The organism is Brevundimonas sp., assembly GCF_035999125.1.
Lineage (GTDB): Bacteria > Pseudomonadota > Alphaproteobacteria > Caulobacterales > Caulobacteraceae > Brevundimonas.
The window spans coordinates 57672-112054 of the sequence record NZ_DASYGX010000010.1 but is presented as its reverse complement, the minus strand read 5'-3'; the positions used below and the strand labels follow the sequence as shown (position 1 = coordinate 112054).

Genomic DNA, 54383 nt, shown 5'->3' with positions numbered 1-54383 from the left:
GAAGCGTCGCCTCGGCGCCGACAGCCTGATCCCGCACCGGATCAAGTTCCAGAAGTTCGCGCGGTAAGCCTTCGACTTGCAGACGCAAAGGGCGGCAGGTGATCCTGCCGCCCTTTTGTTTTGGAGCGCGGACGTCCACGTCCGCGTCTTGCGCGATCGCCGCTTTCGCGGACCTGGAGGTCCGCGCTCCTTCTGACCCTAGTGCCTGACCCGCACATAGTCGCCGGGCGCCGCCGTCAAGGCCTTCAGCATGCCCGAGCCGGGCTTGCGCGCCTTGACCTGCTCGTCGGCGGCCATCTCCTGCAGCCAGCCCTGCCATTCCGGCCACCAGGAGCCGTCGTGCTTGGTCGCGCCGGCCAGCCAGGCCTCGGGGTCGGCGGGGGCTTCCGCGTTGGTCCAGTAGCCGTGCTTGTTGGCGGCCGGCGGATTGATCATGCCGGCGTTGTGGCCCGAGCCGCCCATCAGGAAGCGGGTCGGGCCGCCGAAGTGCGCGCGCTGGGCATAGGTCGATTTCCACGCCGAAACGTGGTCGTCCTTCAGCGCGATCAACATCACGGGCGTCTCGATCTTCGACAGGTCCAGCGCGACGCCGTCGATCGTCACGCCGCCGGCCTCTTTCAGCCGGTTGCCGGCCAGGATCTCACGCCCGTACTCTTTCAGGAACCGCGCGGGGATGCGGGCGCCGTCGTCGAACCACCACAGCAGGTCCGAGGCCCGCGCCTCGTCGCCCAGCAGATAGTGGGTCACCACCGACGACCATATCAGGTCGTTGGCGCGCACGGTGGCGAACAGCTTGGTCAGGTCGTGGGCCTCGACGAAGCCCTTCCTGTCCAGATAACGGTCGAAGGCGTTCAGGTCGCCCTGGCCGGTGAACACCGACCATTCGCCCATGTCGCGGAAGTCGACCAGCGCCGCGATCAGGGTGGCCGAAGCCACGCGGTCGCCCTGCCCCGTCTGCGCCAGATACGCCAGCGTCATGGCCGACAGGGTGCCGCCCAGGCAGTAGGACACGAGGTCCACGTCGGCCTCGCCCGTCGCCTTGGCCACCGCGTCCATGGCCGCGATCACGCCGTCCTTGACGTAGGCGGTCAGCCCCTTGTCGGCCTGGCTCGCGTCGGGGTTGGCCCAGGACACGACGAACACGGTGTGCCCCTGATCCACCAGCCATTTCAGATAGCTGGCCTTGGGCGTCAGGTCGAAGAGGTAGTATTTGTTGACCAGCGGCGGGATGAACAGCAGCGGGCGACGGAACACCTGCTCCGTCGTCGGCGCGTACTGGATCAGCTCCAGCAGCTCATTGCGGAAGATCACGGCGCCCGGAGTGGCGGCGATGTTCGTGCCCAGTTCGAAGTCGTTCGGCGCGCGGCGCGCGATCAGGCCGTCGCCGCGGGTCACGTCGTCCAGAAGGTTGGTCAGGCCCGTCAGCAGGCTGAGGCCGCCGCTCTCGATCGTGCGGCGGGAGACCTGAGGGTTGGTATGGGCGAAGTTGGCCGGCGACAGGGCGTTCATCAGCTGACGCCCGGCGAAGTCGACCTGGGCGCGGGTGGCCTCGTCGACCGGGGCGGCGGCGACGAAGTCCTGCATCCGCTTCGCCGACAGCAGATAGGCCTGCTTCAGCCAGTCGTAGACCGGCTCTTCGGTCCAGGCCGGATCGGAGAAGCGGCGGTCGCCGCGTTCGGGCGCCGCGACCGGCTCCGGGGTTCCGCCCATCATGCGCTCGCCGAAGCCGCGCCACAGGGCGGTCCAGTCCTGCCAACCCTGCATCTGGGCCTGCATCAGGGCCGCCGGGCTGGTCATCACCGCGGTGTTGAAGTCGATCCAGGCGCGGGCGATCGTGGTCGGATCATAGGGCAGGGGTTCGGCCGACAGCGCCTTGTGCGTCGTGGCGCGCACGGCGGCGGCGGCGCTGAACATCAGGCCGGTCAGGGCCTCCGCCACGACCTCCGGGTCCGGCGGGATCATCAGCGGCGGCTCACGGCGCGCGTCGGTCACGGATCAGGCCTCCAGCGCGGTCAGAACGTCGACGGCGTCGCAGTCCTGCGGCGCCACGAACAGGAACGCCAGCGCCCGGTCGGGGTTCGCGGCGGTCCAGACGGGGCAAGGCGCCGCGCCGGGGGCGACGATCGGGGCGGCGGGGCGGAAGTCGGCGGCGTCGAAGGCCATGGCGGCAGTCCCGGTTGGGTGAACTCTGTTGGCCCGGCTTATGTCATGGCTTTTTCGCCGATACGATGCCATGATCCGCGCTTTCATTGTGCGTTTTTGCACAGGTGAGCGCCGTGGCCGACGACTTCAATTGGAACGATCTGCGCCCCTTCCTCGCCGTCGCCCGCACGGGCCGGCTCACGGCCGCCGCCGCCCGGCTGGGCGCGGACCACACGACGGTGGCGCGACGGATCGCGGCGCTGGAGGCGGCTCTGAGCGCCCGACTGTTCGACCGCAGCCCCCAGGGATACGCCCTGACCGTCCATGGCGAGCGCCTCCTGCCTCACGCCGAACAGATCGAAAGCCTGACGCTGCGCGCCGCCGGACAAGTGGGCGAGGCGGATCAGGCCCTGACCGGCGCGGTCCGCATCGGCGCACCCGAGGGCTTCGGCAGCTACTTCCTCGCCCCCCTGATGGTGAAGCTGGCCGAGCGGCACCCGGAGCTGGAGATCCAGCTGGTCGCCATCCCCGGCGTCGTCAGCCTGTCCAAGCGCGAGGCCGACGTGGCGATCACCCTCAGTCCCCCGCGCGAGGGCCGGCTGGTGTCGCGGAAACTGACCGACTACGGCCTGGGCCTCTACGCCGCCCCGTCCTATCTCGACGCGCGGCCGCCGGTCCGCACGCGCGCGGACATGGCCGGGCACCGGTTCGTCGGCTACATCGGCGACCTGCTGTACGCGCCCGAGCTGGACTACATGCAGGCGCCGGACGTGGACATCCATGTGGTGCTGCAGAGCTCCAACCTGATCGCCCAGATGCAGGCGACGCTGGCCGGCGCGGGCCTGTGCGTCCTGCCCGACTTCATCGCCCGACGCGAGCCGGGTCTGCGCCGCGTGCTGCCGCGCGACGTCGGGCTGGAGCGCAGCCTGTGGCTGGTGGTCCATGCCGATCTGAAGGCGCTGGCCCGCATCCGCGCCGTCATGTCGATCATCGTCGAAGCGGTGCGCGCCGACCGCCCCGCCTTCCTCGGCAAGCCTGAGGGCTGACGCCGCGCGCACGACCGGCCTATCATTCGGCCATGTCCAGCCGCCCCGCCGTCCTGATCGTCCAGCCGCATCTGGGGCCGATCGCGCCGTTCCTCGAAAGCGCCTACGACGTCCATCGCCTGTGGGAGGGGCCGCCGGTCGAGGCCGAGGCGCTGATCGAGGCCGTCGTGGTCGCCGGCGAGTTTCCACTGGATCCCGGCCTGATCGAGCGATTGCCGAAGCTGCGCCACGTCGCCTGCTTCACCGCCGGCTATGACGGCATCGATCCGGCGTGGTGCCGGGCGCGCGGGTTGGAGGTCACGCATGCGCCGGGAGTGAACCACGAGGACGTGGCGGATCACGCGATCGGCTTGATCCTGGCCGCCCACCGCAGGATCGCCTCGGGCGACGCCGACGTTCGCGCCGGGCGCTGGACGCCGCAGTCGAAGACGATCACGCGGTCGTTGGGCGGGTTGAGGCTGGGGATCGTCGGCCTGGGCGCCATCGGCGAGGCCGTCGCCCGGCGCGGCGAGGCGTTGCGCATGGTCCCGCAATGGTGGGGGCCCCGGCCGAAAGACGCGCCCTGGCAGCGCGCCGAAAGCCTGATCGATCTGGCCAAGGCCAGCGAGGTCCTGGTCGTCGCCTGCCGGGCCGACGAGACGAACCGCGGCCTGATCTCGGTTGAGGTGATGCAGGCGCTGGGCGCCGACGGCCTGCTGGTCAACGTCTCACGCGGTCAGGTGGTGGACGAAAACGCCCTGATCGCGGCGCTGAAGTCAGGCCGACTGGGCGGGGCCGCGCTGGACGTGTTCGAGACCGAGCCGACCGACGCCGCGCGCTGGGCCGACGTGCCCAACACCGTGCTGACGCCGCACACGGGCGGGGCCACCACGCAGGCGGTGCAGGCCATGCTGGGCCTGCTGCTTCAAAACCTCGACGCCGTGCTGAACGGCCTCCCGCCGGTGACGCCGGCCCCTTGAACGTCAACGCTGCGGGCGTTCGTCCTCGGTGACCCGGCCGTCGCGGTTCTGATCCATCTGACGGAACATGAAGCCGGCCCCGGCGCGGATTTCGGCCGGCGTCACGCGGCCGTCGCGGTCGGAATCCGCCATGCCGATCATCCGCGCGCCGTCGCCGCCCGCTGCGACCTCCTCTCGGCTCAGCGCGCCGTCGCCGTCGGCGTCCAGGCGCATCACGCGCTCCACCATCGAGTCCTGAAACTCAGCCAGCGTCAGACCGCCCTTCGGCGTCTCGGTGACGACGGGGCCCACGGGCCGGTCGGGATCGGCGGGGATGCCCTGAGGCCTGGGAGCGGGATCCTGGGCCGGCTCCGGCGGGGTGGCGCCGGGTGCGTTCGGTGCAGATCCGCCCGCGACGACGACGCCCTCAGGCTCAGGAGGAGCGGCGCCGGGCGTAGCCGCGGTCGCCTGATCTTCCGTGCCTCCGGCATCGCTCGCCGTCGGGGAAGAACAGGCGGCGAGCGCGAAGATCAGGACGAGGACAAGGGGACGGGACATGGTGGCTCCACATGGCGACGCTCGACCGTCGCCCCGGCGCGCGTCCGGATCAAGGCCACCTCTCCGATTTGCGCTTGCATAATCATATAAGGATATCCTTATATGTATGCCATGACCTATCGGGCCGACCAGCTTGTGGAAGCCTTGCGCGGCGCGGGCGAGCCGACTCGCCTGCGCATCCTCGCGCTTCTGGCCACGGAGGAGCTGTCGGTCATGGAACTGTCCGGCGTGCTGGAGCAGAGCCAGCCTCGCGTCAGCCGACATCTGAAGCTGCTGACCGACGCCGGCCTGATCGAGCGCTTCCCGGACGGCGCCCGCGTCTATTATCGCCTGTCCTCGGAGACGTCCGCGCGTCGGCTGATGGACGCCGTGCTGGACCTGCTGGACGACGCCGACGGCGAGGCCGATCAACGTCGCCTGGACGCCGTGCGCCGCGAACGCGCGGCCGACGCCGAAGCCTATTTCGAGCAGATCGCGCCCAGTTGGGACCGCATACGGTCGCTCTACGTGCGTGAAAGCGCAGTAGAGGACGCCATCCTGGCGGCGGCCGGAGAGGGTCCGTTCGAGCGGCTGGTGGACCTCGGCACCGGCTCTGGGCGCATGCTGACCCTGCTCGGCAGGAAGGCGAAGACGGCGATCGGGCTGGATCTCAGCCAGAACATGCTGAACATCGCCCGCGCCAACGTCGCGAAGGCGGGCATCGACAAGGTCGAGCTGAGGCACGGCGACGTCTTCGCCACGCGCCTGCCCGACCTGACCGCCGACCTGGTCGTCGTCCACCAGGTGCTTCACTACCTGACCGATCCCTCCGCCGCCGTGGCCGAGGCGGCACGGCTGGTGCGGCCGGGCGGTCGGCTGCTGATCGTCGATTTCGCCCCGCACGCGCTGGAGCATCTTCGCGACGAACACCAACACCGACGCCTGGGCTTCGACGACGCCGAAATCCGTCGCTGGCTGGCCGAGGCGGGGCTGGAGTGCGACGCGCACACGGTTCTGCCGCCGGACCGCGAAGGGCTGACCGTCTGCATCTGGACCGGCCGTCGCGCGGCCGTGCGGGAGGTCAAGGCGGCATGAGCGCCCCGGCGCTCAGCCTTGCGGACGCGCGCGCCCTTCTGCTGTCGCCGCTGGGTCCGGTCGCGCGTGCCGGCCGCGACGCCAGCCGCCCCCGCGTGTCGTTCGAGTTCTTCCCGCCCAAGTCGGACGAGGCCGAAGCCGGTCTGTGGAAGGCCGTCTCCCGCCTCGCGCCGCTGAAGCCCGACTTCGTGTCCGTGACCTATGGCGCCGGCGGCTCCACGCGCGAGCGGACGCACCGCACCGTCGCGCGGATCCTGGCGGAGACGGACCTCAAGCCCGCCGCCCATCTGACGTGCGTCGAGGCGACCCGGGCCGAAATCGACGCGGTGCTTCTCGACTACAAGGCCGCCGGCGTGCGCCACATCGTGGCCCTGCGCGGCGATCCCCCCGGCGCGACCGGCATCGGCGGCGCCTACGTCCCGCGCGCCGACGGCCATGCCAACGCGACCGAACTGACCGCCGCGATCGCGCGGATCGGCGGCTTCGAGATCACCGTCGGCGCCTATCCGGAGAAGCATCCGGAAAGCCCCTCGATCGACCACGACATCGACGTGCTGAAGGCCAAGGTCGACGCGGGTGCGACCCGCGCGATCACCCAGTTCTTCTTCGACATCGACGCCTTTCTGCGCTTCCGCGACCGGGTGCGAACGGCGGGGATCGGCATCCCCCTGATCCCCGGCATAATGCCGGTCACCAATTTCGCCGGGCTGAAGCGCATGAGCGCGACCTGCGGCGCCAGCGTGCCCGACTGGCTTCAGGCGCATTTCGACGGCCTGGACGGCGATCCGGAGACGCGCAAGCTGCTGGCCGCCTCCGTCGCCGCCGAGACCTGCGCGCGCCTGCAGGAAGAAGGATTCCAGGACTTCCACTTCTACACCCTGAACCGCGCCGACTTGGTCTACGCCATCTGCCGCGTGCTGGGCGTGCGCGAGGCGCGGGCGTGACGCGGGCTGACCGGATCACCGCCCTCCACGCCGCCGCCCGCGAACGGATCCTGGTGCTGGACGGCGGCTGGGGCACGATGATCCAGCGGCTAGGCCTGTCGGAGGCCCAGTTCCGCGGCCAGCGCTTCCGCGATCACCCCCTGCCCCAGCAGGGCAACAACGACCTGCTGATCCTGACCCGGCCCGACGACGTCGCGGACATTCACGACCTCTATCTGGCCGCCGGCGCGGACGTCACCGAGACCAACACCTTCTCCTCCACCACCATCGCCCAGGCCGACTATGGGCTGGAAGACGCGGTCCACGACCTCAATCTCGAGGGAGCCCGCCTCGCCCGCCGGGTCGCGGACGCCTGGACCGCGAAGGAGCCGCACAAACCCCGCTTCGTCGCCGGCGCGATCGGCCCGACCAATCGCACCTTGTCCCTCAGCCCCGACGTGAACGACCCCGGCTATCGCGCCGTCACCTTCGACCAGGTCTACGACGCCTACAAACAACAAGCTCGGGCCCTGCATGAAGGCGGCGTGGACCTGTTCCTGATCGAGACCATCTTCGACACCCTGAACGGCAAGGCGGCGATCAAGGCGATCAAGGACCTGGAGGACGAAGGTCTGGAGCCCCTGCCCATCTGGATCTCGGGCACCATCACCGACCGGTCGGGGCGGACGCTTTCGGGTCAGACGGCCGAGGCCTTCTGGAACAGCGTGCGGCATGCCAAGCCGTTCGCAGTGGGCTTCAACTGCGCGCTGGGGGCCGACCTGATGCGGCCGTTCATCGCCGAGCTCAGCCGCGTCGCCGACACCCTGGTCGCGGCCTATCCCAACGCCGGCCTGCCCAACGCCATGGGCCAGTACGACGAGCAGCCGCACGAGACGGCCCACTTCATCGAGGAATGGGCGCGCAGTGGCCTGGTCAACATCGTCGGCGGCTGCTGCGGCACGACGCCGGAGCACATCCGGCATGTGGCCGAGGACGTGGCGGGGGTGACGCCGCGCGTGATCCCGGAGCGGCCGGTGGCGCTCAGGCTGTCGGGGCTCGAGCCGTTCGAGATGGTGGCGTGATGGCCCGGACCTTTGATTTCTCCAATCCGGACGACGTCGCGAGCTATCGTCAGGGCCCCGGCCGCTTCTGCCCCGGTTATGAGGCGATGCAGCGTCTCACGGCCGCCCTGCTGGCCCTTCGCTGTAGGGATAATGCGCGCGTTCTCGTCCTCGGAGCGGGCGGCGGCCTTGAGCTGAAGGCTTTCGCCCAGGACCGCCCCGCGTGGACCTTCGTCGGCGTCGATCCGTCCGAGTCGATGCTGGACCTGGCGCGAGCGGAGGTCGTCGCAAGCGGCATCGACCATCGCGTAGAGCTCCATCAGGGTTACATTCCCGAGGCCCCAGAAGGCCCCTTCGACGCCGCCACCTGCCTGCTGACCCTTCACTTCGTGCCCGATGACGGCTCCAAACTGGCGGCCTTGCGGGCCATTCGGTCGCGATTGAAGCCCGGCGCGCCTTTTGCCGTAGTGGATCTGTGCATCGACCTGACCGCCGAAGACGCCGAGGCGCGGCTGGACGACTACGCCGCCTTCCCGCGCGCCGCAGGGGCCGATGAGGACCAGATCCGGTTGGCGCGCGACACCGTCCGAACCACGGTCAATGTGATCTCGCCTGAACGCGAAGCGGAGCTCCTGGCCGAAGCTGGTTTCCGGGATTTGCGGCTTTACTGGGCCGCCCATGCCTGGCGCGGCTGGATGGGGACCGCCTGATGCGTCCCACCTTCATCAACGTCGGCGAGCGGACCAACGTCACCGGCTCGGCCAAGTTCCGGAAGCTGATCGTCGAGGGCGACTATGCCGCCGCGCTCGACGTCGCGCGCCAGCAGGTCGAGGCGGGCGCCCAGATCATCGACGTCAACATGGACGAGGGGCTGCTGGACGGCGCCGTCGCCATGCGGACCTTCCTGAACCTGATCGCGGCCGAGCCCGACATCGCCCGCGTGCCGGTGATGATCGACAGCTCGAAATGGGAGGTGATCGAGGCGGGGTTGAAGTGCGTCCAGGGCAAGCCGATCGTCAACTCGATCAGCATGAAGGCGGGCGAAGCCGAGTTCCGCGAACAGGCCGTCAAATGCCTGCGCTATGGCGCCGCCGTCGTGGTCATGGCCTTCGACGAGGTGGGCCAGGCCGACACGGCCGCGCGCAAGATCGAGATCTGCACCCGCGCCTATCGCATCCTGGTCGACGAGGTCGGGTTTCCGCCCGAGGACATCATCTTCGACCCCAACATCTTCGCCGTGGCGACGGGGATCGAGGAGCACGACAACTATGCCGTCGACTTCATCGAGGCGACGCGGGCGATCAAGACCACCCTGCCCTACGCCCGCGTGTCCGGTGGTGTGTCGAACGTGTCGTTCAGCTTCCGCGGCAACGAGCCGGTGCGGCGCGCGATCCACTCGGTCTTCCTGTACCACGCCATCCAGGCGGGGATGGACATGGGCATCGTCAACGCGGGCGACCTGCCGGTCTATGACGACGTCGATGCGGAGCTGAGAGAGGCGGTCGAGGACGTCATCCTCAACCGGCCGCAGCGGACCAACGTCTCCAACACCGAACGGCTGGTCGACCTGGCGCCCCGCTACAAGGGCGAGAAGGGCGCGGCGCGCGTCGTCGACCTGACCTGGCGCCAGGCGCCGGTGGCCAGGCGCATCGAGCACGCCCTGGTCCACGGCATCACCGAATATATCGAGGCCGACACCGAGGAGGCGCGGCTGGCCTCGGAACGCCCGCTGCACGTCATCGAGGGGCCCTTGATGGACGGCATGAACGTGGTCGGCGACCTGTTCGGCTCGGGCAAGATGTTCCTGCCCCAGGTGGTGAAGTCCGCCCGGGTGATGAAACAGGCCGTGGCCTGGCTGGAACCCTTCATGGAGGCGGAGAAGGCCGGCCAGCCGCGGCGCACCGCCGGCAAGATCCTGATGGCCACCGTCAAGGGCGACGTCCACGACATCGGCAAGAACATCGTCGGCGTCGTCCTGCAGTGCAACAATTACGAGGTCATCGACCTGGGCGTCATGGTGCCGGCCGACCGCATCCTGGACGAGGCCAAGGCGCACAACGTCGACATCATCGGCCTGTCCGGCCTGATCACGCCCAGCCTGGACGAGATGGTGTTCGTGGCCCGCGAAATGGAACGGCGGGGTTTCGACATTCCCCTCTTGATCGGCGGGGCGACCACCAGCCGGACCCATACCGCGGTCAAGATCGAGCCGGCCTATCGCCGGGGGTCGACGACCTATGTGGTCGACGCCAGCCGCGCCGTCGGCGTGGTCTCGGGGCTCTTGTCCAAGACCGAGAGGGCCAAGAACGAGGCCGCCACGCGCGACGAATACATCCGCATCCGCGAGCAATACGCCCGGGGCCAGGAGGTCAAGGCGCGGACCTCGATCGCCGATGCGAGGAAGAACCCCGTCGCCATCGACTGGGCCGCGCCGCGACCCGCAGCGCCCAGCTTCACCGGCGTTCGCGCGTTCGAGGCCTGGGACCTCGCCGATCTGGCCGACCACATCGACTGGACGCCCTTCTTCGCCAGCTGGGAGCTGATCGGGCGGTATCCCCACATTCTGGAAGACGAGATCGTCGGCGAGGCGGCCCAGGACCTGTTCCGCGACGCCCAGACGATGCTTAAGCGCATCGTCGAGGAGCGGTGGTTCACGGCCAAGGGCGTCGTCGGCTTCTGGCCCGCCAACGCCGACGGCGACGACATCGTGGTCTTCCAGGACGAAACGCGCACAGCCGAGATCGCCCGGTTCCACACCCTGCGCCAGCAGATCGCCAAGTCGAACGGCAAGCCGAACTCGGCTCTGTCAGACTTCGTCTCGCCCACCGGCGACGACTGGATCGGCGCCTTCGCCGTCACGGCCGGCCATGGCGAGCTGGAGAAGGCGGCCGAGTTCAAGGCGGCGGGCGACGACTACTCCGCCATCATGGCGACGGCCCTAGCCGACCGCCTGGCCGAGGCCTTCGCCGAGCGGCTGCACAAGGAGGTGCGCACCACGCTGTGGGGCTATGCGCCCGACGAGGCGGCGACGGTCCAGGACCTGATCGAGGAGAAGTATCAGGGCATCCGCCCCGCCCCCGGCTATCCGGCCCAGCCGGACCATACCGAAAAGGCGCCCCTGTTCCGCCTGCTGGACGCGGGCAGGAACGCCGGCATGGCCCTGACCGAGAGCTATGCGATGATACCGCCCGCCTCGGTCAGCGGCCTCTATTTCGGCCACCCGCAGAGCCACTACTTCGGCGTTGGCAAGATCGACCGCGACCAGGTCGAGGACTATGCCCGCCGCAAGGGCTGGGACCTGGAGACGGCGGAGCGGTGGCTGGCTCCGATCCTGAACTATGAGCCGGGAGCGGAGACGCGGGACGTGGCGGCGTGACCCTTCCCCGCTCGCCGGGGTGCTTGGCCGATCGTATACGATCGGCCTGCGAGGGCGCCGAAGGCGCTCGGATGGGGTGGCTGGCGACGACGAGATCGGTGCTCGATGGTCATTGGACAGGCCAGTGTCTCACCCCCCATCCGTCTCCCTCCGCGAGCCACCTTCCCCCGCAAGGGGGGAAGGACGCTACTCCAGCCCCACGTCCTTGAGCGTCGGCGGCGCGTCCGTGATCCCCAGCGACACCCGGCGGGCGGCGTGCTCGCAGCGGCCGGGCAGGCCGAAGAACAGGCCGAACGTCTGATCCCGCACCGCCTGATCGCCCGCCAGAATGGGCGCCCACTGACGGCGCGCGCCGTCGGCGGCGGCCTCGGCCTCGGCGACGGCGTCGGGCGACTGGACGGCCCGGCCGATCTCCAGGGCGGAGCGGAACGTCACCGCTTCCGCACGCCCGAGCGCGATCAGGCGCAGATCCAACTCGTCCGTCGTGCCGAGGCTTTCGCCGACGGCCACATGTCCGGACACCAGGGCCTCGCACCAGGCCACCAGAGAATAATCCGCCTCGGGCGCGCCCGGCGGCAGGGCGGTCGCATAGGCCATGGCCTCACGCATGCGACGCGACCGCTCGGCGTCGTCGGCGGTGAACCGGGTTCCGCCGGTGCGGATCACCTCGTCCTGCGCCACGGCCGGCGCGGCGAGGGCGAGCAGGACGACGCCCGTCAGGGCGGCGAAGAAAGGACGCATGGACGACTCCGACATCACCCGGGCCGGATAGAGCCCCCCGACCCACCGGGCAAGAAAAAGGCGGCGGGTCCGAAGACCCGCCGCCCCATTCTTTCGGCTTTCCCGCTCTTTAGAAGCGGTAGGCCAGGCTGAAGCGAACGGTGCGCGGAGCCTGGTAGGCCGTCACCTTGCCGTAGTCCGGGTCAGGCACGCCGAGAGCGAGGTCACCGAACTCGTTGAAATCCTGCTCTGAATCCGCGTCGAACAGGTTGAACACGTCGGCACGGAGAACCAGCGATTCACCCGGGATGGTGAACACCTGGGCCAAGTCATACGCGAAGGTCATGTCGATGTTCGTCAGCCAGTCGCTCTCGAACGACTCGCCGCGCGGCGTCGCCACGCCGTTGCAGAACCATGACGCCGGGCCATACAGCGAGGCGAAGAAGTCGGTCGGGTGGACGCCCTGACAGCCGAACTTGCGCGGCGACTGGATCAGCAGGTTGGCGCCGACGTTGAACGCCGGGGTCACCTGCCAGTTGCCGAACGCCTTGAACGTGTGTTCGCGGTGGTTCGGCAGGAAGCCGAAGGAGTTGTCGGTCAGGCCGGGCTGGTCGAAGTCCTGCGACAGACCGGGATCGGTCTGGCCGTTGTCGGACTTCAGGGCGCCTTCGTAGTTGCCCTCGTTCTCCGACCAGACGTAGCTGAAGCGGCCGGCCCAGATGCCGTCGAAGGATTTCTCCATCGACACTTCGACCGCCTTGTATGTGCGATCGGGGCTCGGATAGTTCAGCTGGGCGGCCGTGAGGACGATCTCACGATCAGCCGTGACGCGCCCGCCGGTGGCGCGCGACAGGTCGGCGCCGGACAGGGTGATTCGCATGTCCTCACCCGGGTTGGTCAGGACGTACTGGTGGAAGCCGTACCACACCGAATAGCACTCGGCGTAGGTCAGGTTGTCCGGATCGGCTCCTGAGCAATAATCCAGAACGGCGGCGTCGATGGCGACGTCGTCGATGGCCGTGCCCAGTTCGCGATAGGTGCCCTTCAGACCGAAGGTCCAATCGCCGAAAACTTCCGCCTCATAGCCCAGGATGAACTCGTCGACGTACATCGGGTCGATCTCGGCATCCACGGTCGAGTTCGTGGACTTGACGTCGCCGCCGCCGAAGTTCGTGCCGGACACGAAGCCGGAGTTGGTCGTGCCGTAGCCGCGCAGGATCGGCTCGTCGGTGTTGTCGTCGATGCCGTCGCGGTTGGCGTCCGGACGCCCGGCGACCGTTCCGGTGAAGTCCAGATCCCAGACGTCCTGCGTGAACAGTTCGGCGCCGGCCAGTCGCTGGTTGGTGTTCACGGCCACCGGAAGGAAGTAGCGGCCGTAGAAGCCGAACAGCTTCGACGTCTGATCGCCGGTCACGTCATAGGTGAAGCCCAGACGCGGAGCCCACTGATCCTGCAGGTCGATGAAGGTGACGCCGTTGATGTTGGCGTTCTCGAAGCCTTCGTTGCGCACACCCAGGTTCAAGGTCAGGCGGTCGGTGACCTCCCAGCTATCCTGGATGTAGTAGGCGTTCTGTTCCGAGGTCCAGCCGCCGTCGTTGTCGTAGGCCCGGATCCGGACGCGACGCGGCGCGCCCACGAGGTCGGTGCGACCCAGAAGTTGGGGGTCGGTGTTCGTGCCGGCTGTGACGTTGGCCGTGGTGATCAGCGTCTGATAGCGGTAGAAGATGCCGCCGGTGCGATCGCCGGTGCAGTTCACCACGGTGCTGATAGGACGGAAGCCCGGCACGTTGCGGCCGTTGGGGCGGCAGTAGTTGTAGCCCGCGCCGGAGAAGTCGAGCTGCTGGGTGGCGGTCAGCTTCTCATTGTCGATGCCGAACCGGAAGTGATGTGCGCCGAAGAAATCGACGTAGACGTCGACGTCCGCACGCAGGACTTCGCGCTCGTCTTCGTTGACCGCAGGCTGACCAACGCCCCAGATGCCGCGCCGCGGGAAGCCCGGGTTCTGATCGGTGATCAGCGCGCCGGCGTCGCCCGGAGAAGAGAAGTACTCGTTGTACTCATTCACACCGTAGGCGATCGAGGTCGTCAGCCAGTCGGTCCAGATGCCCGTATAGCGCGCAATGTAGTTGGTGCCGCCGAACTCGAATGACGACGGCGTGAACTCCCCGATCAGTTCGCCGTTGCCGTTGACGAAGATGTTGCGCGTTTCTTGGGTCTGCTCGTCGGAGAAGTAGGTGAACTCCAAGCGATGATCGTCGGTGACCAGGAAGTCCACCTTGGCGCCGAAGAACGGATCGTCCGACGTCACGATGTTGCCGTTCGCGCCTGCGCCGAAATCTGGATCGACAGTCGTGCGACCGATATTGGTGGCCTCACGATCGCGGAAGTTATAGAGGCCGAAGATGAACAGGCGATCCCGGATGATCGGGCCGCCGAAGTCGAAGATGATGTCCGAAGACTCGACTTCATCGAAGCGGTTCTGGGCCAGATAGGTGTCCGGCGAGTCAGATCGCAGACTGTCCGGCGACCAATAGCCGGTGATGCCGAACTCCCACTCATTGCCGCCCGACTTGGTCGTGCCGTTCAGCACGCCGCCGGTGCCGCGGCCGAACTCCGAGGAGTAGCCGCCGGTCTTGGTTTCCAGCGTCTGGTAGAATTCGAACGGAACGATCGACGAGCCGGTGAAGTCACGGAATTTCGTGATGTTCAGGCCGTTGACGAAGTAGGTGTTCTCACCGGCCGAGGCGCCGCCGATGGTCGGGATGTTGCCGAAGGCGCCGTCCGAGGCGGTCACGCCCGGGGCCAGCAGGGCCACGGCGTTGGCGTCTCGGGCGATCGGGATGTTGCGCGACAGCTCTTCGACGTTGACCGTCAGGCCGGTGGTGGTGGCGTCGAATTCCGACACCGCGCGGCGCACGCCGACGACCACGATGTCGTCCACGGCGGTGGCGCCCGAGGTGTCGATGGCGCCCGAAGCCGAACCGACGGTGAAGATCAGAGAGGTGGTGCCGCCCGCGCCGACCGAGACGGTCTCGGTCAGGACGGCGTTGCCCGACGACGTGACGGTGGCGACGTACTGACCCTGGGGCAGGGCGACGGCGCGGAATTCGCCGTTAGCGCCTGTGGTGTAGGTGCGGGTGAAGCCCTGGGAAACCGACTGCAGCGTCACGGTGGCCCCGGAGACGGGCTGGCCCGTCTGGGTTTCCACGGTGCCGGCCACGGCGCCTTGGACCAGGTTCTGGGCGGCGGCCTGAGTGGGGGCCAGCAGGACGGCGGCCGCGGGGACGGCCACCAGGGCCATCAGCGCCGTTCCGCCGATCATGGTCGATTGCAGCAGACGCTGCCGGATCGTGTGGGTCTTCAAGAGACAGTCCTCCTAGGGCCGGCGCCGAGCTTCCCGTTTCCGGGCCCCTCGCGGCGTCGACGTTGAGCATCCGCGAGCCCCAATGCACGCAGATTGCCGTCACCCTATCCGATGGCGGGTCATGACGACATGACAATTACAGGCTCGTAACCTGTTCGTCGCCCCATTGTCGCAATCCGGCCACACCGCTTCAAGCTAATGTTCTAAAACTATTTTTTTGAACAAGTGTTATGCATTAACGCCGTTCAGGATGGGGGGTGCGGCGCCGTTTCGCCCAACGAACGCCGGTTTTCACCGACCGGTTGAGCGGCCTCGGCCGCGGCCCGACTCAACGTTGGATCATGGCCCGGGCGGCATAGGACGCAGGCTCCGGCGTGCAGGACGCCGTGACCAGTTGCGCCGCCATGATACACAGCAAGGCGGCGGCGACCGTCAGGAGCCGATTTGAGACGTTGAGGGCGATCGTGGCGGCCATTTTGCGGGCTCCGAAGGGCGTTTACGCCTCGTTAAGGCAAGGCCCGGGCCAGCGGAGGCGTTCGTGATCCCGTTCGTCCGCGACTTCGTCCCCGATCATGGTCGCCACATCCGGCATACGCCGCTGATCTCCCGCGTGACCGCCGACAATCCCGGCCCGTTCACCTTCACCGGCACGAACACCTTCATAGTGGGGCGGGAGACGCCCGGCGCGGGCGTCGCCGTGATCGACCCGGGCCCCGAGGATCCGGCGCATCAGGACGCGTTGCTGAGCGCCGTCTCCGGGCGGCGGGTCAGCCATGTGCTGGTGACCCACACCCATCGCGACCACGCTCCCCTCGCCCGTCCTTTCGCCGAGGCCGTCGGCGCGCCCGTGCTGGCGGCGCTCCCTCCCGTTGTCGTGACGCACGCCTCGGGACGCCTCGACGCGGATGAAGACGTGGACTTCCGGCCGGATCGGCTTCTCGTCGACGGCGAGGTGATCGAGGGCGACGGCTGGACCCTGCGGACGCTGGCCACGCCCGGCCATGCCTCGAACCATCTGGCCTTCGCGCTGGAGGAGGAGAACGCCCTGTTCTGCGGCGACCACGTCATGGGCTGGTCGACCACGGTCGTCGCCCCGCCGGACGGGGACATGGCGGCCTACATGGCCAGTCTGGACCGGGTCGTCGCCGCCGGTTTCGACCGCCTGTGGCCCACCCACGGCGCCGCGATCGACGATCCGTCGCCCTTCCTGGCGGCGTACCGCGCGCACAGGCTGGACCGCGACGCGCAGATCCTGGCGCGTTTGCACGCGGGCGACGCGCGCATCTCTGAGATCGTGCCGCACCTTTATGCGGCCGTGGACCGCCGCCTGTGGCCGGCCGCCGCGCTGTCGGTCTGGGCGCACCTGATCGCCATGGTCGCCGACGGCCGCGCCGTCGCGGCGCCCGCCGCCGTCCTCGACGCGGACTACGCCCCCGGCTGAGACTCGACGCGCGCCGCCAGCGCGCGGGAAAGCGCCGAGGCGAGCCGGCAGGTCTCCTCGCCCTGGGCCCGTGCGGCACGGGCCGTGACGCGCAGGTCCGTCCGCCCCGGACGGATGCGCACCACCGCGTCATGGGCCAGGTCGAACCAGAAGCCGCGCCTCTCGCCTTCGACCCGGAAGGGGGCCGAGCCGATGACGGTGAAGCCGGCGTCCTCCAGCGCTGCGGAGGCCGCCTCCGGCGTCAGCTGGCTGGCCACGGAAACGGCTCCGGGGCAGGCCTGCGGTCCCGCGGGGGACGGAGCCCGCGCCGCGCCCTCGGCCGCTCTCCGCCGCGCCAGGACGTCGGAAAAACCCGGCGGTTCGTCACGGTCGCTGGACACGTCCCAGGCCTGCAGCCCGTTGAACGTCGACCACCGCAGGCCGAGCCCCGACGCCGTCGCGCCGACGGCCAGCACGGCGATCGCCGCCGCCAGACCCACGGCGCGGGGGCGCCGCATCGACTGAACGGCCAGGACCAGGGCGCACACCGCGCCGAGCGCAGTCAGGGCGGCGGCGACCCGAAAGGTCAGGACGTCCAGCGCGAAGTCGGGGCTCCAGAAGCCTCCCCGCGTGCCCATGGAAGCCGTGAACACGCACAGCGGTCCCGCCAGGGCGCCCGCGACCAGCCACGCCGTCCGTGTCAGCCGCGATCCGCCCCCCGCCACCGGATCAGGCCTGCGCCGTCGGCAGGCGATAGTCCTTCAGCCGCTCGCGCACGACCTTCTTGTCGATCTTGCCGGTGGCGCCCAGCGGGATGTCGTCCACGAAGACGACGTCGTCGGGCATCCACCACTTGGCGATCTTGCCTTGCAGGAAGTCGAGGTGCTCCTGCTTGTTCTGGCTCTCGCCGGGCTTCAGCTTCAGCACCAGCACAGGCCGCTCGTCCCACTTGGGATGGGCCGCGCCGATCACGGCGGCCAGTTCGACTTTCGGATGGCCCACGGCGATGTTCTCGATCTCGATCGAGCTGATCCACTCGCCGCCGGACTTGATCACGTCCTTGGCGCGGTCGGTGATCTGCATGAAGCCGTGCTCGTCGATGGTCGAGACGTCGCCGGTGTCGAAGAAACCTTCGTTGTCCAGGATCTCGCCGCCCTCGCCCTTGAAATAACCGCCGGCGATCGTCGGCCCGCGCACCATCAGCCGGCCGTACGTTTGCCCGTCGTGCGGCATCTCCTGACCGGCGTAGTTCTTGAGCTTCAGCTCGACGCCCAGCGGCGGCATGCCCTGCTTGGTGCGCCACTTCAGCTGCTCGTCATAGGGCAAGGCCAGCAGTTCGGGCGGCAGGTTGGACAGCGTGCCGATCGGCGACGTCTCCGTCATCCCCCAGCCCTGCAGCACCTCGATGCCGAAATCGTCGTTGAAGGCCCGGATCAGGCTTTCCGGCACCGCCGAGCCGCCGATCAGAACCCGCTTGACCGTCGACAGCTTCAGCCCCTTCTCGCGCATGTGCGCCAGCAGGCCCTGCCACACGGTCGGAACGGCGGCCGAGAAGGTCACCCGCTCGCTTTCCAGCAGCTCATAGATGGCCTCGCCGTCCATCTTGGCCCCCGGCATCACCAGCTTGGCGCCCGACGCCGGCGCGGCGAAGGCGATGCCCCAGGCGTTGGCGTGGAACATCGGCACCACCGGCAGGATCGTCTCCTTCGGCGACGGCCCCAGCACGGTCGACTGCATGCCCAGCAGCGTGTGGATGAAGTTCGACCGGTGCGAATACAGCACCCCCTTCGGGTTCCCGGTCGTCCCCGAGGTGTAGCACAGGCCGCAGGCCGTCAGTTCGTCGAAGCCGCCCCAGGCGACCTCGCCCGACGCGCCGGCCACGATCTGCTCATAGCACTCCGCCTGCGGCAGCTTGGTCGCCGGCATGGTGTATTCGTCGGTCATCACCACCACCCGCTCCACCGACGGGCAGTGCGGCAGGATCGCCTCCAGCAGGGGGATGAAGGTCAGGTCGACGAAGATGATTTTGTCTTCGGCGTGATTGATGATGTAGCCGAGCTGCTCGGGGAACAGGCGCGGGTTCAGGGTGTGGCACACCGCGCCGATGCCCATGATGCCGTACCAGGCCTCGATGTGGCGCGCGGTGTTCCAGGCCAGGGTGGCGACCCGATCGCCCGGCTTCACGCCCCAGTCCAGCAGGGCCTTCGACACCTTCTTGGCCCGGCCGTGGATCTCCGAATAGGTCGTGCGGACGATCGGCCCCTCGACCGAACGGGTCACCACCTCGCGATGCGGATGCCAGTTCTTGGCGTGGTCCAGGATCTTGTCGACCGTCAGAGGCCAGTCCTGCATCAATCCCAGCATCGTCGTCCCCGTGTCGTTCCGTCTGATCGCGGCGTCTGCGCCACGCTATCGGCGCGGGCGGCGCGAGGCAACGTGACGCGACGGAAGCGGGCCGGGACTTCCGGTCGCGGCCGGCCCCGCCTAAAGGCCCGAACATGACCTTGCTGATCGCGATCACCGGCGGCTCCGGCTCCGGCAAGACCACCTTGGCGCAGGCGCTGGTCGCGGCCATGCGGCCCGGCGCCGCCGTCCTGCTCAGCGAGGACGACTGGTACGTCGACGCCGCCGCCCTCCCCGGCTTCGACCCCGCCGCCTTCGACTTCGACGACGTCGCCGCGCGCGATCACGACCTGCTGATCCGGCACCTCTCCGAGTTGAAGGCCGGGCGGGCGGTCGAGGCGCCGATTTACTCGATGACCACACACGGCCGTGAAGCGGTTACGCGCCGCGTCGATCCGGCGTCCGCCGTCGTCGTGGAGGGGGTGCACGTGCTCTCCACCCCCGCCCTGGCCGCGCTGTTCGATCTCAAGGTCTTCGTCGACACTCCGGCCGACATCCGCTTCATCCGCCGCCTGCTGCGCGACCAGGAGACGCGCGGGAGATCGGCCGCTTCGGTCATCGCCCAGTATCTGAAGACCGTGCGGCCCGGCCATGAACGCCATACCGAGCCCGCGCGTGCGGTCGCCGACGTCGTGGTGGCGGATGTGACGGCGGCGGTCAGGCTGGAAGATCGCCAGGCGGTCGACCGGCTGGCGGCGCCGCTTCTGGTCGATCCGCGCATACGCCCCCTTCTCGCGGACGCGGCCACGCCGTAACGTCGTTCGACGCAGTCCGACTCACGCGCGGGTCGCCACGCGCCAGAATTGACGAAAAGACTCCATGCACGGCGCCCTGACCGAACCCGACCTCAAGCGTCAGACCATCCTGCGCCAGGCCCGAAGGCGCTTCACTTCGGAGGGCTTCGCCGGCGCGAAGATGGAGGCCGTGGCGCGTGACGCGGGCATTTCCACGGCCACGCTCTACGCCATGTTCGCGGGCAAGTCGGACCTGTTCGCCGCCGTCATCGACGACGCCGCCTGCGAGTTCACGGCCCAGATGCTGCGGGTCTTTTCCGAAGAGCGGCCGGCACGCGACCAACTGACGGATTTCGCCGCCGGCTACGCCCGCTTCATGGCCGATCCTTTCGTTCGCTCCGTGTTTCGCCTGGTCATGGCCGAGCGTCCGCGCTTCCGCGACGTGGCCGTCAAGTTCTTCGAAAAGGGCAAGAGCGAGTTCGGCGCCTACGTCATCAACGTCATCCGCGACATGTGCGACCGCGGCGAACTGAGGGTCGAGCATCCGTCATGGGCGGCGGGCCAGTTGTTCGGCATGATCGAGCATCCGGTCTTCTTCATGCCCCTGGTCACCGGCGACGAGGTCATGCCCGTCCGCGCCGCCGACCAGATCGCCGCCGACGCGGTCGAAACCTTCATGGCCCGCTACGGCGTCGTCCGCCGCTGATCCGTCAGGGCTGAAGCCGGGTCTTCGCCCACCCGTCGCCGGTGCGGTCGAAGCGCAGCCGGTCATGCAGCCTGAAGGGCCGGTCGCGCCAGAACTCCACCGAGTCCGGAACCACCCGCCATCCCATCCAGTGCGGCGGGCGCGGAACTTCGCCGTCGCCGAACCGCGCGGTCTCGCGGGCGACCGCCGCCTCCAGATCCGCGCGCGACGCCAGGGGCCGCGACTGGTCGGAGGCCCAGGCGCCGATCCGGCTCTCGCGGGCCCGGCCGACGAAATAGGCGTCCGCCTCCGCCGCCGTCACCGGCTCGACGGCGCCGCGCACCCGAACCTGCCGGCGCAACGACTTCCAATGAAACAGCAGCGCCGCGACCGGCCGCGCGCCCAGCTGGCCGCCCTTGGCGCTCTCGGCGTTCGAATAGAAGGCGAAGCCCCGCGCATCGACGTCCTTCAGCAGCACCATCCGGCTGTCCGGCGCGCCGCCGCCGTCCACGGTCGACAGGCACATGGCGTTGGGATCGTTCACCTCGTGCGCCCGCGCGTCGGCCAGCCAGTCGACGACCAGGCCGATCGGCTCCGTCCGGTCGAAGATCGTCTCGTCCCCGTTGGCCGCCAACGCGGCGGCATAGTCGCGGGCGTACTCCTCGCGCGACGGGCTGGGCGGGATCACGGAGGCGGTCATGGCTTTTGCGATACAGCGCGCGGGGCGCGTCCGGAAGGGCGGCACGGTTAACCCGGCATTGACCCTGATCGGGGCCTTTGTGGGAGATGCATGGCCGAGCCCCTTTCCTGACCGTCGCCGAGGCCCGGGCCCTGCTGGGTCTGGACGCCGCCGCGCACGGGCCGGCGCTGACCGCGGCCTTCCGCCGCGCGGTCAAGGCGGCGCGACCGGACCTGCCGGGCGGCGACGAACACGCCTTTCGTCGCGTCATCGCCGCCCATGATCTGCTGAAGCGGCTGGACGCGCCGCTCGCCCTCCCCGCCCCGGAGGTGCGTCAACCGGCCCCTGCGACGTTGGCCGTCACGCCGCTGCAGGCCCTTTCGGGTGGAGAAACCGTCGTGCGAAGCGGCGGCAAGCGCCTGCGCGCCACCTATGCGCCCGGCCTGCGCACCGGCGACCGGCTGCGGCTCAAGGGCGCCGGGCGCGACGGCGCGGACCTGTACCTGGCCGTGGTCATCCGCGGCTGCGGGGCCTTGTCCGCCGTCGGAGATGACCTGCACATGACCGCCCCAGTGACGCGCCAGCAGTTGCGCGACGGCGGCCGGATCGAGATCGCCACCCACGCCGGGCCGCGCTCTGCCTGGCTGGCGCCGGACCATCCGACGATGCGGCTGCGTCTGCGCGATCTGGGCCTGCCGGCGCGCGGAGGCCGCCGCCGGGGGCATCTGTTCGTCACCCTGGAGCCGGTCGAGGACGTCCCGTCCCTTTCGATCGACCTGCGCGCCCGCTTCGTCCGCGACTGGACGCCGGAGCGCCGCGCGGCCTAAGCCTTGGGCCGACATGTCCCACAACACCTTCGGCCATCTGTTCCGCGTCACCACCTGGGGCGAAAGCCACGGGCCGGCGATCGGCTGCGTCGTGGACGGCTGCCCGCCCGGCATTCCCCTGACCGAGGCCGACTTTCAGCCGTGGCTGGACCGTCGCAAGCCTGGGGGCAGTCGCTTCGTCACCCAGCGCAAGGAGAGCGACGCGGTCCGCATCCTGTCGGGGACGTTCGACGACGGCGCCGGTCCGGTGACCACGGGCACGCCGATCTCGCTGATGATCCGGAACGAGGACGCGCGGTCCAAGGACTATGGCGAGATCGCCCGGTCGTACCGTCCCGGGCACGCCGACTTCACCTATGACGCCAAGTACGGCGTGCGCGATCCGCGCGGCGGCGGTCGGTCCTCCGCCCGCGAGACGGCCATGCGGGTCGCCGCGGGCGCCGTGGCGCGCAAGGTGCTGGGCGACGGGGTCGTGATCCGCGCGGGCGTGACGCAGCTGGGTCCTCACCGCATCGCCGATGACGCGATCGACTTCGGCGCGACCTATGAGAACCCTCTGTTCGCCGCCTCGGCCGACGTCGTGGCGGATTGGTCGATCTATCTGGACGGGGTGCGCAAGGCCGGCTCGTCCATCGGCGCGGCGGTCTCGCTGGAGGTCACGGGCGTCCCCGCCGGCTGGGGCGCGCCGGTCTACGGCAAGCTGGACGCCGAACTGGCCGGCGCGCTGATGTCGATCAACGCGGTCAAGGGCGTGGAGATCGGCGCGGGCTTCGCCGCCGCCGAGCTGTCGGGCGAGGACAACGCCGACGAGATGCGGATCGGGCCGGACGGCGCTCCGGTCTTTCTGTCGAACAAGGCGGGCGGCATTCTGGGCGGCATCTCGACCGGTCAGCCGGTCACCGCGCGCGTCGCCTTCAAGCCGACCTCCTCGATCCTGACGCCCCGTCGCAGCGTGACGCGCGACGGTCGGGAAACCGACCTGCGCACCGTCGGCCGACATGACCCGTGCGTCGCCCTTCGCGGCGTTCCGGTGGTCGAGGCCATGGCGGCCTGCGTGCTGGCGGACGCATGGCTGCGGCATCGTGGCCAGAGGGGTCGCTGAGCCGGGTTCGGCGCGTCCTCCCGCTTCTCGACCACGGCCCGTGACGTCCAAGCTCCGCCGTGAAGTCCCGGATCGCGCCTCCATGTCTGAAGTCCCTCCTTCGCTTCGAGCCGCGTCGAAGCCTATGGAACTCAGCCGGAGGTCGTGTTAAGGGTTCGTTTACCAGTTAACGAAGGGTAAACGATCATGGACAGAGCACAGGTCATTTCGGGTCTGGCGGCCGATCTTCACGCCACTGAAAAGGCGGTCGACGCCGCCATCAGTCAGGCCACCACCCTGGTTCAGACCATGATCGGCGCCCGTGTCGCCCTGTCCGTGTCGCCGGTCGCCGGCGCCGGCTCCCAGGCCAAGGCCATGGAAACCATCGCCGCCCTCGGCACGGCGCGTGAGGCGATCGTCGCCTGCCACGCCGAGCTGCAGCGCGACCACCGCAAGATGGGCTGGGGCGTCTACGCCGTGGGCCCGGTCGACAAGCCGGACGATTGGGAAACCCCGGTGGGCGGCACCCCCCCGACCAAGGGTCACCTCCGCGTCGCCTCCTAAATTCGACGTCATGTACGGGACCGGGCATTCCGGTTCCGTCGGACTCGATGCATCATCGCCCCCGGGCTTCGGCTCGGGGGCGTTTTGATGTTCGACACACTCTACTCCCAGGTCGGAGCGGTCTTCACGGGACTGGTGATTCTGTTCGCCTTCTGGAAGGGCGATGAGCCGGAGAAGATCGCCGCCGCCGCCTATGGCCTCGGCTGGTTCGCCGCCGCCGCCTATGGCCTCGGCTGGTTCGCCTCCATGCTGGTCCAGGACGACGGCAACATCTACGGCGCGCAGTGGAGCATGATGGCCATCGACCTGGTCATGCTCGGCGTGCTCGGCGCGCTGGTCTGGAAGGCCCGCCGGGCCTGGGCGGTCTGGGCCACGGCCATGCAGCTGCTGGTCTTCGCCTCGCACGTGCTGATGCTCGTCGACATGCGGCCGTCGATCTCGGCCTACTACTTCGTGATCAACCTGGCGGGCTACGGCGTCTTGCTCGCCATCGGCGTGGGCGCCTTCTGGGCCTGGCAGGAGCGTCGCGCGGCCGGACTGGAATAGGCATCTATTCCTGGGTACTCTGCGGCCGAATCAGCGAGCGGCCGTCCATGCCCCTGTCCCATGCCCGCATCTGGCGCGCCGTCGACCGACTGGCGCAGGCGCACGGGCTCAGCCCGTCCGGGCTGGCGCGCAAGGCGGGGCTGGATCCGACGGCCTTCAATCCCTCCAAACGGCTGGGCCCGCCGCCCGCGGCACGTCCGCGCTGGCCCTCGACCGAAAGCCTGAACCTCATCCTTGAGGTCACCGGCGTCTCCCTGACCGAGTTCGCCGCCCTCGCCGACGACCGCGGCCCCGCGCCCCGGGCCCCGGTCGTCGGCCTGGCCCAGGCGGGCCTGGACGGCTTCTTCGACGACGCGGGTCTGCCCACCGGCGACGGCTGGTCCTGGGCCGATCTGCCGACGCCCGGCCGGAATCTGTTCGGGCTGGAGATCGTGGGCGACTCGATGACCCCGCTCTACCGCCCCGGCGACGCCGTGATCGTCGACCGCGACGGCCCTCCGCCGCGTCGGGGCGACCGGGTGGTCGTGCGCACGGTCACCGGCGAAACGCTGGCCAAGGAGCTCGCCGCGCTCTCGGCCCGCTCGATCACCCTGCGCTCCATCAATCCGGAACACGCCGACCGCGTCGTCCCCCGCCGCGACGTCGACTGGATGAGCCGCATCCTCTGGGTCAGCCAGTAGCCATCGAGCAGCAAGCGCCCGGAGCGCAAGCGTAGGCAAAAGCCGCCCTCAAGCAGCGAGCGCGTGCCGCGCGAGCGTTAGGGCCAAAAAAAGAGAGGCCGCCCTTGCGGACGGCCCCTCGTCTTCACCGCGTCGCGCGGATCAGTAGGTCAGATAGTTCGCGTTGACCCAGCCGCCGCTGGAGATCTGCACCCACTCGCCCGAAGAGCTCACGGCCTGCAGGGCCTGACCGCGGCTCACGCTGCCGATCTGGCGGTAGTTGGTGCCCGGACCCGAGCGGACGCGCACGTTGGTCGTGGGCCGCACGATCGAGGCGCTGGCCGAGGCGTTGGCCCGCGCGCGCTGCTGGTTGCAGCCGATGTAGGAACCCGCCGCCGCGCCGGCGCCGGCGCCGACCACGGCGCCCAGGGTCCGCTCGTTGCGCGACACCTGGCTGCCGGCCAGGCCGCCGATGACCGCGCCGATCAGGGCGCCGGCCTGCTGACGGCCGCCCGGGGCGTCGCAGCTGGTGATGCCGTTCGACTGCGCCGAGGCGACGCCGGGGATGGCCGCGGCGGCCGCCAGGGCGGCGCCCGCGATCAGGGTGTTCTTGATGCCGTTCGACATGGCTCTCGTCTCCTTTTCGAGTTGGTCGATGGAGACAGAATGCCCAAGCCGGCCCGCGTATCCCCTGAACCGCTTGTTGTTTTCGGTTCAGATTTCAGCCCGCCAGATCGCCCTTTGCGCCCCGCTCCAGCAGGTCGATCGTCTGCGGCAGGCCGTAGATGGCGGCGAAGGAGCCGAATCTTGGCCCCTGCGTCTCGCCCAGCAGCACCTCGTACAGCGCCCCGAACCACGCCCGTAGAGGCTCGAACGCGTGCGCCTTGCCCACCGCATAGACCTCGTTCTGGATGACCTCGCCGTCCGTCGTGTCGGCCGGCAGGGCGCGCAGCCGCGACGCCAGGTCGCGGAACGCCGCCGCCTCCTGCTCCGTCGGCGCGCGGAACGCCTTGGCGGGCCGCACGAAGTCGTCGAAATAGTTCAGCGCATGGCCCATCAGCCGATCCAGCGTGGGCTCGGTCGCCGGCGTCGCGTCCGGGATGTATTTGGCCATGTAGGCCCACAGCTGATCCTTCGTGGACGCATTGGCCACGCCCACCAGGTTCAGCAGCAGGCTGAACGACACCGGGCTGGCGACCGCCGGCGGATCGCCCGCGTGGATGTGCCACACGGCATTGTCGATCCGCTTGGCCGGCTCCTGCGCCTGATACTGGTCGATGAAGCTCAGCCAGTCGTCGATCGCGCGCGGGATCACGTTGAAATGCAGACTCTTGGCCGACTTGGGCGACTGGAACATGTACCAGGCCAGGCTCTCGGGCGTGCCGTAGCGCAGCCACTCGTCCATGGTCAGTCCGTTGCCCTTGGACTTGGAGATCTTCTTGCCCTCGACGTCGAGGAAGAGCTCGTAGTTGAACCCTTCCGGCGGCACCCCGCCCATGACGCGGCACAGCTTCGAAGACTCGCGCACGCTCTCGATCAGGTCCTTGCCCGACATCTCGTAATCGACGTCCAGCGCGGTCCAGCGCATGGCCCAGTCCGGCTTCCACTGCAGCTTCACATGCCCGCCCGTCACCGGCACGGTGGTGCGCCCGCCCGCCGGATCGTCGAAGGTGATGGTCCCCGCCTGCACGTCCCGCTCCAGCGTCGGCACCTGCAGGACGTGGCCGGTGACCGGGCTGATCGGCAGGAAGGGCGAATAGGTCGCGCGGCGCTCCTCGCCCAGCGTCGGCAGCATCACCGCCATGATGTCGTCGAACCGCGCCAGCACCCGCAGCAGCACCGCGTCGAACCGGCCCGACCGATACTGCTCGGTCGAGCTCATGAACTCGTAGTCGAAGCCGAAACCGTCCAGAAACGCCCGCAGCCGCGCGTTGTTGTACGCGCCGAAGCTCTCGTGCGTGCCGAACGGATCGCGCACCTTCGTCAGCGGCAGGTGCAGGTCCTCGATCAACTGCTCGCGATTGGGCACGCCGTCGGGCGCCTTGCGCAGGCCGTCCATGTCGTCCGAGAACGCCACCAGCCGCGTCGGCCAGTGATCGCCGGTCAGGGCGCGAAAGGCGTTCCGCACCATCGTGGTGCGCGCCACCTCGCCGAACGTGCCCATGTGAGGCAGGCCGGACGGGCCGTATCCCGTCTCCAGCAGGACGGGCTTCCGCAGCGCCTCGAACGTCGCCAGCGCCTGATCCGCCTTGCCCGCGTCGATCAGCAGCTTGGCCGCGACCCGGTCCGCGTCCGACAGCCGCTTCTTCAGCACGTGGTCCAGCAGGTTGCGGGCCTGTTCGAACGGCCACGACTTGGCGTCGCGCGCGAGGGTTTCGAGGTTCTGCAGCATGGCGGGCGGTTTGACGCGTCCGGCGCCGGGGGTCAACGCGGCCCTCTGAAAGGAGCGCGGACGTCCACGTCCGCGACTTTGATCAGGCGCCGGTTCGCGGACCTGGAGGTCCGCGCTCCTTTCTACCTCGGCCGTTTCGGCAGCTGCATCCAGTTCTCGAAGCTCATCACGATCTGGCCGTTCTGGTTGTTGACCTCGGTGATCGTGCGCACCCGCCCGCGATCCGGCTGCTTCTCCGACGGCACGATTTCCAGCACCTCGCGCCGCACCGTCAGCCGGTCTCCCGGCCGCACCGGCACGCGCCAGCGCAGGTCGTTGATCCCCAGCCCCAGCAGCGGCACGTCGCCGTACAGATCGGCGTCCACGAAATCCCTCATCACCCGGCTGGCCACGTGCCAGCCGCTGGCGATCAACCCGCCGAACCGCTTAGCCTGCTCGCTGTCGGGATCGACGTGCATCGGCTGCGGATCGAACTGCCGCGCGAAGTCGATGATCTCGGCCTCGGTGATCTCGAACGGCGCGCTGGTCCAGCTTTCGCCGACGGTCAGGTCGTCCAGATAGCGGTCGGTCATCGGGGTCTCCGGGAGAGCGGCCCTTAGATAATCCGAGTCCCGCCCGCGTCATCCCCACCCTTGACCCGGGCGTCCGGTCGTGGCCCTGACCGCCGCCTGATGAAGACCGCCGACTTCGACTTCGACCTGCCCGAGGACCGCATCGCGCTGCGTCCGGCCGAACCGCGCGATTCCGCGCGCCTGCTGGTGGTGCGCGACGGCGGGCTGGAGGACCGCGTCGTCCGCGACCTGCCGGACTTCCTGCGCCCCGGCGACGCCCTGGTGTTCAACGACACCCGGGTGATCCCCGCGCGCCTGTTCGGCGTCCGCACCCGGCCCGGCCCGGACGGCGAGACCCTGTCGGTCGCCGTCGAAGCCACCCTGCACCACCGCGACGCCCCGGACGTCTGGTCCGCCTTCATGAAGCCCGGCAAGCGGCTGAAGGCGGGGGATCGCGTGAGTTTCCTTCTCCCCAACGGGGGAGAAGGTGGGCCGCGCAGCGGCTCGGATGAGGGGGATGCCTCCGCGCGCTCAGCGCAAAACGCCGAGTCCGCCATCGCCGACCCCCTCATCCGTCTCGCTTCGCGAGCCACCTTCTCCCCCAAGGGGAGAAGGGCCCTGACCGCCACCCTCCTCGCCAAACACGACGACGGCCTGGTCGCCCTGCGCTTCGACCTGTCCGGCCGGGCGCTGGACGACGCGATCCGCGTGGTCGGCGTCATGCCCCTGCCGCCCTACATCGCCGCAAAGCGCGCCGAGGACGACCGCGATCGGTCGGACTATCAGACCGTCTATGCCGCCCATGACGGCTCGGTCGCCGCCCCGACCGCCGGCCTGCATTTCACGCCTGACCTGCTGGATGCGATCCGGACCCGGGGCGTCTCGACCCACGCCGTCACCCTGCACGTCGGGGCGGGCACCTTCCTGCCGGTCAAGGCCGACGACCTGGCCGACCACAGGATGCACTCCGAATGGGGCACGGTGTCCTCCGAAACCGCCGACGCCCTGAACGCCGTCCGCGCCGCCGGCGGCCGCATCGTCTGCGTCGGCACCACCAGCCTGCGCCTGCTGGAGAGCGCCGCGACCGAGGACGGCGCGATCCGCCCCTTCCACGACGACACCGCCATCTTCATCACGCCCGGCTACCGCTTCCGCGCCGTGGACGTGCTGATGACCAACTTCCACCTGCCGAAGTCGACCCTGTTCATGCTGGTCTCGGCCTTCGCCGGGCTGGAGACGATGCGGGCCGCCTATGCCCATGCGGTGGACACGGGCTATCGCTTCTACTCCTACGGCGACGGAAGTCTGTTGTTTCGCAACGACTTGACCCCCTGAACCGAACAGGCCCCAAAGGCCTGCTATGATGTCCGCCTCCTCATCCGCGCCCGGCGCACCGTGATGGAAATGAGAGTCTTTTTTTCGGGCTCTCATCCTCGCCCGCCCAAATGTGCACGATGTGCACTCAAAAAAATCAGAGTGCACATTTGCCTTTCGCCTTCGACGTCACCGCCACCGACGGCCGCGCCCGCACCGGGGTGCTGAAGACCCCGCGCGGCGACGTGCGCACCCCCGCCTTCATGCCCGTCGGCACGGCCGCCACGGTCAAGGCGATGACGGTGGATCAGGTGAAGCAGACCGGCGCCGACATCCTGCTGGGCAACACCTATCACCTGATGCTGCGCCCCGGCCCGGAGCGGATGGAGCGCCTGGGCGGCCTCCACAGGTTCATGCGCTGGGACAAGCCCATCCTGACGGACAGCGGCGGCTTCCAGGTCATGTCGCTGTCGGGCATCTCCAAACTGACCGAGGAGGCGGTGACCTTCTCCAGCCACGTCGACGGCTCCAAACACGTCCTGACGCCGGAACGCTCCATCCAGATCCAGGCCGACCGCATCGGCGCGGACATCTCCATGCAGCTGGACGAGTGCGTCGCCTGGCCGGCCGAGGAACAGCGGGCGCGCCAGGGCATGGAGCTGTCGGCCCGTTGGGCCAAGCGGTCGAAAGACGCCTTCGGCACGCGCGAGACCCAGGCCCTGTTCGGCATCCAGCAGGGCTCGACATATGAGCACCTGCGCCGCGAAAGCTCCGACCGGCTGCAGGAGATCGGCTTCGACGGCTACGCCATCGGCGGCCTGGCCGTGGGCGAGGGCCACCAGGCGATGTGCGAGGTGCTGGACTATGCCCCCGACATGCTGCCCGCCGACCGGCCTCGCTATCTGATGGGCGTCGGCAAGCCGATCGATCTGGTCGAGGCGGTCTGGCGCGGCGTCGACATGTTCGACTGCGTCCTGCCCACACGGGCCGGCCGCCACGGCCAGGCCTGGACCTGGGACGGGCCCCTGAACCTCAAGAACGCCCGCTTCGCCGAGGATGAAAGCCCGCTGGACGCCGCGGTCCCCTGCCCGGCGTCACAGGAGTATTCGCGCGCCTATCTGCACCACCTGATCCGCACCGACGAGATTCTCGGCAAGGTGCTCCTGACCTGGCACAACCTCGCCTTCTACCAGGCCCTGACGCAGGCCATGCGCGAAGCCATCGCGGCCGGGCGCCTGGGCGAGTTCCGGCGGGATTTCCACTCCCGTCATGGCGGGGGCGACAAAACTCAAGGCTAATCAATCCTTAACGGGCATTGACAGTAACGGCGGTTTCTGAGGTAACCCCTTTGGGGAGACTTCATCATGTCGCTTTCGTCCTTGTTGTGCCGTCACACTTGGTACTGGTCGGAACGCCACGGCTCCGACCGGTGCCGCCGCTGCGGCAAGCTGGCGGAGCCGGCGGGCGCCGCTTCCGAGGCCGCTCCCGCGCCTGCGGCGATCGCGACCGTCGCGGTCCCGCCTCGCGCGCGCACCCTGACCGAGCGGCTGGACCTGCTGTCGAACGGCGGCCACCTCTCGCGCGACGAGGTCGTCGAGACGGTGCTGGAGCTGATCGAGGACGCCCAGTCGGCACGCCCCCGCCTGTCGGGCGACGTCGCCGCCCGTTACTTCGCGGCTCTGGAGGCCACACGGCGCGTCCCCGCCGTCTGATCGCCCGCTAACGGGGGCTGACCCCGTGGGCCAGGGCCTCGGCCCGATCCCGGTCCGCGCCGTCCAGGCTGGCGACCCACACATGGATGTGGTGCGGCGCCGTCGACTGCTGGAACAGGTGCTCCAACGCCCGTCGGCGGCCGTCCTCGACCACGACGATGCTGGTCCGTCCTCCCGCCACGACCTGCTCGCCCGTGTGGATCGGGAACTGCGACGCCGGCCCGGCATAGATCATCAGCTGGGCCAGGCCGCCTTTGCGCACGGTCCAGACCTGGAAGTCGGGCCCAGGGCGACCGGCCGTCAGGACATAGCCCTCCGGCAGGGCGATCGCGAACGGCAGGGCCTCGATCTCCGCCCGCGTCAGGACACGGGGCGTCGCCGCCGGGGCGGAGACCGCCGGGACCGTCGTCGGCGAAGGGGCCGGGGGCACGGCGGCGGTCGTGGGCGTCGGCTCGGTGCGTCTGGGCTCGGGCGAGGCGGCCTGCGGCCGGGGCGGAGCGGTCACGGCCGTCGGCGTCGGGCTTGAGGTCGGCGGCGCAGCCTGCGGCCGGGGCGGAGCGGTCACGGGCGTCGGCGCGGGGGTCGGGCTTGAGGTCGGCGTCGCGGCCTGTGGGGGCGGCGGCGTCTCCACCGGGCGAGCGGCGCCGGGCGGCATGGAGTTCAGGCTGCCCGTGTAGTCCGGCGTGCTCTGGGCCAGGGCGCCCCCGGCGGACAGGACGACGGCGCCTGCGGTGAGGAAAAGCGTGCGTGTCATGGAGTCAGCTTCGCCCCTCACGGCGCGAAGGACAAGCGTCGCCTCAGGCGGCGGGCAGTTCGATCCAGAAGGTGGCGCCGGCGCCCGGCTGGGACGTCACGCCGATCGAGCCGCCCTGCAGCTCGGTCAGGCGCTTGGCCAGGGCCAGGCCGATGCCGTGCCCCTCGATGGCCGACCGCTCCAGACCCAGGCGGTTGAAGGGCTCGAACAGCTGCGCCTGCTTCTCGGCGGTGAGGCCCGGCCCCTGATCGACGACCTCGATCCGGATCGCCCGCGGCGCCCGGCGTGCGACGAAGCGGACCACGCCGCCCGATGCGCCGTACTTGACCGCGTTGCTGGCCAGATTGCCGACGACCTGGGCCAGCCTCTGGGAGTCGGCCAGGGCGACCAGGCCGTCTCCGGCGCAGTCCATCTCCAGCCTCAACCCGGCCGCTTCGGGCCGCAGGGCGACCGTTCTGCGCACGTCCTCCAACAGACCCGGCACGTCGGTGGGCCTCAGCTCGACCTTGACCGCCCCGGACTCCGCGCGCGCGACGTCCAGCAGGTCGTGCGCCAGCGCCTCGACCTGTCGGGCCGTCTTGACCAGCATCTCGGCCATCTCGGCCTGGGTCGGGCTGACGGGGCCCAGCTGGCCCGCCTTCCACAGGTCGCCGATGCCGATGACCCCGCCGATCGGGCTCTTGATCTCGTGCGCCACATTGGCGAGCAGGCGGGACTTGGCTTCCGACGCGGCCTCGGCCCTGACGCGCCCGAGGCGCGCCCGCTCGGCCAGGGCGTCGCGCTCTTCCAGCAGGGCGGCGATGAGGAAGATCGGCAGGCATCCCAGGAAGACCATGGTCTGGGCCAGAACCGCCCGATCCGCCAGATCGACGTTGGCCCCGCTGAACGGACCCACCCCGGCCATGGCGCCCCCGACCGCCGTCAGGGTCACGATCACCAGCGCCGCGGCGGTGCCCAGAATGCGCAGGCGCGCCGCCACCAGGATCATCACCGGGATGACGGCGAACCCCAACGGCGCCCGGACCATCATGAAGACGGCGACGGTCACCGCCAGCACCAGGCCCATCAGGCTCACGGCCTCTACGGCCCTCCAGGGCCGGGTCAGCGCCGCCAGATGCGGTCGCGTCAGGGAGACGCCGAAGGCGCCGAACACGGCCAGACCCAGCGCATGGCCGAACCACCAGGTCTGGAACGACGCCAGAGGATCCGCCCCCACGAGGACCGTCAGCCAAGCCGTGCTGAACGCGGCCGCCGGGATCGGCGCCAGGACCGCGCCGCACAGCAGGAAGCGGACGGCGCCGTCGACGGTCGACAGGTTCAGGGTCGGCGCGAACCGCCGGACCAGAAGGACGGCGCCCACGATCTCGATCATGTTGGCGACGGTGAACATCACCGACAGGCCGACCGGGTTTCCGGCCATGACCTCGCCGGCCATGATGCCGACGGTCAGCAGGCCCCCGAAGCAGACGTCGTAGACGCGGTCGCGCGACGTGCGCAGCCAGACCGCCACGGCCAATCCGCCCGCCCCCCAGAGCGCCGCCACCAGACCCGCGGACCGGGCGAAGTTGATCGCCGTCACGACGAGGACCAGCACGCCCAGCGCCGTCAGGATCGGCACGAGCGGCTGGGAGAAGAAGGTCGAAGCCCCACGCGCGGCCGGCGTCGCGGCGCCTTCCGTCGCCGGAGCGCTCGTGGATTCCATCGGGTCGAGCGCGCGGCTCAGGGACATCAGGTCTCACTCGGGCGGGGAGGCTCCCGAAATGAACCACAGCTTCCCTAACGATCCCCTGCGATCGCCCCCAGCGTCCGATTGAAAGCCCGCACGGCCGCCGCCGGACCTTCCGAATGCGACCACACCCCCGCGCTGACGGCGACGAAGTCGGCGCCGGCGCGGGCCAGATCGCCCGCGTTGTCCGCCGTGATCCCGCCGATCGCCACGCAGGGAACCTCCATCGTCTCTTGCCAGATGGTCAGGATTTCGGGATCCGGCCGATGCACGGTCTCCTTCGTCCCTGTCGGGAAGAAGGCGCCGAAGGCGACGTAGTCCGCCCCCGCCTCAGCCGCCTCCATCGCCAGATGGCGGCTGTCGTGACAGGTGACGCCGATCATCGCGTCCGGTCCCATCAGGCGACGCGCCTGGGCGACCGGGGCGTCGCCCTGCCCCACATGCACCCCGTCGCAGCCGAGCTCGGCGGCCAGATCCGGCCGATCGTTCAGGATCACCGCAACACCGCGCGCCTGGGCGATCGGAGCGAGGCGTCGCACCGCCGCCTCGACCTGCGCGTCCGTCGCGGGCTTGAGGCGCACCTGCAAGGCGGCCACGTCGCCCGCGTCCAGCGCCGCCTCCAGCGCTTCGGCGAAGGCGTCGAGATCGTCCACCACGGGCGGAGTGATCAGATAGAGGCGGCAGGCCTGGCGCTGTGCGGTCATGCGCCCTCCTCCCGCGCGCCGCGGCGATCGTCAACCGCAGCCGTGAGAACGACTTGCAATCGCCGGCGCGCCTGTTAAAGCGAACCAGTCGCATCTTTCGGGTCGGGCCCAACGTGTACGTCTGCAACTGCAACGGTCTTCGCCAGCGTGACGTCCGCCAGGCCATCGAGGCCGGCGCGACGCGCCCGCGCGACGTCTTCGTCCGTCACCAATGCCAGGCTCAGTGCGCCAAGTGCGTCTGCGACCTGCGCCGGATGATCGACGAGACCCGTCAGGCCTACGCCATGGCGGCGGAATAGGCGCACCCGACTTTCACTCGCATTTTCAATGTGATGATAAGTGTTCGCAGGTGAACACTTCGCCTTTCGGCGTGTTATCCTGACCGCGAGTCACGGCCCTCCCCGGCCGCCGCCAGCCAAGGACGCAGACCATGAAGGCCGATCCCGCGATCATCCGCACGCTCAACGCCGTGCTGACCAACGAGCTGACGGCGGTGAACCAGTACTTCCTGCACGCCCGCATGTTCGAGAGCTGGGGCCTGAAGCATCTCGGCAAGGTCGTCTATGACGAGAGCATCGGCGAGATGAAGCACGCCGACATGCTGATCAAACGCGTGCTGTTCCTCGACGGCCTGCCCAACCTTCAGGACCTGCACAAGCTGAAGATCGGCGAGACGGTGGTCGAGTGTCTGGGGGCCGACCTGCAGCTGGAGTACGGCGGGCGCGAGACCCTGATCGCCGGCATCGCCCAGTTCGAGGAGGCGCGGGATTATGTGAGCCGCGAGATCCTGCAGCACATCCTGAACGACACCGAGGAACACATCGACTTCCTCGAGAACCAGTTCAAGCTGATCGAGATGATGGGCGAGCCGAACTACATCCAGTCGTCGCTGGGCGAGATCGGCCCCGACGGGTCGGCGACGGGGAATTGAACCCCGTCATCTGACCTCGCGCGCGCTGAGGTGCGCCACGGCGGCGAGCAGCGCCAGCGCGCCCAGGCCGGCGCCCAGTCCAAGCGCCGTGTTCACGCGCCAAGGCTCGGTCGCCAGCATGTTGATCGGCATCTGCCAGGGGAAGAAGACGCCCTGCTTGGCGGAGGTGGCGACCACCGAGAAGAAGGTGCCGCCGATGCCGATGGCCAGCGCCGGGACGAAGCTGGAGAACCGCATGGCGGTCCAGAACTGGATGGCGGTCAGCAGGATCGCCGCCAGCCAGATCCGGCCCATGGTGAGCAGGTGCTGGCTCAGGTCCAGCGCGCCGGTCGGCTCCAGCACCGGCTTGACGGCGACCGCGCCGCGCACCGCCGCATAGGTTACGACCAGGTTCAGCAGGCTCATCGCCCCCACCACCGCCAGCACGCATACGGCCTTGGCCGCATAGATGGTCCAGCGCGGTCGCGGCAGGGCCCGCAGGTGGTCCCAGGCCTTGGGGCCATGCTCCATGTGCGCGATCAGGGCGGTCAGGGCCGTGACGCTCATCGGCAGCATGAAGAAGGCCCAGATGCCCGCCGAACTGCCCAGCCACATCTCCCACGCCATGGGCGCCTTTCCGCGCAACATGTTGAAGAAGATGAAGACGCCGATCAGGCAGGGCGCGGCGACGGCCAGCAGCAGGGCCAGGGAGCGGTTCAGCTTGCGGGCCTCGACGATCAGGGCGGTGAGCATCAGGCGAACTCCTTCGTGCGGGCGGGCGGCGCGGCGGGCGCCGAGGCCTGGCGGTAGATTCCTTCCAACGAGCGGGCCCGCGCGCCGATGGCGAACACCCCCACCCCCGCGCCGACCAGCGCCCGGTTTAGCGCGGCCACGGCGGCGTCGTGGTCCTCTCCCGGACGCAGCCGGGCGATCAGGCCGCCGTCGTCCGCGACGACGGTCAGGTCGTGGCCGCGCAGCACCTGCGTCGCTCTCCCGGCGTCGTCGACGCGCAGGGCGATCTCCGGCGCCTGATCGGCCTTCAGCCGGGTCAGGTCGCCCTCCAGCACCAGCCGACCCTCGTGCACGATGCCGACGTGGCTGGCGGTCTGCTCGATCTCGCCGAGCAGGTGGCTGGACAGCAGCACGGTCGCGCCCGTCCGGTCCGGCAGGGTCTTGAGGAAGCGGCGCATGTCGGCGATGCCGTCCGGGTCGAGGCCGTTCGTGGGCTCGTCCAGGATCAGCACGGGCGGAGCGCCCAGCATGGCGCGGGCCAGGCCCAGCCGCTGGCGCATGCCCAGCGAGTAATCCGAGACGCGGCGGCGGCCGTTCTCGGTCATCTCCACCACCTCCAGCACCCGATCGACCTCGCTGGCCGGCAGGCCGAGCAGGGTGCGGGTCAGATCGAGGTTCTCGCGGCCCGACAGATTGGCGTAGAAGCCGTGCGCCTCCAGCAGGGCGCCCACCTTGCGGGCGGCGGCGATCCGGTTGGCTCCCACGTCGATCCCACACACGTGCGCCGATCCCGCCGTGGGCTTCAGCAGCCCCAGCACCATCTTCAGCGTCGTGGTCTTGCCCGCGCCGTTGCGGCCCAGGAAGCCGTAGACCGCCCGGTCGGGCACCGTCATCGACACCCCGTCGACCGCAAGCTGCCGGCCGAACCTGCGCGTCAGCCTCCTCGTCTCGATCGCCGCCATCACCATCTCGCTCGTTTAACTCTGAGCTAAAGTTGCAAAGCGAGGTCGTTTAAGTCAAGATTAAAGATCAGACAGTTTCGGAGCCCCCGTGAGCCAGACCGACCTGACCCGATTCCGCGCCATGTGCGGCCAGTTCCGCTGGCTGGCGGTCTTCATGGTGGTCAGCGTCGGGCTGCTGCTGGCCCTGATCCACCTGATCTTTCCCGCCATGATCGCGGTCCGCGACGGCGCGCCGCCGCCGGGCTGGGTCGGCGGCGCTCTGTTCGCCTCGCCGACCGCTTTCTACCTTTTCGCCGTCTGGTCGATCGGCCGGGCGATGGGCCAGCTGGCGAAGGGCCGGCTCATCCAGGCGACGCTGGCCAGCGCCCTGCGGCGCGTCGGCCTGGCGCTGGGGATCGGCGGAGTGACCAGCGTCTTCCTGGTGACCAACCTCGCGCGCGTGCTGGAGGGCGGTCGCGGCGGCTGGCTGCATTTCGATGTGGCCGGCATGACCCTGGGCATGATCGGCGGCGCCCTGTTCCTGCTGGGCCGGGTGATGGATCAGGCCGGCCGGGTGCAGGCCGAGCTGGACGAGATGATCTGATGCCCGTCCGTGTGACGCTGGACGCCCTGATCGTCCGCAAGGGGCTGAAGGCCAAGGATCTGGCCCAGACCGTGGGCCTGTCCGAAACCCAGCTGTCGCTGTTCCGGTCGGGCAAGGTGAAGGGCATCCGCTTCCGCACCCTGGCGCGACTGTGCGCGGCGCTGGGCTGCACGCCCGGCGATCTGCTCGACTATGACTTCAACGCCGCCGATCTGGACGCCGTGGACGAGGACGTCTGAACCGACGACGCCCTGCGCGCCCTGCCCTTCATGGGCGCGGGCTGAGGGGAACCGGGCGGCGGCTCGCGGACTTTTCCCTCCGTTCGCAGATGGAGGCCCGCATGAGCGTCGAAGACACCCTGGATCAGGCGCTGGACGGCGCGGCGGAGTTCCTGAACGCCGGCGAGCGGCCTGCGCACCACGTGGCGCTGGGTCTGGCGGTCACGGTCGGGTTCGCCCTGGCGTCCGCCGCACTGGCCAAGGGCGTGGTCGAGCCGCGTCGGCGCAGCCGCGTCCAGGCGCTGAAGGGCGAAGGGCCGATCACCGAGCGCCCTCGTGGCTCTCTCGGCCTGCTGATCCCCGCCGTCTTCTCGGCGACCACGCTTTCGGCCCTGCGGGTGTGGAACGCGCCGTCGAAGAGGGAACGCACCGCCGCCCTGTCGCTGTGGGCGATCACCCAGGCGGCGAACGCGGCGTTCCTGGCGTTCCGCCCGTCCAGCCGCATGGGCCAGATCGTCGCGGCCATGACGTCGGCCGGCCTGGCCGCCGCCTTCGCCCACGAGGCGCGACGCGTCGATGTGGGTGCGGGCAAGCTGGCGGCCCCCTTCGGCGCCACCACGCGCCTCGCCAACCGGGTGGAGGAGCGGGCGACGGTCCACTGACCGTCCTTGCCCGGATCGAGCCGATCCTCTAGGGACTGCGCCCGTTCCGCGCGCCGCGTCGGCCGCGCCTCTCAGACAGCGAATCCCAGATGGCCAAGATCAACGGCAACACCATCAAGCCGGGCATGGTGCTTCAGCACAACGGCGGCCTGTGGGTCGTGACCAAGGCCAGCCACGTCAAGCCGGGCAAAGGCGGCGCCTTCGCGAACGTCGAGGCCAAGAACCTGGAGACGGGCAACAAGCTGAACGAGCGCTTCCGGTCGGAAGACAAGGTCGAGCGCGTCACCCTGGAGCAGAAGGACTTTTCCTACCTGTACGACGGCGGCGATACATTGGTGTTCATGGACGACGCCACCTACGAGCAGATCGAGCTGCAGAAGGACTGGGTCGGCGAGGAGCGCATCCCCTACCTGCAGGAAGGCATGAAGGTCGTCATCGAGATGCACGAAGAGCGTCCGATCGGCCTGTCGCTGCCGGATCAGGTCACCCTGACGGTTTCCGAGACCGAGCCCACCGTGAAGGGCCAGACCGCCTCGTCCTCCTACAAGCCCGCCATCGCCGACAACGGGGTGCGCATCATGATCCCGCCCTACATGTCGGCCGGCGAGCGCATCGTCGTCGACACGACCACCGGCGAATACGTCCGCCGCGCTGATTGAGGCATTAGGCAGTAGGCAGTAGGCAGTACGTCCGCGCCCTTCCCTACTGCCTACTGCCTAAGCCCTACTGCCTTCGGAGCCCCATGGCCCTCGCCTCCGCCCTGCTGCAAGTGATGATGGACGCGGTCCGCAAGACCGCCCGTCCGATGGTGCGCGACTTCGGCGAGGTCGCGCAGCTGCAGGTGTCCCGCAAGGGGCCCGCCGACTTCGTCACCGCCGCCGACGTCAAGGCCGAGCAAACCCTGTTCGAGCTGCTGACCAAGGCGCGCCCCGGCTACGGCTTCCTGGGCGAGGAACGGGGCATGGTGGAGGGGACGGACAAGACCCACACCTGGATCGTCGACCCGATCGACGGCACCACCAACTTCATGCACGCCATGCCGCAGTTCGCCATCACCGTGGCCCTGCAGCGCACCGACCACGACGGCCGCGCCGAGATCGTGGCCGGCGTCACCTACAATCCCGTCCAGAACGAGATGTTCTGGGCCGAAAAGGGCAAGGGCGCGCACCTGAACGACACGCGCATCCGGGTGTCGGGGCGCAAGGACCTGGCCGACGGCCTGATCTCGACCGGCCTGCCCTTCCTGGGCCGTCCGGGGCATGCGCAGGCGATCAAGGACCTGCACGGCGTGGGCCAGCGCGTGGCCGGCATCCGCCGCCTGGGCGCGGCCTCGCTGGACCTGGCCTGGACCGCCTGCGGCCGCTACGACGCCTTCTACGAGCGCGGCCTGAACGTCTGGGACGTGGCGGCGGGCGTGCTGCTGGTCACCGAGGCGGGCGGCACGGTCACGACCGTCGATCCGGACGGCGACCCGCTGAACGGCAAGCAGATCGTCGCCGGCGGCCCGGACATGCAGGCCAACCTGCGCAAGGTGCTGCAGGCGGCCTGACAGGCTTCACGCAGGCGTCGCCTGCGGGCGATAGTCGGCTGGGATGATCCGCATCCTGCTCGCCCTGACGATCAGCCTCATGGCCCTGCCCGCTTCCGCCCAGACTCTGGTCATCGCGCACCGCGGCGCCTCAGGTGAGCGGCCGGAGCACACGCGCGCGGCCTATGAGCTGGCGATCGACCAGGGCGCGGACTTCATCGAGCCGGACCTGGTCATGTCGAGGGACGGCGTGCTGGTGGTGCGGCACGAGAACGCCCTGTCGGACACCACCGACGTGGCCGACCGGCCGGAGTTCGCGGACCGACGCCGGACGCAGACGATCGACGGAGGGGAGGTCGTCGACTGGTTCAGCGAGGACTTCACCCTGGCCGAGCTGCGGACCCTGCGGGCGCGGGAGCGGCTGCCCGACCTGAGGAGCACGGCCTTCGACGGACAGGAGGGCGTCCTGACGTTCGAGGAGGTGCTGGACCTCGCCGACGCGGCCTCGGCGCGGACCGGGCGGCGGGTCGGCGTGATCCCGGAGCTGAAGCACCCGTCGCACTTCGCCGCCGTCGGCCTGCCGATGGAGGCGGAGCTGGCGCGCATCCTGACGGCGCGCGGGCTGGCGGGCGCCGACGCGCCGGTGATCGTGCAGAGCTTCGAGGTGGGGGCGCTGAAGACGCTGGACGGGCTGATCGAGGCGCCCCTGATGCTGCTGGCGTCCGCCGTCGGCGGGCCGGCGGACCTGCCCGGCACGACCTATGCGTCGCTGCTGACCGACGCGGGGCTGGCGGAGGTCGCGACCTATGCCGACTGGATCGGCGTGGAGACCTCGCTGGTCGTCCCGCGCTTGGGCGGCGCCTCGGGCCCGGCCACCGACCTGCCGGAGCGCGCCCATGCCGCCGGCCTGAAGGTCGGCGTCTGGACGCTGCGCGCCGAGGACCGCTTTCTGCCGTCGGACCACAGCGGCGACCTGCGCAGCTGGTTCCGCCGCTTTGAAGCGGCGGGCGTGGACGCGGTCTTCACCGACAATCCGGGAAAGGTCCGGTAGGCGGCCCGAGGTGCACGCTGAACTTTTTTTTGAGTGCGCATAGTGCACGGAGTGCACATTGGCGCCTGCACCCAGACTCAGCCACACACCGAAACTGTGTCCGGCGAAATGTGCAAAGTTACACCGAGGTGACTGACTTATAGAGAGATTCTCTGCGCCGTCGTGATGACTGCGGCGGCCCATCCGTCGCAACGGGCGTCACCCCGCGGGCAGGAGTGAAGCGCACAGCCTCGGAGCGCGGACCTCCAGGTCCGCGTGGTCGCTCAGTCGCGGACCTGGAGGTCCGCGCTCCTTCCGGTCTGGATCACTCGCCCCGGAACTGCAGCTCCGCAAGGCGGGCATAGAGTCCGCCGCGCGCCACCAGGTCGTGGTGCGTCCCCTCCTCCACCACGCAGCCGCCGTCCATGACGACGATGCGGTCGGCGCGCAGGACCGTGGCCAGGCGGTGGGCGATGACCAGGGTGGTGCGCTCCTCCATCGCCCGATCCAGCGCGGCCTGAACCAAGTGCTCGTTCTCGGAATCCAGCGCGCTGGTGGCCTCGTCCAGCAGCAGGATCGGTGCGTGGCGGATCAGGGCGCGGGCGATGGCCAGACGCTGGCGCTGGCCGCCGGACAGGGTCTTGCCGCGCTCGCCCAGCGGCGTGTCGAACCCCTGCGGCAGGGCCTCGACGAAGGCGCGGGCCTGGGCCCGGTCGGCGGCGTCGCACAGCTCCTCGTCCGTCGCAGTCTCGCGGCCGAAGCGGACGTTCTCGGCCGCCGAGCCCGAGAACAGCGGCGCCTCCTGCGAAACCCAGGCGAAGCGGCCGCGCACTTCGGCCGGGTCGGCCTCGCGCACGTCCACGCCGTCCACCGCGACGACCCCGCTCTGCGGGTCGTAGAAGCGCAGCAGAAGGCGGAAGACGGTCGACTTGCCCGCCCCAGACGGACCGACCAGGGCGACCGTCTCGCCCGGCCGAACGGTGAGGGAGAAGCCGTTCAGCGCCGGCAGGTCGGGCCGGCCGGGGTAGGCGAAGTCGACGCCGGACATCGACACCTCCCCCCGAGGCGGCGTGGGCAGGGCGCGCGGCGCGGCGGGCGCGGCGATCAGCGGTTCCGACCGCATCAGCTCGTCGATCCGCTCCATGGCGCCGGCGGCCTTCTGCACGTCGCCCCAGCTTTCGCCCAGGGCGCCGACCGCGCCGCCGGCGAAGGTGGACAGCAGCACGAACTGCAGCAGGGCGCCGGGGCTCATGCGGCCGGCGATGACGTCCTGGGCGCCCAGCCACAGCACCAAGGTCACGCCGCCGAACATGACGGAGATGATCAGGGCGGTCATGACGGCGCGGGCCTTCATCCGCTGGATGGAGGTGGCGAAGGACGCCTCCACCGCCGCCTCGAAGCGGCCGACGGCCGTCGCCTCGCGCCCGAAGGCCTGGACCGTCTCCACCGCGTCGACGTTCTCGCCGGCCGAGGCGACGGCTTCGGCGAAGGCGTCCTGGGTCTTGACCGTCAAACGCCGCACGATGCGGCCGAACAGGAACAGCGGCACGATCAGCAGCGGCACCACCAGAACGACCAGCCCCGTCAGCTTGGGCGAGACGAAGAACAGCAGGATGATCGCGCCGATCAGCGTCAGCAGGTTGCGCAGGGCATAGGAGACCGAGGTCGTCAGCAGGGTTTCGACCAGGGCGATGTCGGTGGTCAGGCGCGACAGCACCTCGCCGGTGCGCATCTTCACGTAGAAGCCGGGATCCAGGGTCAGGACGCGGCGGAACAGCCCCTCGCGCAGGTCGGCGACGATGCGCTCGCCGGTGCGGGTGACGAAATAGTAGCGGAAGGCCGTGGCCAGGCCGAGGAACAGGGCGTTCAGGCCCAGCAGGCCAAACCAGAAGTTCAGCCCCGCCCCGTCGTCCAGGAAGCCGTTGTCGATCGCGCCCCGCGCCGTGACCGTCAGGCCCAGCGAGGCCGCCGTGGACGCCAGCAGCCACAGCGCGGCCATCGCCGCCTGGCCGCGGTGCGCGACGGCATAAGGGATCAGTCGGGCCAGGGGGCGGACGTTCTTGCTGCGCGCGCGCCGTTCGCCCGCCTCGGCCAGCCGCTCGGACAGCTGGGCCCCCGCCCCCGGGCGGGCGTCGGCGTCAGGAGCGGAGGAAGCGGCTGAGGCGTCGGTCATGGCCGCGCCTCTTGCCCCGGAACCGTCTCCGGTGTAAACGCCCGCGCTCGCCGCAGGCCCCGCCTGCGGCTTACGTCATTCTTGCGCACCGACGGTCGGCATCGTCACCGCGCGTTTCTGGACCGGATCATCGCCATGAAGGCCGACACCCACCCCGACTATCACTTCATCACCGTGACGATGACGGACGGCAGCACCTACAAGACGCGCTCGACCTATCAGAAGGAAGGCGCCGTGCTGAACCTGGACATCGATCCGCTGACGCACCCGGCGTGGACCGGCGGAAACGCCCATCTGATGGACCGCGCCGGCCGCGTGTCGAAGTTCAACAACAAGTTCGCCGGCTTCATCAAGAAGTGAGGCCTTCCGGCGCGTGTGCGCCGGGACACAAGTTCGCGACATCACGTCGCCCGAGCGCCGGTCCGGAAGGGCCGGCGCTTTCGATTCCGCCGGAACGTCGATAAGCTGACCGACGTTTCCCATATGGGGCGTGGGCGGCGCGTCAGTCCGCCCGAAAGCGTGAGACGGACCGACCGATGAATCGTCGTGAACTGGGCATGGGGGCCGCGATGGCGGCCTTGGCGGGCGTGGCCTCTCCGGCCGGGGCCCAGGCCAGGGATCCGGACGCGGTCCAGTTCTACAACACCTTCAACGACCAGCTGGCGCGCCTTCCCGCCACGATCCAGCCGGACGTGCGCGCCTTCTATGAGATGAACGGCTGGACCCCGGTCTGGACCGCGCCGCGGATGCAGGCGTTGCGCGCCGTGGCGTCGCGGGCGGAGCGACATGGCCTGGCGCAAGGCGATCATTTCGACTTCGACGCCCTGGCCGCCGATCGCGCCCGGTCCGAGATGCTGACCACCGCGGCGCTTCTGTCCTACTGCCGCGTTCTGTCAGAAGGGCGGATCCGCCCCGAGACGGTCGAGGATCTGTGGGAGATGCGGAAGAACCGCGTCGATCTGCCCACCGGCCTGAACGCGGCGCTGGGAGGAAACCAGTTGCTGGATTGGGTCGAAGGCCTGGCGCCGACGGACATCGGCTATGCCAACCTCTCGGCCGGCTATGTCCGCTATCGCCGCCTGATCCGGGACGGCGGCGGCTGGCCGACCTTCCGCCCGGGCGCGAACATCGAACCGGGCCAGAGCGACGCGCGCATCCCGATCCTGATCGACCGTCTGGTGGCCGAGGGCGACCTGGAGGCGTCGGCCGGGGTGCGGCTGAAGGCCGAGGGCGTCGTTTACGGCACGGAGCTTCAAGACGCGGTCAAGGGCTTCCAGGTGCGGCACGGCCTTTTGGGCGACGCCCGCATCGGTTCGGGCACTCAGCGGTCGCTGTCCGCCACCGCCGAGAACCGCGCGCGTCAGATCGCGCTGAACCTGGAACGCCGCCGCTGGCTGGCGCGGGACGTGCCCGACGAGCGGATCGAGGTGAACACCGCCGCGGCCATCATGGTCTATTGGAAGGACGGCAAGCCGACCCATTCCAATCGCGTGGTCGTCGGCACGCCGGAGAACCAGACACCCAGCCTGGAGAAGCCCTTCGCCTCGGTGGTGGCCAATCCGCCCTGGTACGTTCCGGCCGGGATCGCCCGCAACGAGATCCTGCCGCGCGGGCCCGGCTATCTGGCCGCCAACGACATGTACGTCCAGAACGGCACGGTCATCCAGCGGGCCGGACCGCGGGCCGCCTTGGGCTATGTGAAGTTCGAGCTGCGCGACAGCTACGCCATCTTCCTGCACGACACGCCGTCCAAGGCGGCGTTCAACAACGCCTATCGCCATCGTTCGCACGGCTGCGTGCGGGTGCAGAACGCCATCGACTTCGCCCGCCTGCTGCTGTCGCCGGACCCGACCAAGCTGGGCGAGTTCGACACCGCCTTGGACAGCCGCCGCACCACGCGGGTGACGACGGGCCGCGAGATCGGCGTTCGCCTGCTCTATTGGACAGCCTTCGTCGACGGTCAGGGCCGGGTGGCTTTCCGCGAGGACGTCTACAAGCGCGACGACAAGCTGGCGGACGCCCTGGGCATCGCGGTGAACCTGCCGGCCCCGGTCATCGACGGGCGTGCGGACGCCGACGACGTCGGGCCGTAAAGAGGTGGTTTCCTTCCCCTTCGGGGGAGGGACGGCGGCGCAGCCGCCAGGGTGGGGTGAGAACCGACGGGCCCACCCGGATCGCTTTGCGATCCTCTCTCCCCTGAAGGGGAGGGAAAGACCAGATCACCCTCTGAAAGCCGCCGCCAAGCGGTCCATCTGGCTGAGCACCGGGTTCACCGGCGCCTCCGCCTCGGCGTCGACGTACATGCGGCGGTCGAGGTGCAGGGCACGTTCGTAGAGGCGTTCGGTGCGGACGACGTGCTCGATCAGGGCGATCGGCAGCTCGGGGTGGCTGGGCTCCTCGCGCGGCTTCGGCGGCGACAGGCGATAGCGGGGAGCGCAGGCGGCTTCGGCGGTCATGTCGCCCTCACGCACCGCGCGCTGGACCAGCAGCCAGGACGCCATCTGCATCAGGCGCGTGGTCAGGGCCATGCTCTCGGACGCATAGGCCAGTGCGGTGGCGCGCGACAGCAGCTTGGACTCGCGCCGACCGTCGCCGTCCAGATAGGCCGCGACCTCCTCGACCAGCTCCATGCCCTCGCGGAAGGTGCGCTCGAACAGTTCGGAGGCGGCGAAGTCGCGCACGACGGCGGCGCGGGGGCGGCCGGGGACCGGCGATGCGGCGTCGTCAACCATGGAATCCATCAACAGCATGAGAAGGCGACGCTTTCCTGACGCACGGACGCACAGTGCCCGTCACGACGCTGCGTGCAACGGTCATGCCAGACGTTAAGGCGACGATCATTGCCCGAAGTTGAACAGGGCGTCGGCCGCCGACTTGCGCTCGGCCTTGCGCTGCATGGCGGCGCGCGTGCGGGCGATCTCGGCCTCCAGCGCCGCGATGCGTTCCTGACAGTCCTCGACCGAGTGCAGGTCCAGGTCCTCGCGTCCCAGTTCGGCCAGGGGGCCGCGGACGCGCTGGGGCTCCAAATCCTCGAACGACATGACGGCCTCCTTGGCGGCGCGTGACATAGCCCTCTATGAAGCGCCCAGGCGCGGCGCTTGGCAAGAAGTGGGGCTCGGATGCGGGCGGTCGGGATCGAAGACGGGACGGGACCGGCGGAGGCGCTGCGCCTGATCGAGGTCGCGGATCCAGTGCCCGCGCCGGGGGAAGTTCTGATCCGGGTCGCGGCGGCGGGCGTGAACCGGCCGGATCTGTTGCAGCGCACGGGCCTGTACCCGCCGCCGCCGGGGACGAGCCCGATCCTGGGTCTGGAGGTCGCGGGTACGGTGACGGCGCTGGGCGACGGGGTCGATAGGTGGCGGGTCGGGGACCGGGTCTGCGCCCTGTTGGGCGGCGGCGGCTATGCGGACCTGGCGACGGTCGACGCGCGGCACGCCCTGCCCGTGCCGGATGATCTGGACCTGATCCAGGCCGCGGGCCTGCCCGAGACCGTGCTGACGGTCTTCGCCAATGTGTTCGAGGCCGGCGCCCTGAAGCCGGGCGAGACCCTGCTGATCCACGGGGCCACCAGCGGCATCGGCGTGACCGCCATCCAGATGGCCAAGGCGCACGGCGCGCGGGTTATCGCCACATCTCGGGGCGCCGCCAAGACCGACGCGGCGCGGGCCCTGGGCGCGGACGTCAGCCTGGACGCGACGGTCGGCGATCTGGCCATCGGAATCCGCGACGCCGGCGGGACGGACGTCATTCTGGACATGGTCGGCGCGGCCTATGCGCGGCTGAACCAAGGCGCGCTGAACGCGGGAGGGCGCTGGGTGGTGATCGGAACGCAGTCCGGGCCGATGGCCGAGATCGACCTGACGCGTCTGATGCTGAAGCGGCAGGTGCTGACCGGATCGACGTTGAGATCCCGGTCGGCCGACGAGAAGGCGCGGCTCGTGGCGCAGGTTCAGGACCGGATCTGGCCCTGGGTCGTCGAGGGCCGGGTGCGCCCGCCGGTGGATGCGACCTTTCCGCTGGCGGACGCCAAAGACGCCCACCTCAGACTCGAGGCGGGCGTCCATGTCGGCAAGATCTTGCTGACGCTCGACTGAGGCTTACCAGCCGCCCCCGCCGCGCACCGGGCGCATGGAGGAAATCCGGTCGTTGAAGCCGGTGTTCCCCAGATTCCGCACGTCGCCGTCGACGACCTGGCAGCTGCCGCGGAAGTAGGCGTCGGTGCAGATCTCCCACCGGCCTCTGAGCTGCATCGAGGAGATGCGGTCGTTGAAGCCGCTGCTCGCCAGGTTCGGCACTTCGCCGTCGAAGCGCGTGGACGCACCGCGCCAGTTGGCGTCGGTGTAGACGATCGCCGAGCCGCGGCCGCCGCCGCCGCCCCAACCGCCGCCGTTGCCGCCGCCCCAGCCGCCACCGCCGCCGTTGCCGGGGCGGTCCTCATAGGTTCCGCGATGCGGACCGCAGACCAGCCTGCCGTCGTCGTTGGCGATGTTGTACGGCCCGCACTGGACCAGTTCGATGGAGGTGCCGCGCAGGCGGCCGCGCCGATCGCGGCAGTCGGCATACAGCCGGCCGCGGTTGACGTATTCCTCCTGACAGCTGTCGCGATAATCGCCGCGGGGCGCGACGCGCTGGGCGCCGGGATCCTGTATGGCGTACTCCTGGGCCTGGGCGAGCTGCGGCGCCGACAGGGCCAGCGCGGCGACGGCCGCCAATCTGACGATGGACATGGTTCCCTCCTTCACGGGGCGCATCCGCATCGGAAACGCCTTCTGGCGACCGTTGTTCATCAGTCTAGATGAACCTTGGCTGTATGGTCTCCGCAGAGTGGCGACAGGACGTCGCTTCGCCGTTCCCTTTTGGAACGAACCGGCCTATATCGAAAGCATTCCGCGCCCGGCCGAAAGGTCGGGCGCCGTCATTTCCGGCGCGCCGCCACGATCGCGGCCGCCCCGTACGGGAACCGCCATGTCCGACATCCTCATGCCCAAGGCCACCGCGGTCTGGCTGGTCGACAACACCTCGCTGACCTTCGAGCAGATCGCCGACTTCTGCGGCCTACACCCGCTGGAGGTGCGCGGCATCGCCGACGGCGACGTGGCGCGCGACATCCGCGGCGCCGACCCGCTGGTCAACGGTCAGCTGACGCGCGAGGAGCTGGACAAGGCCCAGGCCGACGAAGCCTATCGCATGAAGGCCGTGGTCAGCCGCCACGCCGAATTGCTGAAGTCGACCAAGCCCGCGCCGAAGTACACGCCGGTGTCGCGTCGCCAGGATCGGCCCGACGCCATCCTGTGGTTCGTGAAGAACCATCCCGAGGTGACCGACGCCCAGATCGCCAAGATGCTGGGCACCACAAAGGCGACGATCGAAAGCGTGCGCAACCGTACCCACTGGAACAGCGCCAACATCAAGCCGGTCGATCCGGTGACGCTGGGCCTGGTCGGCCAGTTGGCGCTGGACGACCTGGTGAAGAAGGCCGCCGAGAAGAAGGCCCGCGACGACGCCAAGTCGGGCGGCGCGACGCTGAAGTCCGCTGCAGAGGTGGATGAGGCTCCGGCCGAGCCCGAATTCGTGCCGGAAGCGGCAGAGCGCCGCGGCGCCGAGCCGACGGCGGAATCGGTGTTCGGCTCGCGCGACTGATCCAAACGAGAACGGCCCCGGGACATCCCGGGGCCGCCTGGTCTCACTTGATTTTCGGGTCGCCTATCCGGTTCGCGCCTCCTGCAGGGCGCTGATCTGTTCCTTGAGCCTGAGCTTTCGCAGCTTGAGGGCCTTCAAGTGCAGCGAGTCCGCGGAAGGATGGCCCATCTCCTGCTGGATCGCGTTCTCCAGCGAGCGGTGACGGTTTCCCAGTTCGCGAATACGAGCCTCGATGGTCATGGCTTGCGCCTCCATGTCTTAGGGACAAGAGCAGTGAGCCTCGCTATTGACGCGCTGTGGAATCACATTCCGGTGACGCTCGCCAAACGCGACGCTCATCGTCAGCCTGGACGCGAAAATGGCCGATGATGTGAACTTGACCGTATCGGACCGCCCCCGCGCTGTGGTCGGGATTTCCGGCGCGTCCGGTGTGATCTACGGCATCCGCACGCTGGACGCCCTGCGCGAACTGGGCGTCGAGAGCCATCTGGTGGTCACGCGCGCGGCGCTGATGACCCTGTCGCAGGAGACCGATCTTTCGGCCGACGACCTGATGGACCGGGCCGACGTGGCGCATCGGCTGGCCGACGTGGGGGCGACCATCGCCTCGGGCTCGTTCCGCACCTTGGGCATGATCGTGGCCCCGTGTTCGGTCAGGACCATGAGCGAGATCGCCACCGGCGTGACCTCGTCCCTGCTGACGCGCGCGGCGGACGTGACGCTGAAGGAGCGGCGCCCGCTGGTGCTGATGGTGCGCGAGACGCCGCTGCACCTGGGGCATCTGAGGACGCTGGTCTCCCTGGCCGAGATGGGCGCGGTGATCGCGCCGCCCGTGCCCGCCTTCTATGCGCGGCCGGAGGCCCTGTCGGACGTGGTCGATCAATCCGTGGGACGCGCGCTGGACGCGCTGGGCCTGGACTGGTCGGCGGTGCGGCGCTGGGAGGGGCTGAAGCCCGAATGACGGCGGCGCAGGAACTTTGGACCTGGGCCGTCGCCGCCTATGGCCGCGACGGCGTGGCCGAAACCTGCCTGTCCTTGCAGGACCGCGACGGCCAGTGCGTGCCTCTGCTGCTGTTCGGAGCCTGGGCGGCCGCGGCGGGGCGGGCGCTGGACGACGAGGCGGTGGAGGCGGCCTGCGACGTCGCCCGCGTGTGGCAGGAGCAGGCGATCGCGCCGATGCGCGCCGTGCGCCGGGCGCTGAAAGCGCCGCTGATCGACATGGAGGCGACGGCCCGCGAGGAGGTGCGACGCCAGGTCAAGGCGGTCGAACTTGAGGCGGAGAGACGTCTGCTGGACGGATTGGCGCAACTGGCCGGCACGCCCGGCGCCCCGCGCGACCCCCTGCCGGACATGGTGCGCCTGTCGCGGGCCTGGGGCGAGGCCCTGCCCCGGCCTGCCCTGGCGCGTCTGGCCGAACGCCTCGCGTCGTGAGATAAGCCGCCGCCTGCGGATGAGACGATGAACGACGAACAGGTTCCCGACGAAGTCGAGCTGGCGCTTCGGGCCCGGCTGAAGGTTCTGCAGCAGGAGCACGCCGACCTGGAGGCCTCCATCGAGGCCCTGGGTCACATGCCCATCCCGGACCAGCTGATGATCGCCCGCCTGAAACGGAAGAAGTTGACCCTGCGCGACGAGATCGTGAAGATCGAGGCTCGGATCCTGCCGGACATCATCGCCTGAAGTGGGGGCTTAGGGCTTAGGGCAGCCCCGGCGCGGGAGCACTTTAGAGCCCTAAGCCCTAAGCCCTAAGCCCTAAGCCCTACTCCCCTTCTTCCGCACCCACATCGCCGCGTCGGCCTCGGCCAGCCAGACCTCCGGGTCCTCATGCCCGGCGAAGGCGCGGACGCCGAAGGAGCCGCCGAGGATCGCGCGCTCGCCTTCCCAGCGGAACTCCTCGGCCGACAAGGCGTCGGCGAGCCGGCGGGCCTTCTCCCGCCCCTCGTCCAGCCCGGCGTTCAGCATCAAGAGGCCGAACTCGTCTCCGCCAAGACGGCCGACGGCGTCGGATTCCCGCAGATTCGCGATCAGTATCTCCGCGACGCGGACCAGGGCGGCGTCGCCCGCGGCGTGGCCCAGTCCGTCGTTGACGGACTTGAACCCGTCCAGATCGAGATACAGCAGGCAGGCTGGCGTCGTGTGGCGACGACAATAGGCCATGGCCCGGTTCATGGCCTCGACGAAGCCGCGGCGGTTCAGGGTCGGCGTCAACACGTCGTGGTCCGCCGCGGCCTCGGCCGCCTCGGCCCGGGCCCGAAGCTCTGCCACCTCGGCGCGCAGGCGTTCGACCTCGGCCAGCAGGTCGGCGTCGGACCGGACTTGGGCGGCGGACAGGGACACAGGCAGCACTCGGGAAGGACGCGACTCAGCCGGCGGCGTCCGGCTGATCCTATCCGCCCCGGTTGCGGGCGCAACGCGAAGGCCGTAAACCCCGCGCTTTCCGGGCTGGAGCCTGAAGGCTCCAGCTTTACGCGGGAGCATGATTCACGCTTCCGTCGGAACCGATCATGCTCAAGGGGGCTCCGCATGACCGCAGCGGCTCAGGTGGCCATCGTCATGGGCAGCCGGTCGGACTGGCCCACGATGAAGCGCGCGGCCGACAGCCTGGACCGACTGGGCGTAAGCTGGATCGCCCGCGTCGTCAGCGCCCACCGCACGCCCGACCGGCTGGTGACCTTCGCGCTCGGCGCCGCGACCGAGGGCTTCAAGGTCGTGATTGCCGGCGCGGGAGGGGCGGCGCACCTGCCCGGCATGGTCGCCTCCATGACCGAGCTGCCGGTGATCGGCGTGCCGGTGCAGTCCAAGACGCTGAGCGGGCTCGATTCGCTGTTGTCGATCGTCCAGATGCCCGGCGGCGTGCCTGTGGCCACGGTGGCGATCGGCGAGGCCGGGGCGACCAACGCCGGCATCCTGGCGGGACAGATTCTGGCCCTGAACGACGCCGAACTGGCCGGGCGGCTGCGGGCCTTCCGCGAGGCCCAGACCGAGGCGGTCCACGAGACGGTCGAGGACTGAGTGGACGCCCTGCCCCCCGGTTCGACCCTTGGCATCCTGGGCGGCGGCCAGCTGGGCCGCATGCTGTCGCAGGCGGCGTCGCGGCTGGGCTTCGACGTCGTGGTTCTGGATCCCGAGGACAACAGCCCGGCCGGGCGTGTGTCGCGCGGCCAGATCGTGGCGGATTATGCAGATTCGACCGCGCTCGACGTCATGGGCAAGGTTTGCCACGCGGTGACCTTCGAGTTCGAGAACGTGCCGGCGGCCTCGGTGGATCGGCTGAGGGCCGGCGGCGCCCGCGCGGCGCCGGGGCCCAAGGCGCTGGCCGCGTCCCAGGACCGGGTCGAGGAGAAGACCTTCCTGAACGGCGTCGGCGCCACGACGGTGGATTTCCACGTGGTCGACGGCGTGGGCGACCTGATCGCCGGCCTTGAGCGGCTGAGCACGCCCGCCCTGCTGAAGACCCGGCGCGAGGGCTATGACGGCAAGGGCCAGGTCTGGGTGAAGTCCGCGCGCGGCGCAGCGGCGGCCTGGGAGGCGGTGGGCGGACGCCTCAGCATTCTGGAGGCCCGGGCCCCGTTCGTGCGCGAGCTGTCGATCATCGCGGCGCGCGGCTGGGACGGATCGACCGCCGTCTATCCGCTGGGCGAGAACCGCCACGCCGGCGGCGTGTTGCGGACCACCGTGGCCCCGGCCCGCATCGACGCGAAGACCGAGAAGGCCGCCAGGCGCATCGCGCGCGCGGTGCTGGACGGTCTGGACTACGTCGGCGTGATCGGCATCGAGCTGTTCGACCTCGGCGAGGGACGGCTGCTGGTCAACGAGATCGCCCCGCGCGTGCACAACACCGGCCACTGGACCCAGGACGGCTGTGTCTGCGATCAGTTCGAACAGCACGTCCGTGCCGTCATGGGCTGGCCGCTTGGCCCCACGACGCCGCATGCCGAGGTCGAAATGACCAATCTTCTGGGCGACGACGTCGAAAAATGGGCCGCCCTTTCGACGAAGGGCGACATGCGGCTGCACCTCTACGGCAAGGCGCCCGCCCGCCCGGGACGCAAGATGGGGCACGTCAACCGCGTGCGTCCTCTGCAACAACGCGGATAAGCTTCCCCAACGGCATCTTGCGCCCAAGAAAATCCGGCGCACACTGATCTTCAACGGCCGCGACGTTCGACGGCCGAGGGAGGATCATCGATGTCTCGTCTTCTGCGCACCGCCGCGCCCGCGGCGCTGGCCGTGGCCGCCGTCTGCGGCCTGGCTTCGGCCGCCTCTGCCCAGAGCTATTCCCGTCTGGTCGTCTTCGGCGACAGCCTGAGCGACAACGGCAACCTGTACGCCGCCAGCTTCAACACCCAGCCTCCGGCCGCCTTCTATTTCAACGGCCGCTTCTCCAACGGGCCGGTGTTCACCGAACTGCTGGGCTTCAGCGCCGGTCGCGCCGCGGCCGGAGCGTCGGTGACGGGCAGCATCAACTACGCCTACGGCGGCGCGCGCACAGACGCCTCCGTCGGCCTGCCGCCCGGCATGCGGACCCAACTGACCCAGTACACGACGGCGGGCGGCACCTTCCGCGCCAACGATCTGGTCAGCGTGCTGGGCGGCGCCAACAACATCTTCCAGGGCATTCCGGCGGCTGTCCTGACCACCGGGCCCCAGGCCTTCATGCAGAACGTCGCCACCTCGGCCGCGACGGACGTCAACTTCATCGTCAACAGCGTGGCGACGGCCGGGGCCGGGACCATCCTGGTCACCAACCTGCCCAAGCTCAGCCTGACGCCGCAGTTCCGCTCCGGCCCGAACCTGGCGGCGGCGCCGCTGGCCGACTTCGCCGTCACGACCTTCAACGGCGCCCTGTCCACGGGCCTGTTCGCCACGGCGGCCGCCCGGCCGGGCACGAACATCATCCTGATGGACATCTTCAAGATCGGCGACGTGATCGCCGGCAGTCCGTCCAGCTTCGGCCTGACCAATGCGACCGACGCCTGCTTCAACCAGACCGCCCTGACGATCTGTTCGAGCCCCGGCACCTATTTCTATTGGGACGGCGTTCACCCCACCGCGGCCGGCCACGCCCTGCTGGCCACCCTGGCCGAAGACTACCTCTATTACGGCGACGCGGGCGCGAAGACGGCACTGCAAGGCGAAACCGCCCAGAGGTTCCGCGAGGACATGCTGGACCTCTCTTCCGAAGGCATGTCGAGCGCCTATGGCTGGGAGGCCGGGACCGGGCTGACGTTCGGCGCCCTGTACGACTCCACGGAGTTCGACGCGCGCGGCTTCGTGCCCAGCGCGGAGTCCCAAGGATACGGCTTCCGGGGCGGGCTGGTGTTCAGCCCGTCGGAGACCTGGCGCTGGTCGCTGGCGGCGTCGTTCCGCAACGCGGAAGTGACGTCTCCGGGGCAGACGTTCGACGTGGAGTCCTATGGCTTCGACGCGGCCGTCGGCTGGCGGTCGGGTTCGGTTTTCGCCAACCTGAGCGCCGGCGCCTCGGTCGACGACTATGAGGACATCACCCGCCAGACCACTCTGGGACCGGTGGTCCACACCGGCGAGACCCAAGGGAACAGCACGGGCGTCCGCGCCCAGGCCGGCGTCTGGTTCGGCGGCGACGACATCCGCATTTCGCCGCGCGTCGCCCTGACGTGGACCTCCAGCGAGGTCGAGGGCTATTTCGAACAGGGCGTCGCAGCCCAGTACCGCTATGAAGACCGCACCGTGCAGGCGACGACGGCCGAGGCGACGGTCCGCGCAGAAACCCGCAAGGGCGGCACGACGATCTTCGTCGAAGGCGGATACCGCGACGATCTGGACGAGGGATCCGACGCGGTCGGCACCTCGATCGCCGGCAGCCCCTCGCAGGTGCTGTACCGCGACGTGGAAGGGCCGTTCGGCGGCCACATGCTGGCCTCGGCGGGCATCGAGGGCGACTGGGCCGGGATGAAGGTGTCGTTCGGCTATCGCGGCCGGTTCGGGGATCATGCCGACAGCCACCAGGGCG

At 69.5% G+C, this 54383-nt stretch carries 60 protein-coding genes (2 of these 60 cut by a window edge); 37 read left to right on the top strand and 23 right to left on the bottom strand.

Annotation, left to right across the window (positions count from 1 at the left end):
• On the top strand, window positions 1-67 hold the 3' portion of the coding sequence (gene ettA / locus VGN45_RS09565) for an energy-dependent translational throttle protein EttA (RefSeq protein WP_327461792.1). It extends 1601 nt beyond the left edge of the window; only the last 67 of its 1668 coding nucleotides appear in the window; its start codon lies off the left edge, out of view; its stop codon occupies window positions 65-67.
• A 131-nt stretch (window positions 68-198) separates the two neighbouring features.
• Here the strand turns inward: ettA and VGN45_RS09560 are convergent, their stop codons facing one another.
• Both VGN45_RS09560 and VGN45_RS09555 read right to left on the bottom strand, forming a co-directional pair.
• A complete protein-coding gene (locus VGN45_RS09560) occupies window positions 199-1992 on the bottom strand; it encodes a PHA/PHB synthase family protein (RefSeq protein WP_327461789.1) in 1794 nt (597 codons plus the stop codon).
• A gap of 3 nt (window positions 1993-1995) precedes the next feature.
• Window positions 1996-2163, bottom strand: a complete 168-nt coding sequence (locus tag VGN45_RS09555; protein WP_327461786.1) for a hypothetical protein — start codon at window positions 2161-2163, stop codon at window positions 1996-1998.
• Between the two features lie 113 nt (window positions 2164-2276).
• On the opposite strand from VGN45_RS09555, the gene VGN45_RS09550 reads away from it, so the two are divergent.
• Both VGN45_RS09550 and VGN45_RS09545 read left to right on the top strand, forming a co-directional pair.
• The gene (locus VGN45_RS09550) at window positions 2277-3188 is read left to right on the top strand and encodes a LysR family transcriptional regulator (RefSeq protein ID WP_327461784.1); all 912 of its coding nucleotides are present in this window, start codon (window positions 2277-2279) and stop codon (window positions 3186-3188) included.
• Window positions 3189-3220: 32 nt separating this feature from the next.
• On the top strand, window positions 3221-4147 hold the full coding sequence (locus VGN45_RS09545; protein ID WP_327461782.1) for a 2-hydroxyacid dehydrogenase: 927 nt from the start codon (window positions 3221-3223) through the stop codon (window positions 4145-4147).
• A 3-nt stretch (window positions 4148-4150) separates the two neighbouring features.
• Here VGN45_RS09545 and VGN45_RS09540 read toward each other — a convergent pair whose 3' ends face one another.
• Window positions 4151-4684: a hypothetical protein gene (locus VGN45_RS09540; RefSeq protein WP_327461780.1), complete on the bottom strand. Its 534-nt coding sequence runs from the start codon at window positions 4682-4684 to the stop codon at window positions 4151-4153.
• Window positions 4685-4795: 111 nt separating this feature from the next.
• Here VGN45_RS09540 and VGN45_RS09535 point away from each other — a divergent pair, with 111 nt between their 5' ends.
• The 5 genes from VGN45_RS09535 to metH are packed head-to-tail and all read left to right on the top strand — an operon-like array spanning window position 4796 to window position 11118.
• A complete protein-coding gene (locus tag VGN45_RS09535; RefSeq protein ID WP_327461778.1) occupies window positions 4796-5758 on the top strand; it encodes a metalloregulator ArsR/SmtB family transcription factor in 963 nt (320 codons plus the stop codon).
• Window positions 5755-6702, top strand: coding sequence for a methylenetetrahydrofolate reductase [NAD(P)H] (metF, locus tag VGN45_RS09530; protein ID WP_327461776.1), 948 nt, complete (start codon window positions 5755-5757; stop codon window positions 6700-6702). The genes VGN45_RS09535 and metF overlap by 4 nt, the downstream gene beginning before the upstream one ends.
• Window positions 6699-7763 carry a homocysteine S-methyltransferase family protein gene (locus VGN45_RS09525; protein ID WP_327461774.1) on the top strand — a complete coding sequence of 355 codons (1065 nt, stop codon included), beginning with the start codon at window positions 6699-6701 and terminating at the stop codon, window positions 7761-7763. The genes metF and VGN45_RS09525 overlap by 4 nt, the downstream gene beginning before the upstream one ends.
• Window positions 7763-8452 (top strand): class I SAM-dependent methyltransferase, encoded by a 690-nt coding sequence (locus tag VGN45_RS09520; RefSeq protein WP_327461772.1) that lies wholly within the window; start codon window positions 7763-7765, stop codon window positions 8450-8452. Before VGN45_RS09525 ends, VGN45_RS09520 begins: the two co-directional genes overlap by 1 nt.
• On the top strand, window positions 8452-11118 hold the full coding sequence (metH, locus tag VGN45_RS09515; protein ID WP_327461770.1) for a methionine synthase: 2667 nt from the start codon (window positions 8452-8454) through the stop codon (window positions 11116-11118). Before VGN45_RS09520 ends, metH begins: the two co-directional genes overlap by 1 nt.
• A 186-nt stretch (window positions 11119-11304) precedes the next feature.
• Here the strand turns inward: metH and VGN45_RS09510 are convergent, their stop codons facing one another.
• From VGN45_RS09510 to VGN45_RS09500, 3 genes are all read right to left on the bottom strand, one after another.
• Window positions 11305-11859 carry a hypothetical protein gene (locus VGN45_RS09510; RefSeq protein ID WP_327461768.1) on the bottom strand — a complete coding sequence of 185 codons (555 nt, stop codon included), beginning with the start codon at window positions 11857-11859 and terminating at the stop codon, window positions 11305-11307.
• 109 nt (window positions 11860-11968) lie between these two features.
• Window positions 11969-15202, bottom strand: a complete 3234-nt coding sequence (locus VGN45_RS09505) for a TonB-dependent receptor (RefSeq protein ID WP_327461766.1) — start codon at window positions 15200-15202, stop codon at window positions 11969-11971.
• Window positions 15203-15530: 328 nt separating this feature from the next.
• Window positions 15531-15677, bottom strand: coding sequence for a hypothetical protein (locus VGN45_RS09500; RefSeq protein ID WP_327461764.1), 147 nt, complete (start codon window positions 15675-15677; stop codon window positions 15531-15533).
• Between the two features lie 63 nt (window positions 15678-15740).
• Between VGN45_RS09500 and VGN45_RS09495 the strand changes: the two genes are divergently transcribed.
• On the top strand, window positions 15741-16643 hold the full coding sequence (locus tag VGN45_RS09495; RefSeq protein WP_327461762.1) for an MBL fold metallo-hydrolase: 903 nt from the start codon (window positions 15741-15743) through the stop codon (window positions 16641-16643).
• Here VGN45_RS09495 and VGN45_RS09490 read toward each other — a convergent pair.
• Both VGN45_RS09490 and VGN45_RS09485 read right to left on the bottom strand, forming a co-directional pair.
• Window positions 16628-17275 (bottom strand): DUF1499 domain-containing protein, encoded by a 648-nt coding sequence (locus VGN45_RS09490; RefSeq protein ID WP_327461760.1) that lies wholly within the window; start codon window positions 17273-17275, stop codon window positions 16628-16630. The two genes, VGN45_RS09495 and VGN45_RS09490, sit on opposite strands and share 16 nt — an antisense overlap.
• Window positions 17276-17351: 76 nt before the next feature.
• Window positions 17352-18986, bottom strand: coding sequence for a long-chain-fatty-acid--CoA ligase (locus VGN45_RS09485; protein WP_327461758.1), 1635 nt, complete (start codon window positions 18984-18986; stop codon window positions 17352-17354).
• 134 nt (window positions 18987-19120) lie between these two features.
• Between VGN45_RS09485 and udk the strand changes: the two genes are divergently transcribed.
• Together udk and VGN45_RS09475 are read left to right on the top strand one after the other, a co-directional pair.
• Window positions 19121-19780: a uridine kinase gene (udk, locus tag VGN45_RS09480; protein ID WP_327461756.1), complete on the top strand. Its 660-nt coding sequence runs from the start codon at window positions 19121-19123 to the stop codon at window positions 19778-19780.
• Window positions 19781-19844: 64 nt separating this feature from the next.
• Window positions 19845-20465 carry a TetR/AcrR family transcriptional regulator gene (locus VGN45_RS09475; protein WP_327461753.1) on the top strand — a complete coding sequence of 207 codons (621 nt, stop codon included), beginning with the start codon at window positions 19845-19847 and terminating at the stop codon, window positions 20463-20465.
• Between the two features lie 4 nt (window positions 20466-20469).
• Here the strand turns inward: VGN45_RS09475 and pdxH are convergent, their stop codons facing one another.
• Window positions 20470-21144: a pyridoxamine 5'-phosphate oxidase gene (pdxH, locus tag VGN45_RS09470; RefSeq protein WP_327461751.1), complete on the bottom strand. Its 675-nt coding sequence runs from the start codon at window positions 21142-21144 to the stop codon at window positions 20470-20472.
• A gap of 86 nt (window positions 21145-21230) precedes the next feature.
• On the opposite strand from pdxH, the gene VGN45_RS09465 reads away from it, so the two are divergent.
• The 5 genes from VGN45_RS09465 to VGN45_RS09445 all read left to right on the top strand — a co-directional run bounded on the left by VGN45_RS09465 (window position 21231) and on the right by VGN45_RS09445 (window position 24821).
• Entirely contained in the window at window positions 21231-21950 is a 720-nt protein-coding gene (locus VGN45_RS09465) for a DnaJ C-terminal domain-containing protein (protein ID WP_327461749.1), read from the top strand.
• Window positions 21951-21963: 13 nt separating this feature from the next.
• Window positions 21964-23052, top strand: a complete 1089-nt coding sequence (aroC, locus tag VGN45_RS09460) for a chorismate synthase (protein WP_327461747.1) — start codon at window positions 21964-21966, stop codon at window positions 23050-23052.
• A gap of 186 nt (window positions 23053-23238) precedes the next feature.
• Window positions 23239-23595: a hypothetical protein gene (locus tag VGN45_RS09455; RefSeq protein WP_327461745.1), complete on the top strand. Its 357-nt coding sequence runs from the start codon at window positions 23239-23241 to the stop codon at window positions 23593-23595.
• An 87-nt stretch (window positions 23596-23682) separates the two neighbouring features.
• Window positions 23683-24141 (top strand): hypothetical protein, encoded by a 459-nt coding sequence (locus tag VGN45_RS09450; protein ID WP_327461743.1) that lies wholly within the window; start codon window positions 23683-23685, stop codon window positions 24139-24141.
• A gap of 47 nt (window positions 24142-24188) precedes the next feature.
• Window positions 24189-24821, top strand: a complete 633-nt coding sequence (locus VGN45_RS09445; RefSeq protein WP_327461741.1) for a helix-turn-helix transcriptional regulator — start codon at window positions 24189-24191, stop codon at window positions 24819-24821.
• Between the two features lie 141 nt (window positions 24822-24962).
• Here VGN45_RS09445 and VGN45_RS09440 read toward each other — a convergent pair whose 3' ends face one another.
• The 3 genes from VGN45_RS09440 to VGN45_RS09430 form a co-directional block, all read right to left on the bottom strand.
• Window positions 24963-25427, bottom strand: a complete 465-nt coding sequence (locus tag VGN45_RS09440) for an SH3 domain-containing protein (protein ID WP_327461739.1) — start codon at window positions 25425-25427, stop codon at window positions 24963-24965.
• Between the two features lie 94 nt (window positions 25428-25521).
• On the bottom strand, window positions 25522-27192 hold the full coding sequence (locus VGN45_RS09435; RefSeq protein WP_327461737.1) for a lysine--tRNA ligase: 1671 nt from the start codon (window positions 27190-27192) through the stop codon (window positions 25522-25524).
• Window positions 27193-27314: 122 nt separating this feature from the next.
• The gene (locus VGN45_RS09430) at window positions 27315-27764 is read right to left on the bottom strand and encodes a MaoC family dehydratase (protein WP_327461735.1); all 450 of its coding nucleotides are present in this window, start codon (window positions 27762-27764) and stop codon (window positions 27315-27317) included.
• Between the two features lie 99 nt (window positions 27765-27863).
• Here VGN45_RS09430 and queA point away from each other — a divergent pair, with 99 nt between their 5' ends.
• The 3 genes from queA (at window position 27864) to VGN45_RS09415 (ending at window position 30769) form a co-directional block, all read left to right on the top strand.
• Window positions 27864-29078, top strand: a complete 1215-nt coding sequence (queA, locus tag VGN45_RS09425) for a tRNA preQ1(34) S-adenosylmethionine ribosyltransferase-isomerase QueA (RefSeq protein ID WP_327461733.1) — start codon at window positions 27864-27866, stop codon at window positions 29076-29078.
• Between the two features lie 149 nt (window positions 29079-29227).
• Window positions 29228-30355, top strand: a complete 1128-nt coding sequence (tgt, locus tag VGN45_RS09420) for a tRNA guanosine(34) transglycosylase Tgt (protein ID WP_327461731.1) — start codon at window positions 29228-29230, stop codon at window positions 30353-30355.
• Window positions 30356-30421: 66 nt separating this feature from the next.
• Window positions 30422-30769, top strand: coding sequence for a hypothetical protein (locus VGN45_RS09415; protein WP_327461729.1), 348 nt, complete (start codon window positions 30422-30424; stop codon window positions 30767-30769).
• 7 nt (window positions 30770-30776) lie between these two features.
• Here VGN45_RS09415 and VGN45_RS09410 read toward each other — a convergent pair whose 3' ends face one another.
• The 3 genes from VGN45_RS09410 to thiE are packed head-to-tail and all read right to left on the bottom strand — an operon-like array spanning window position 30777 to window position 33953.
• Window positions 30777-31523 carry a hypothetical protein gene (locus tag VGN45_RS09410; protein WP_327461727.1) on the bottom strand — a complete coding sequence of 249 codons (747 nt, stop codon included), beginning with the start codon at window positions 31521-31523 and terminating at the stop codon, window positions 30777-30779.
• Between the two features lie 43 nt (window positions 31524-31566).
• Window positions 31567-33252 carry an ATP-binding protein gene (locus tag VGN45_RS09405; RefSeq protein WP_327461725.1) on the bottom strand — a complete coding sequence of 562 codons (1686 nt, stop codon included), beginning with the start codon at window positions 33250-33252 and terminating at the stop codon, window positions 31567-31569.
• A gap of 47 nt (window positions 33253-33299) precedes the next feature.
• Window positions 33300-33953 carry a thiamine phosphate synthase gene (gene thiE / locus VGN45_RS09400; protein ID WP_327461723.1) on the bottom strand — a complete coding sequence of 218 codons (654 nt, stop codon included), beginning with the start codon at window positions 33951-33953 and terminating at the stop codon, window positions 33300-33302.
• Window positions 33954-34066: 113 nt separating this feature from the next.
• Here thiE and VGN45_RS09395 point away from each other — a divergent pair, with 113 nt between their 5' ends.
• Together VGN45_RS09395 and bfr are read left to right on the top strand one after the other, a co-directional pair.
• Entirely contained in the window at window positions 34067-34252 is a 186-nt protein-coding gene (locus VGN45_RS09395) for a (2Fe-2S)-binding protein (RefSeq protein ID WP_327461722.1), read from the top strand.
• Between the two features lie 131 nt (window positions 34253-34383).
• Window positions 34384-34884, top strand: coding sequence for a bacterioferritin (bfr, locus tag VGN45_RS09390; protein ID WP_327461720.1), 501 nt, complete (start codon window positions 34384-34386; stop codon window positions 34882-34884).
• 6 nt (window positions 34885-34890) lie between these two features.
• Here bfr and VGN45_RS09385 read toward each other — a convergent pair whose 3' ends face one another.
• Complete coding sequence (locus VGN45_RS09385) at window positions 34891-35616, bottom strand: ABC transporter permease (protein WP_327461718.1); 726 nt, start codon at window positions 35614-35616, stop codon at window positions 34891-34893.
• Window positions 35616-36560 (bottom strand): ABC transporter ATP-binding protein, encoded by a 945-nt coding sequence (locus tag VGN45_RS09380; protein WP_327461835.1) that lies wholly within the window; start codon window positions 36558-36560, stop codon window positions 35616-35618. The genes VGN45_RS09385 and VGN45_RS09380 overlap by 1 nt, the downstream gene beginning before the upstream one ends.
• Before the next feature lie 85 nt (window positions 36561-36645).
• Between VGN45_RS09380 and VGN45_RS09375 the strand changes: the two genes are divergently transcribed.
• The 6 genes from VGN45_RS09375 (at window position 36646) to VGN45_RS09350 (ending at window position 40599) form a co-directional block, all read left to right on the top strand.
• Complete coding sequence (locus tag VGN45_RS09375) at window positions 36646-37140, top strand: DUF2975 domain-containing protein (protein WP_327461716.1); 495 nt, start codon at window positions 36646-36648, stop codon at window positions 37138-37140.
• Window positions 37140-37379, top strand: a complete 240-nt coding sequence (locus VGN45_RS09370) for a helix-turn-helix transcriptional regulator (protein WP_327461714.1) — start codon at window positions 37140-37142, stop codon at window positions 37377-37379. The genes VGN45_RS09375 and VGN45_RS09370 overlap by 1 nt, the downstream gene beginning before the upstream one ends.
• A gap of 101 nt (window positions 37380-37480) precedes the next feature.
• On the top strand, window positions 37481-38020 hold the full coding sequence (locus VGN45_RS09365; protein WP_327461712.1) for a TspO protein: 540 nt from the start codon (window positions 37481-37483) through the stop codon (window positions 38018-38020).
• An 89-nt stretch (window positions 38021-38109) separates the two neighbouring features.
• On the top strand, window positions 38110-38679 hold the full coding sequence (gene efp / locus VGN45_RS09360; protein ID WP_327461710.1) for an elongation factor P: 570 nt from the start codon (window positions 38110-38112) through the stop codon (window positions 38677-38679).
• An 83-nt stretch (window positions 38680-38762) separates the two neighbouring features.
• Window positions 38763-39569, top strand: a complete 807-nt coding sequence (locus tag VGN45_RS09355) for an inositol monophosphatase family protein (RefSeq protein ID WP_327461708.1) — start codon at window positions 38763-38765, stop codon at window positions 39567-39569.
• A 43-nt stretch (window positions 39570-39612) separates the two neighbouring features.
• Window positions 39613-40599, top strand: coding sequence for a glycerophosphodiester phosphodiesterase (locus VGN45_RS09350; RefSeq protein WP_327461706.1), 987 nt, complete (start codon window positions 39613-39615; stop codon window positions 40597-40599).
• Window positions 40600-40903: 304 nt separating this feature from the next.
• Here VGN45_RS09350 and VGN45_RS09345 read toward each other — a convergent pair whose 3' ends face one another.
• Complete coding sequence (locus tag VGN45_RS09345; RefSeq protein ID WP_327461704.1) at window positions 40904-42751, bottom strand: ABC transporter transmembrane domain-containing protein; 1848 nt, start codon at window positions 42749-42751, stop codon at window positions 40904-40906.
• Window positions 42752-42886: 135 nt separating this feature from the next.
• Between VGN45_RS09345 and rpmE the strand changes: the two genes are divergently transcribed.
• Window positions 42887-43111, top strand: coding sequence for a 50S ribosomal protein L31 (gene rpmE / locus VGN45_RS09340; protein ID WP_327461833.1), 225 nt, complete (start codon window positions 42887-42889; stop codon window positions 43109-43111).
• A 176-nt stretch (window positions 43112-43287) separates the two neighbouring features.
• Complete coding sequence (locus VGN45_RS09335) at window positions 43288-44844, top strand: L,D-transpeptidase family protein (RefSeq protein WP_327461702.1); 1557 nt, start codon at window positions 43288-43290, stop codon at window positions 44842-44844.
• A gap of 126 nt (window positions 44845-44970) precedes the next feature.
• On the opposite strand, the gene VGN45_RS09330 is transcribed toward VGN45_RS09335, so the two are convergent.
• Both VGN45_RS09330 and VGN45_RS09325 read right to left on the bottom strand, forming a co-directional pair.
• Window positions 44971-45483, bottom strand: coding sequence for a DUF1465 family protein (locus VGN45_RS09330; RefSeq protein ID WP_327461700.1), 513 nt, complete (start codon window positions 45481-45483; stop codon window positions 44971-44973).
• A 105-nt stretch (window positions 45484-45588) separates the two neighbouring features.
• Window positions 45589-45792, bottom strand: coding sequence for a DUF1192 domain-containing protein (locus VGN45_RS09325; protein ID WP_125257583.1), 204 nt, complete (start codon window positions 45790-45792; stop codon window positions 45589-45591).
• Window positions 45793-45870: 78 nt separating this feature from the next.
• On the opposite strand from VGN45_RS09325, the gene VGN45_RS09320 reads away from it, so the two are divergent.
• The gene (locus tag VGN45_RS09320; protein WP_327461697.1) at window positions 45871-46845 is read left to right on the top strand and encodes an NAD(P)H-quinone oxidoreductase; all 975 of its coding nucleotides are present in this window, start codon (window positions 45871-45873) and stop codon (window positions 46843-46845) included.
• A 3-nt stretch (window positions 46846-46848) separates the two neighbouring features.
• On the opposite strand, the gene VGN45_RS09315 is transcribed toward VGN45_RS09320, so the two are convergent.
• A complete protein-coding gene (locus tag VGN45_RS09315) occupies window positions 46849-47478 on the bottom strand; it encodes a beta/gamma crystallin-related protein (RefSeq protein WP_327461695.1) in 630 nt (209 codons plus the stop codon).
• Window positions 47479-47716: 238 nt separating this feature from the next.
• Here VGN45_RS09315 and VGN45_RS09310 point away from each other — a divergent pair, with 238 nt between their 5' ends.
• The gene (locus tag VGN45_RS09310; RefSeq protein ID WP_327461693.1) at window positions 47717-48391 is read left to right on the top strand and encodes a DUF1013 domain-containing protein; all 675 of its coding nucleotides are present in this window, start codon (window positions 47717-47719) and stop codon (window positions 48389-48391) included.
• Between the two features lie 63 nt (window positions 48392-48454).
• Here the strand turns inward: VGN45_RS09310 and VGN45_RS09305 are convergent, their stop codons facing one another.
• Window positions 48455-48631 (bottom strand): YdcH family protein, encoded by a 177-nt coding sequence (locus tag VGN45_RS09305; protein WP_327461691.1) that lies wholly within the window; start codon window positions 48629-48631, stop codon window positions 48455-48457.
• Window positions 48632-48749: 118 nt separating this feature from the next.
• Here VGN45_RS09305 and VGN45_RS09300 point away from each other — a divergent pair, with 118 nt between their 5' ends.
• The 3 genes from VGN45_RS09300 to VGN45_RS09290 are packed head-to-tail and all read left to right on the top strand — an operon-like array spanning window position 48750 to window position 50071.
• Entirely contained in the window at window positions 48750-49352 is a 603-nt protein-coding gene (locus VGN45_RS09300; RefSeq protein WP_327461689.1) for a UbiX family flavin prenyltransferase, read from the top strand.
• Entirely contained in the window at window positions 49349-49822 is a 474-nt protein-coding gene (locus VGN45_RS09295; RefSeq protein ID WP_327461687.1) for a TIGR02444 family protein, read from the top strand. Before VGN45_RS09300 ends, VGN45_RS09295 begins: the two co-directional genes overlap by 4 nt.
• Window positions 49823-49849: 27 nt before the next feature.
• Entirely contained in the window at window positions 49850-50071 is a 222-nt protein-coding gene (locus tag VGN45_RS09290; RefSeq protein ID WP_327461685.1) for a YdcH family protein, read from the top strand.
• A 72-nt stretch (window positions 50072-50143) separates the two neighbouring features.
• On the opposite strand, the gene VGN45_RS09285 is transcribed toward VGN45_RS09290, so the two are convergent.
• Window positions 50144-50728, bottom strand: a complete 585-nt coding sequence (locus VGN45_RS09285; RefSeq protein ID WP_327461683.1) for a GGDEF domain-containing protein — start codon at window positions 50726-50728, stop codon at window positions 50144-50146.
• Between the two features lie 186 nt (window positions 50729-50914).
• On the opposite strand from VGN45_RS09285, the gene purE reads away from it, so the two are divergent.
• The 3 genes from purE to VGN45_RS09270 all read left to right on the top strand — a co-directional run.
• Entirely contained in the window at window positions 50915-51403 is a 489-nt protein-coding gene (gene purE / locus VGN45_RS09280) for a 5-(carboxyamino)imidazole ribonucleotide mutase (protein ID WP_327461681.1), read from the top strand.
• On the top strand, window positions 51404-52489 hold the full coding sequence (locus VGN45_RS09275) for a 5-(carboxyamino)imidazole ribonucleotide synthase (RefSeq protein WP_327461679.1): 1086 nt from the start codon (window positions 51404-51406) through the stop codon (window positions 52487-52489).
• A gap of 90 nt (window positions 52490-52579) precedes the next feature.
• Window positions 52580-54383, top strand: the 5' portion of a protein-coding gene (locus tag VGN45_RS09270) for an SGNH/GDSL hydrolase family protein (protein WP_327461677.1). It continues 29 nt past the right edge of the window; 1804 of the gene's 1833 nt are visible here — the first part of the coding sequence; the start codon lies at window positions 52580-52582; its stop codon lies off the right edge, out of view.

Excerpts from the sequence above, each read along its gene's own strand:
- VGN45_RS09290 (WP_327461685.1), top strand. The coding sequence starts at position 49,850 with ATGAACGACGAACAGGTTCCCGACGAAGTCGAGCTGGCGCTTCGGGCC.
- VGN45_RS09455 (WP_327461745.1), top strand. The coding sequence starts at position 23,239 with ATGGACAGAGCACAGGTCATTTCGGGTCTGGCGGCCGATCTTCACGCC.
- VGN45_RS09540 (WP_327461780.1), bottom strand. The coding sequence starts at position 4,684 with ATGTCCCGTCCCCTTGTCCTCGTCCTGATCTTCGCGCTCGCCGCCTGT.
- VGN45_RS09350 (WP_327461706.1), top strand. The coding sequence starts at position 39,613 with ATGATCCGCATCCTGCTCGCCCTGACGATCAGCCTCATGGCCCTGCCC.
- VGN45_RS09300 (WP_327461689.1), top strand. The coding sequence starts at position 48,750 with ATGGCCGATGATGTGAACTTGACCGTATCGGACCGCCCCCGCGCTGTG.
- VGN45_RS09330 (WP_327461700.1), bottom strand. The coding sequence starts at position 45,483 with ATGGTTGACGACGCCGCATCGCCGGTCCCCGGCCGCCCCCGCGCCGCC.
- aroC (WP_327461747.1), top strand. The coding sequence starts at position 21,964 with ATGTCCCACAACACCTTCGGCCATCTGTTCCGCGTCACCACCTGGGGC.
- VGN45_RS09450 (WP_327461743.1), top strand. The coding sequence starts at position 23,683 with ATGTTCGACACACTCTACTCCCAGGTCGGAGCGGTCTTCACGGGACTG.
- VGN45_RS09535 (WP_327461778.1), top strand. The coding sequence starts at position 4,796 with ATGACCTATCGGGCCGACCAGCTTGTGGAAGCCTTGCGCGGCGCGGGC.
- VGN45_RS09365 (WP_327461712.1), top strand. The coding sequence starts at position 37,481 with ATGAGCGTCGAAGACACCCTGGATCAGGCGCTGGACGGCGCGGCGGAG.
- VGN45_RS09370 (WP_327461714.1), top strand. The coding sequence starts at position 37,140 with ATGCCCGTCCGTGTGACGCTGGACGCCCTGATCGTCCGCAAGGGGCTG.
- VGN45_RS09345 (WP_327461704.1), bottom strand. The coding sequence starts at position 42,751 with ATGACCGACGCCTCAGCCGCTTCCTCCGCTCCTGACGCCGACGCCCGC.
- VGN45_RS09320 (WP_327461697.1), top strand. The coding sequence starts at position 45,871 with ATGCGGGCGGTCGGGATCGAAGACGGGACGGGACCGGCGGAGGCGCTG.
- VGN45_RS09335 (WP_327461702.1), top strand. The coding sequence starts at position 43,288 with ATGAATCGTCGTGAACTGGGCATGGGGGCCGCGATGGCGGCCTTGGCG.
- VGN45_RS09465 (WP_327461749.1), top strand. The coding sequence starts at position 21,231 with ATGCATGGCCGAGCCCCTTTCCTGACCGTCGCCGAGGCCCGGGCCCTG.
- VGN45_RS09475 (WP_327461753.1), top strand. The coding sequence starts at position 19,845 with ATGCACGGCGCCCTGACCGAACCCGACCTCAAGCGTCAGACCATCCTG.
- pdxH (WP_327461751.1), bottom strand. The coding sequence starts at position 21,144 with ATGACCGCCTCCGTGATCCCGCCCAGCCCGTCGCGCGAGGAGTACGCC.
- rpmE (WP_327461833.1), top strand. The coding sequence starts at position 42,887 with ATGAAGGCCGACACCCACCCCGACTATCACTTCATCACCGTGACGATG.
- VGN45_RS09485 (WP_327461758.1), bottom strand. The coding sequence starts at position 18,986 with ATGCTGGGATTGATGCAGGACTGGCCTCTGACGGTCGACAAGATCCTG.
- VGN45_RS09310 (WP_327461693.1), top strand. The coding sequence starts at position 47,717 with ATGTCCGACATCCTCATGCCCAAGGCCACCGCGGTCTGGCTGGTCGAC.
- udk (WP_327461756.1), top strand. The coding sequence starts at position 19,121 with ATGACCTTGCTGATCGCGATCACCGGCGGCTCCGGCTCCGGCAAGACC.
- VGN45_RS09510 (WP_327461768.1), bottom strand. The coding sequence starts at position 11,859 with ATGCGTCCTTTCTTCGCCGCCCTGACGGGCGTCGTCCTGCTCGCCCTC.
- VGN45_RS09405 (WP_327461725.1), bottom strand. The coding sequence starts at position 33,252 with ATGTCCCTGAGCCGCGCGCTCGACCCGATGGAATCCACGAGCGCTCCG.
- VGN45_RS09385 (WP_327461718.1), bottom strand. The coding sequence starts at position 35,616 with ATGCTCACCGCCCTGATCGTCGAGGCCCGCAAGCTGAACCGCTCCCTG.
- queA (WP_327461733.1), top strand. The coding sequence starts at position 27,864 with ATGAAGACCGCCGACTTCGACTTCGACCTGCCCGAGGACCGCATCGCG.
- VGN45_RS09355 (WP_327461708.1), top strand. The coding sequence starts at position 38,763 with ATGGCCCTCGCCTCCGCCCTGCTGCAAGTGATGATGGACGCGGTCCGC.
- VGN45_RS09410 (WP_327461727.1), bottom strand. The coding sequence starts at position 31,523 with ATGACACGCACGCTTTTCCTCACCGCAGGCGCCGTCGTCCTGTCCGCC.
- VGN45_RS09555 (WP_327461786.1), bottom strand. The coding sequence starts at position 2,163 with ATGGCCTTCGACGCCGCCGACTTCCGCCCCGCCGCCCCGATCGTCGCC.
- efp (WP_327461710.1), top strand. The coding sequence starts at position 38,110 with ATGGCCAAGATCAACGGCAACACCATCAAGCCGGGCATGGTGCTTCAG.
- VGN45_RS09415 (WP_327461729.1), top strand. The coding sequence starts at position 30,422 with ATGTCGCTTTCGTCCTTGTTGTGCCGTCACACTTGGTACTGGTCGGAA.
- bfr (WP_327461720.1), top strand. The coding sequence starts at position 34,384 with ATGAAGGCCGATCCCGCGATCATCCGCACGCTCAACGCCGTGCTGACC.
- VGN45_RS09295 (WP_327461687.1), top strand. The coding sequence starts at position 49,349 with ATGACGGCGGCGCAGGAACTTTGGACCTGGGCCGTCGCCGCCTATGGC.
- VGN45_RS09315 (WP_327461695.1), bottom strand. The coding sequence starts at position 47,478 with ATGTCCATCGTCAGATTGGCGGCCGTCGCCGCGCTGGCCCTGTCGGCG.
- VGN45_RS09440 (WP_327461739.1), bottom strand. The coding sequence starts at position 25,427 with ATGTCGAACGGCATCAAGAACACCCTGATCGCGGGCGCCGCCCTGGCG.
- metH (WP_327461770.1), top strand. The coding sequence starts at position 8,452 with ATGCGTCCCACCTTCATCAACGTCGGCGAGCGGACCAACGTCACCGGC.
- thiE (WP_327461723.1), bottom strand. The coding sequence starts at position 33,953 with ATGACCGCACAGCGCCAGGCCTGCCGCCTCTATCTGATCACTCCGCCC.
- VGN45_RS09435 (WP_327461737.1), bottom strand. The coding sequence starts at position 27,192 with ATGCTGCAGAACCTCGAAACCCTCGCGCGCGACGCCAAGTCGTGGCCG.
- VGN45_RS09500 (WP_327461764.1), bottom strand. The coding sequence starts at position 15,677 with ATGGCCGCCACGATCGCCCTCAACGTCTCAAATCGGCTCCTGACGGTC.
- purE (WP_327461681.1), top strand. The coding sequence starts at position 50,915 with ATGACCGCAGCGGCTCAGGTGGCCATCGTCATGGGCAGCCGGTCGGAC.
- VGN45_RS09545 (WP_327461782.1), top strand. The coding sequence starts at position 3,221 with ATGTCCAGCCGCCCCGCCGTCCTGATCGTCCAGCCGCATCTGGGGCCG.
- VGN45_RS09520 (WP_327461772.1), top strand. The coding sequence starts at position 7,763 with ATGGCCCGGACCTTTGATTTCTCCAATCCGGACGACGTCGCGAGCTAT.
- VGN45_RS09325 (WP_125257583.1), bottom strand. The coding sequence starts at position 45,792 with ATGTCGTTCGAGGATTTGGAGCCCCAGCGCGTCCGCGGCCCCCTGGCC.
- VGN45_RS09445 (WP_327461741.1), top strand. The coding sequence starts at position 24,189 with ATGCCCCTGTCCCATGCCCGCATCTGGCGCGCCGTCGACCGACTGGCG.
- VGN45_RS09430 (WP_327461735.1), bottom strand. The coding sequence starts at position 27,764 with ATGACCGACCGCTATCTGGACGACCTGACCGTCGGCGAAAGCTGGACC.
- VGN45_RS09305 (WP_327461691.1), bottom strand. The coding sequence starts at position 48,631 with ATGACCATCGAGGCTCGTATTCGCGAACTGGGAAACCGTCACCGCTCG.
- metF (WP_327461776.1), top strand. The coding sequence starts at position 5,755 with ATGAGCGCCCCGGCGCTCAGCCTTGCGGACGCGCGCGCCCTTCTGCTG.